The sequence below is a fragment of the Puia sp. genome (assembly GCF_036500295.1).
In the GTDB taxonomy this organism is placed as follows: domain Bacteria; phylum Bacteroidota; class Bacteroidia; order Chitinophagales; family Chitinophagaceae; genus Puia.
This window is the reverse complement of record NZ_DASYCH010000049.1, coordinates 1-57,671: the sequence shown is the minus strand read 5'-3', so window position 1 is coordinate 57,671 and position 57,671 is coordinate 1. Positions and strand designations below refer to the sequence as shown.

Sequence of the window (57,671 nt, the reverse complement as noted above, 5' to 3'; positions counted from 1 at the left end):
AGAGGAGCAGCATTAGCGAGCCGCCGATGAGGAAGACCCACTGGGTTTTGTTTTTAGTATGGAAGATGGTGAGGAGGAAGATGGCGAGGCCGGCGAGAGAAAAATAGCCATTGCGCATTGTCGTGGCGGTGCCGAACCAGGCCGACGGGGCGCTTGTGCCGAAAGGAAAAAGGAAGGATAGCCAGGATTGGAAGGTGAAGCCCGATCCCTCTTCGATCAACTGGTTGACGGGGACGGCCCGGTTAAACAAGGGAAAAATCTCACGCCAGGAGAGGAGCAGGGGAGCGGCGAGGCCGAGGAGGCAGCCAATGAGCAGGATATTTGTCGTTATTATTTTAGCCGGTGCGGGACGGGACTCACCGGGGGTTCTTATCCCAATGAGGCCGGCGAGGATTGCGGCGTAGAAATAGATGGCGCCGATGGGAAGGGCGGGATGGCCGCCCGCGATAAAGAGATAGAGGCTGACGGAGCATCCCAGCAGGCTGGAAGAGGTAAGGCGTTGTTGCAGTTTTAGAAAATAGAGTGTGGCCAGCGGAAGGAACGCTGCGGAGGTGAGAAAGTTGATGTATTGCAGCGTGCCGACGAAGAAACCGCAGCACATATACATTGCCGCAATGAGAAATGCGGTGCGGGTGATAAAACCAAGAAATACCCCGAGACGATACATGAATACGCCGCCGAGCCAGATGTATACCAGTACCTCTACAGTAAGCATGTGGACGTTATACCCGATGAGCCCGAAGAGCCAGGTGAGGGGACTCCAGAACGCGAAGCCCGGGTCGGCATACAATGGCAGTCCGAAGTTGACATAGGGATTCCAGGAGGGGAAAAAGCCGGCATGCAGGGCGGCCGAAAAGAAATATTTATGGGGGAAGTTATCGACCAGCGCGTCATTTTTCAGTGCGAAGAGAAAGGAGGAAAGGGGCAGATAAGCCAGCAGCAGGAAGAGTCCCAGCAGCCCGTAAATGCGCCAATCCTTCCGGGTAGTTCGACTGTTTGGCATGGTTGTCAAATTAGCCAAAAGTATTTATATAGTTTTGTATTTTAGCAGTAAATGATCAAATACAGGAGGTATTCCCTTAGCGAGTTGACAGGTGCCGGACTGTATATCGTTCCCTTCCTATGTTTTGTACTGCTCGTGGCGCTTTCCTTTTTCACTTACCCTTCGGCGGAGGATCTGGCCGTTCATTACAACGATCACCTGCTGGGCGTCGGCAGCTATATCCGGCTGTTTTATCAGGAGAGCAGCCGTTATGTGTCTTTTCCGCTGATCTTTTTTTTGCTTGATGGTTCCTTTTTGATGGAGCATTATTTTCTTGCGGCCCTTGTGTTGCTGGTGATGTGGTATGGGGTGATGGTGTTGCTTGTGCGGACCGTGACCGGGCTTTTGTTGCCGGAGCAGACCGGGATGCGGCGGGTGGCGTGGCTGGCGATGACCTTGCTGGTGTCGGGTGTTGCCGTCCTTTTTCAGCCGGCCAGCGTGCTGTATTGGGTGTCGGGGTCGATGATCTATCTGCTTTCTTTTTTGTTGTTCCTGCTTTTGCTGACGGTTTTGTTGCGGGTAGCTGCCAGGGGGCGTGCGACGGGCGGAGAGTGGGTCTGGGCCCTTGCGGCGGCGGTGTTGGTGGCCGGAACGAATGAGATAACGCTTTTCTTTACGGGGATCATTTTGGTTTGGGCCCAGCTGGTCTACCGGGAGGTGACCGGTAGGTTCTTATGGCCGGCGGCAGGGATGCTGGCGGTGCTGGTGGTTTGTGTCGTGGTGGCTGTCCTGCCGGGTGGCGCGGCGAACCGGGCGGGTCATTTTGGGCTTCATTTTTCCGTGGGGAACGGGGTTGGAGTGGCCGTGCTTTATACCGGGCGGATCTATTACCGGATGATCACCTCGCCGTTGTTGTGGTTATGTCTTGTCCTTGCGGGGACGGCGGGTTCGATAACCCGGACGGATATTCGAAAGAGGCTGGCGGGCAGTAAATGGTTTCATCCGCTGGTCTGTCTGGCGCCCGCCGTGCCTGGGGTGGCGGCGTTCTATTTCCTGATCTATGTCTTTAGCGGTGAGCTTCTCGCGCCGCGGGCAAACGGGACGCTGGAACTTTTTGTGTTGCTATTCCTGCTGGCGGCCTGTTATTCCTGGGGAACGAGGGTGGGGGAGACCGAGGTGTTGCGATTGGTCGTACGGAGGGAGCCGCTTGTCCTGGCGTTTGGGCTGCTGTTGTTCATCGGCAGCGGTCTATTATCGCAGGGGGTGGGCGACCTGGGTGCGGGGATCATTTACCGGGGGATCCTGGAACAGAGGAAGGCGGATATCCAGGCGGCGAAGAACAGGGGGGAGCATCGGGTGGTATTGCGCAGTTATTCCACGGATTATTCCGAAGCGGTGAAGCGCCGGGCTCCGGGGTTTGTGCAGAAGAGCCTGATCCGGCGGGGAGCGGCCTATCCAAGGCTGAGCTTTTATCAGGACCCGCTGGCCGATACGGGGTTGTACATTCACTATTATGCCGAATACTATGGTATCGATACGATCGACTATGAGGGTCACGCGTATGGCCGGGTGGGGTTAATTCAAAGACAGTATCATCCATGATAAGCTTTATACTTCCGGTGTACAACTGTTATGCGGAGTTTGCGGCATTGTTGCCGGTATTTGTCCGTGGGCTGGAGGAGGGGGGCGAGGCCTGGGAAGTTATCGTGGTGGATGATGGTTCCTGGGATGGGGAGTCGATCCGGGAGGCAGCGATCGGGAATGGCTGTAGCTATTTGCGTAACGAGCGGAACCGGGGCAAGGGATATGCGGTGAGAAGAGGGTTTGGCGTCGCCTGTGGCGAGGTGCAGATCTTTATGGATGGGGATTTTCCTTTTTACCCCGAGGTGGCGGGGCGGATGATCCGGGCTTTTGCCGATGGGCAGATGGATATCGTTGTTGGGGACCGGAGCCTGGCGGAGTCGGTTTATCCGAAGGATATCGGGGCGATGCGCAAATGGGGGAGCAGGGTCTTGTCATTTTTTGTGGGCAATTTTTTTACGCCGGGTTTTTTTGATACGCAATGTGGGATCAAGGGTTTTCGGCGGGCGGTGGCGGCGCAGTTGTTTCCGGTGATGCAGGTCGATGGTTTTGCCCTTGACCTGGAGCTGTTGTATGTGGCGATCAGGAGGGGGTATGTGATCGGGCGGATCCCGGTGGGGACCAGGAAGCAGGGCAGCAGCAGTGTCCGGGTGGTGCGGGATGCGTTGGGGACGGTGGGGAGTATTTTATTGATATGGGTTAATCGGATGCGGGGGAGGTACCGGGTTTAGGGAAGTTGTCCTGTCACTTTTTCTTACCGGGGTATCCCTGGGCATTGGCGACGTATTTGCCGATGAGATCGAATTCGAGGTTGACGAGGCTGCCGGTGGTGATGGTTTGGATATTGGTATGTTCGAAGGTGTAGGGGATGATGGCGATGTCGAATTTGGATCGCTTTACGTTAAATATGGTCAGGCCGATGCCGTTGAGGCTGATGGAGCCTTTTTCGATGACGAGGTGGCTGAATTTTTTTGGGAATTCGAACCGGAACTCCCAGGAGCCGTCGAGGTCTTTGCGGGAGATGCAGGTGGCGGTGGTGTCGACGTGGCCCTGGACGATGTGGCCGTCGAGGCGGCCGTTCATGATCATGCAGCGTTCGAGGTTGACAAGGTGGCCGGGTTGCCAGGCGCCGAGGTTGGTTTTTTCGAGGGTTTCGTGGATGGCGGTGACGCGGTGGCGATCGTTTTGAACTTCTTCGACGGTGAGGCAGGCTCCGTTGTGGGAGATGCTCTGGTCGATCTTTAGTTCGTGAGAGATGGCGGAGCCGATCCAGAAGGTTTTGTTGGTGCCGTGGGTTTCGATGGAGTGGACCCTGGCGAGTGATTCGATGATTCCGGTGAACATGGGGGCAAATTTCGGGAATTGGGGTGGAAGTCGGGTTATTTGGACTGGAATTTAGAATTTGGGGGGGGAGTTTTCGATTTTCCGAAACTTTTACTATTTTTGCAGTCCTATCAAAGGGCGGACCACGGGTTCGCCGACCGAAGGTCGATCATTAAGCGAATTTGAGCCGAGCGCCAAATTCGGGAGAGGCCCGAGGCGAAAATTTAAACAAGGGGGTATATAAATTATGCTGATCATTGATTCCAAAGATTGCGAAAACATCGACAAGGCGCTGAAGAAGTACAAGAAGAAGTTTGAAAAGGCCAAGACCCTGGTCCAGTTGCGTGAGCGCCAGTCCTATACCAAGCCGTCAGTACGCCGGCGGGGTGAGGTGTTGAAGGCGATCTACAAGCAGCAGGTTGCTGCAGGCAAGTTCGAATAATAGAATTTTGCAATATAATTATACAGGCCATCCCGGTTGGGATGGCCTTTTTTATGTAATTTGGGTATTGTGATCCAACCTTTTATCGATTATTTGAAGTTTGAGAAGCGTTATTCGCCGCATACGATCCGGTCGTACCAGGACGACCTGGAGGGGTTTTTTGACTTTCTGAGGGAGGAGTTTGGGGAATTGGCGTTGAAGGAGGTTTCGCCGGTGGTGGTGCGGTCGTGGCTGGCGGCGTTGAAGGATGGTGGGATGAGTTCGAGATCGGTGAACCGGAAGATCTCTTCGTTGCGCAGCTTTTATAAGTGGCAGTTACGGGTTGGGGGGGTGGAGCTGTCGCCGATGACGGCGATCATCGGGCCGAAGACGAACAAGCGGTTGCCGGTGTTTGTGGAGCAGGGGGATATGGCGGAACTTTTTGACCGGGTGGTGTTCCCTGGGGACTGGGAGGGGTTGACGGACCGGCTGATCCTTGCGATCCTTTATCATACGGGGATGCGGCTCAGCGAGTTGGTGGGTTTGCGGGAGCGGCAGGCCGATTCGGGAACGGGGACTTTCAAGGTATTGGGGAAGGGGAATAAGGAGCGGGTGATCCCGGTGAGTCCGGTGTTGTTATCGATGGTGGAGGAGTATAAGCGATTGAAGCGGGTGGAGCTGGAGGAGCCGGATCTGGAGTTTTTGCTGGTGGGGCGGACGGGGAAGAAGTTGTATCCGAAGTATGTATACCGGGTGGTGCGGGAATATCTGGCGCAGGTGACGACGATCGATCAGAAGAGTCCGCATGTGTTGCGGCATACGTTTGCCACACATTTAATGAATGCGGGTGCGGAGTTGAATTCGGTGAAGGAGTTGCTTGGGCATGCGAGTCTGGCGGCGACGCAGGTATATACCCACAATACTATCGAAAAATTGAAGGATATCTATAAGAAAGCGCATCCCAAAGCGTAGCCAATTTTAATGCAATGACATGACATTCGGGGCCATTTTATTTGGAAATCCCCTTTGCAAACGTTAACTTCATTGTCCCACTGAAGCGCAATTTCATGGTTCGGCGCGAGTGACCTTATCCTAAAGCAGAAGTAGTTCTTTCATTTATTGTTTCACTGATTAAAATTTGGGATGTATGAACGTAAACATTCAAACTGTGCACTTCGATGCAGACGGTAAGTTAGTAGAGTATGTTCAGAAAAAAATGACAAAACTAAACACGTTTCATGACAGGATCATCAAAGTAGACGTATTCCTCAAATTAGACAATGTGGTTCACAACATCAAGGACAAGATCGCGGAGATCAGGGTCCATGTTCCCCGGCATCACTTTTTTGTAAAATGCTCCTCAAAATCATTCGAAGAATCTTTTGACAGCGCGTTCGAGTCGCTGGTCAACCAGGTAAAAAGAAAAAAAACCAAACAATTGGCATAAGACAGCAGCTTCCTTTCAGGGAGTCGCCTCCGGGGCAGGCGGAGCCACCCCGAAAAATATGAAAAAACAGGCCATCTACTTTTGACAGAAGATGGCCTTTTTTTATGCCCGTAGGGCGCCGGTTCTTTTGTCGGCGGAGGGTTGGAAGACGGCCGTGGGGAAGCGGGGAGACCTGCCGGGCCGGCGCTGGAAAGGAATAACTTAAAAAAACGGGTTTAAAATTTTTGAAGTTCACGATTTTACCTACCTTTGCCTTCCCAAAAAAAGCAGTAGATCAGTGTGATAAGCGTTGGGATGAGTTATTAGCCGGCGTAGCTCAGTTGGTAGAGCAGCTGATTTGTAATCAGCAGGTCGGGGGTTCGAATCCCTTCTCCGGCTCGGTTTTGGGGAGGTTTGGGCTCCCGGTATTGAAAAAATGGGCGAGTAGTCAAGTGGCCAACGACAACAGACTGTAAATCTGTCCTCTTACGAGTTCGGTGGTTCGAATCCATCCTCGCCCACAGCAGAGCGAACCTTGGGTTCGCGGACCGAAAGGTCGGTAGTTATTTGATCTTGATAGTTCATGCGGAAGTAGCTCAGTTGGTAGAGCGACAGCCTTCCAAGCTGTAGGTCGCGGGTTCGAACCTCGTCTTCCGCTCCGCGAGAGCCATTGATGGACGCAGGTCTGTCGGGGTGGGTTAGCCGGTGAGAAGGGATGGAGGCGGTTTGGGTGTGCGTGCCGATGGATGGAATGAACCAGCCGTTGTAGCTCAGGGGTAGAGCACTTCCTTGGTAAGGAAGAGGTCGTGAGTTCAATTCTCATCAACGGCTCTTTTTAAGTGAGAAGAATCGATTTGCGGGAATAGAACAGGTTTCATCGACTCCAAAGACCTCCGGCGGGACGGGGAAGAGGGGGTGGGGGACCTGCTAAAATTATAAGGCCGCCGGTGGGTGGCATGTCTTCGGACAGATATTTTAAACACAACTTAAAAACAGATAACAATGTCAAAAGAGACCTTCAAGAGGGACAAACCCCACGTTAACGTTGGTACGATTGGTCACGTTGACCATGGCAAGACCACTTTGACTGCTGCTATTACTACCATCCTTTCTTCGAGAGGTTTGGCTGAAGCAAAGAAATATGACGAAATCGATGCTGCGCCGGAAGAAAAGGAGCGTGGTATTACCATCAATACAGCACACGTTGAATACGCGACCGCAAACCGTCACTATGCACACGTTGACTGTCCCGGTCACGCTGACTATGTAAAAAATATGATCACCGGTGCTGCTCAGATGGATGGCGCTATCCTGGTAGTTGCTGCCACTGACGGTCCGATGCCCCAGACGAAGGAGCATATCCTGCTTGCGCGTCAGGTAGGTGTTCCCCGTATCGTGGTATTCATGAACAAGGTTGACCTTGTTGATGATCCCGAGCTGCTGGAACTGGTTGAAATGGAAATCCGTGAGCTGCTGTCTTCCTATGGTTTCGACGGTGACAATACGCCGATCATCCAGGGTAGCGCAACCGGCGCTCTTGCTGGTGAAGACAAGTGGGTTAAAAAGATCGACGAGCTGATGGCAGCTGTTGACAGCTATATTCCCCTGCCTCCCCGTCCGGTCGATCAGCCCTTCCTGATGTCTGTTGAAGATGTGTTCTCGATCACGGGCCGTGGTACTGTTGCAACGGGTCGTATTGAGCGCGGCCGTATCAAGGTGGGTGAAGCTATCGAGATCGTAGGTCTGATGGAGGCTCCGTTGGCCTCTACGGTTACCGGTGTGGAAATGTTCCGCAAATTGCTGGATGCGGGTGAAGCCGGTGACAATGCCGGTCTGCTGCTCCGTGGTATTGAAAAGACTCAGATCCGTCGTGGGATGGTTCTTTGCAAACCCGGTTCGATCACTCCGCACACTGAGTTCAAGGGTGAGGTTTATGTATTGAGCAAGGAAGAAGGCGGTCGTCACACCCCGTTTTTCAATAAGTATCGTCCCCAGTTTTACTTCCGTACTACGGACGTAACGGGTGAAGTTACGCTGCCTGCAGGCACTGAGATGGTTATGCCTGGTGACAACACTTCGCTGAGCGTTGTGCTGATCCAGCCGATCGCCATGGAGAAGGGTCTGAAATTCGCTATCCGCGAAGGTGGCCGTACGGTTGGTGCAGGTCAGGTGACTGAGATCGTTAAATAAGCCGAGGGGAGAGACGAACCACGGGTTCGTCGGCCGAAGGCCCGACATAAGTGGAATGAGCGCCGGAGGGTATTTTTCGAAGAACCCGGAGGTGCGAATGGAATTCGGCGGATTTTTATATCTTTGTAATGAACTAAGAGCTGTTCCTGGGTTACCGGAATAGCTCTTAGCTTCTTCAGAGACAGACGGGCATAGTATAACGGTAGTACAGAGGTCTCCAAAACCTTCAGTCTGGGTTCGAATCCTAGTGCCCGTGCGACGGTCGGTTGGCGCAGCTGGAAGGCTGGTGTTGGCTGGCGGTAGAAAATTGTAAAACATGAACAAAATCACGACCTATTTCCGGGAGTCGTATAAAGAGTTGCTTGAGAAGGTGACCTGGCCGACCTGGTCGGAGTTGCAGCAATCTACGGTGATCGTGTTGGTAGCAACGTTGCTGATAACGCTCGTCGTTTGGGTCATGGATATGATATCCAGTAGTATGCTGCACTTTATCTATTCTTTATTCGGCTCTTAATCGGGTGTTTTTGCTTGCAAACTCATTTTTATGACGGAGACAGTCAATCAACAGGAAACAAAGACGCAGCCGGAGACCAAGTGGTATGTGCTGCGGGTGGTCAGCGGGAAAGAGCGTAAGGTAAAAGAGTATCTCGACAAGGAGATCTCCCGCGGCGGTTGGAGTGAGATCGTGAAGCAGGTATTCCTGCCCGTGGAGAAGGTGTATAAGGTGCAGAATGGCAAGAAGGTGATGCGGGAGCGTAACTATTACCCCGGCTATGTGATGGTGGAAGTGACGGAGGGGAAGTTGGGGGACGATCTGAAAGAGGTGATCAAGAATACCAACAGTGTCATTCATTTTTTGGGCAAGGAGAATCCGATCGCGCTGCGTAAGGCGGAGGTGAACAAGATGCTTGGGAAGATGGATGAGATGGCGGAGTCGGGCAGCATGAGTATGAGTGAGCCGTTTATTATCGGTGAGACGATTAAGATCATTGAAGGGCCTTTCAACGATTTCAACGGGATCATTGAAGAAGTCAATGACGAGAAGAAGAAGTTGAAGGTGACGGTGAAGATCTTTGGCCGGAGTACGCCTGTGGAGTTGAACTATATGCAGGTGGAGAAGATTGCCTAGCAGTAATAAGAAGAGATCGAAACTTTATAAAAACAAAAAACCTTCCAAGTGGAAGGTTTTTTTTATAAGTATATCTGCTATATCGTTCTATTTAGAAATTGCCATTGTCATTGTCGGTATCGAGATGATGAGTTGCGGGAGCGTCATCAAATGATGAAGGAGCAGTTGCCGGCATTGGCTCGGGCATCGAAGTTACGACGGGTTTTGGAGCGGGCTTGGGAGCCGGTTTCCGGACTGCCTTTTTCGGGGCAGCCTTTTTGGGAGCAGCCTTTTTGGGAGCAGCTTTTTTTGGAGCGGCCTTTTTCGGGGCAGCTTTCTTAGCGGCTTTTTTTGGAGCGGCTTTCTTTGCTGCTTTCTTTACGGCTTTTTTGGCGGCTTTTTTTGCTGCCTTTTTCGGGGCAGCTTTTTTCGCAGCTTTTTTGGGAGCTGCTTTTTTCTTAGCCGCTTTCTTTTTTGCAGCCTTTTTAGGAGCCGCTTTTTTTACTGCTTTCTTAACAGTTTTTTTGGCTGCCTTTTTGGGCGCTTTTTTGGCCGCTTTCTTAGACTTTGACATAGTTTGTTGAGCGTTTTAAGTTGTTAGTAAGAATTGTAATGGATTAATAGTGCAAAAGTTAGTCAGAAAATTCGAATTATAAAAAAATGAGGCGGAAATTTCTTTGATAAAATGCTCGCACCGAGGTTGATGGGTTCGGGTGAGGGATGGCGCGAGGAGTGACGGGAGACCTGTTTGGTGGTGGGATCGGGGGAGGGGGCTGACAATTTTTGCCGGATTTTTGTGTTGTTTATCCAGGATTTTATTAACTTTGCGTCCCCAAATAGAAGTTCTTTTAGAAATTTTAATGGTTTGGGAGTCTCGCCGGGCTGAAGCCTGAGTGGGACGTTAACACCAAAAACAAGTAACATGGCAAAAGAGATTTCCGGTTATGTCAAGTTGCAGGTAAAGGGCGGTCAAGCCAATCCTGCACCTCCTATCGGTCCGGCGTTAGGTTCCAAAGGCGTGAATATCATGGAGTTCTGTAAGCAGTTCAATGCCAGGACCCAGGATAAGATGGGGAAGGTTCTTCCCGTTCTTCTTACGGTATACACCGACAAATCCTTCGAATTCATTATCAAGACTCCGCCGGCGGCCGTACAGCTGCTGGAAGCTGCCAAATTGCAGGGTGGTTCAAAAGAGCCTAATCGTAACAAGGTTGGAAAAGTTACCTGGACACAGGTGGAAGCGATCGCAAAGGACAAGATGCCTGATCTGAACTGCTTCACTGTCGAGAGCGCGATGCGCATGGTGGCTGGTACCGCCCGTAGTATGGGTATCACCGTCGAGGGTAAGGCCCCATTTGTAACCAATTCCTAACCTCAAAATCATTACGAAATGGCTATCACGAAAAAAAGAAAAGCAGCCGCTGCGAAGGTTGATAAAAATAAATTCTATACGCTGAAGGAGGCTTCAACGCTGGTGAAGGAAGTGAATACGACCAAGTTCGATGCTTCTGTCGACCTGCATGTACGCCTGGGTGTCGATCCCAAGAAGGCGGACCAGTCGATCCGTGGGACGGTGAGCCTGCCTCATGGTACCGGTAAGACCAAGCGGGTATTGGTGCTTTGCACGCCCGACAAGGAGAATGATGCTAAGGCAGCCGGAGCTGACTTTGTAGGTCTTGATGAGTATATCTCCAAGATCGAGGGCGGCTGGGTCGATGTGGATGTGATCATCGCGACTCCCTCGGTCATGCCGAAGATCGGCAGGCTGGGTAAGGTGCTGGGTCCCCGTAACCTGATGCCGAACCCCAAGACCGGGACGGTTACCAATGATGTAGCTGCTGCGGTGAATGAAGTAAAGGGTGGGAAGATCGCTTTCAAGGTAGATAAGGCAGGGATCATCCATGCTTCTATCGGCCGGGTTAGCTTTGCCACAGAGAAACTGGTGGAGAACAGCCAGGAGCTGATCAACGCCATTATTAGAGCAAAGCCGGCTACGGCCAAGGGAACGTACGTGAAGAGCGTGTTCATGGCCAGCTCGATGAGTCCCGGTATCGCTTTGGACGCTAAAGCATTTATTCAATAGATGGACCACGGGTCCATCGGCCGAAGGCCAATCATTAGCCCTTTTTCGTCGCGGGGCTAAATTCAAAAGCAGACCAGCGGCGCAAAAAAAAACCAGTAACCCGGATCCTGGTCATTCGGGACCTACAAAGCAAGAGTTATGAACAAAGATCAAAAAAACGAAGTCATTGAGCTGTTGAAAGACAAGTTCAATCAATATAACAACTTCTACATCACCAACACCGAGTCGCTGACGGTTGAACAGGTGGGTAAGCTGCGCCGGATCTGCTTCGACAAGAAAGTGGAGATGAAGGTAGCTAAGAACACGCTGATCAAGAAGGCGTTGGAAAGTATCGACAGCGCCCGGTTCTCCGGGGTTTTCGAGAGTCTTAACGGCGTGACTGCGCTGTTATTCTCCGAGAATGCAAAGGAGCCGGCGATGATCATCACTACGTTCCGCAAGGACACGAATACGGCGAAGCCGGTGTTGAAGGCTGCTTTTATCGACGGTGATATATTTGCCGGAGACGAGCAGCTGAAGACGTTGACCACGCTGAAGAGCAAGCACGACCTTATCGGCGAGATCATCGGTCTTTTGCAGTCGCCTGCGAAGAACGTTATCAGCGGCCTGAATGCAGGTGCGAAGCTGGCGGGTATTGTCAAGGCATTGGAAGATCGCGCCGCTGCGGCTGGAGCGAATTAGAGATAAGGCTTACGCCGGGGGCCTGAAGACCCGGCAAATTTTTTTAAACTCTCCGCCGGAGCGACTAAACAAGCGCCGTGAAGGTGGAAAAAATTTACAACTATGGCAGATTTGAAAGCATTCGCAGAACAGCTGGTTGGGCTGACTGTAAAAGAAGTTAATGAATTAGCAAAGATCCTGAAAGAAGAGTACGGTATCGAGCCTGCAGCTGCTGCTGTAGCCGTTGCTGCCGGTCCTGCTGCTGGTGGTGGCGCTGCTGCTGCTGAAGAGAAGACCTCTTTCAACGTAATCCTGAAGGCTGCCGGCGCTAACAAGCTGAACGTCGTTAAGGTCGTTAAGGATCTGACCGGTCTGGGTCTGAAGGAAGCCAAGGACCTGGTTGACGGTGCTCCCAAGCCCATTAAGGAAGGTATCAGCAAGGCCGACGCCGAGGCGTTGGTTGCCAAGCTGAAGGAAACCGGAGCTGACGTAGAGATCCAGTAAATTTTGCGATAATAAGGTTTGTAACCCCAACTGCAAGGCTGGGGTTATTTTTTTGTGGGTAAGTGAAAAAGTGCTATTTTTGCGGTCCGTTTCCCTTGGCTAAGTTACTCATTGATAGTCGATTATACATTTAACTCGATGGTAGTCAATGAGTTGGATTTATTATAATAAAGGCGACCAGGACGTTTCGAAACATAAAAAAAACCGGTTTTTAAGAATATGTCTTCAACAAAATTGCAAAACAGGGTCAATTTCGGTAAAATCAAGCACCTTGCCGAAACTCCTGACCTTCTGGAAGTGCAGATCCAATCTTTCAAAGAATTCTTTCAATTAGAGACCACCCCGGACAAGCGTAACATCGAAGGTTTGTTCAAGGTTTTCAAGGAAAATTTCCCGATCACCGATACGCGGAACATTTTCATGTTGGAATTCCTGGATTACTTCATCGATCCGCCCCGTTACACCATCGAAGAGTGTATGGAGCGTGGGCTGACCTATGCGGTTCCCCTGAAAGCCAAGCTGCGTCTGAGTTGTAACGACGAGGAGCACGTGGATTTCCAGACGATCGTGCAGGACGTATTCCTTGGCAACATACCGTACATGACCCCACGTGGGACCTTCGTGATCAACGGTGCTGAACGCGTTGTCGTTTCGCAGCTGCATCGCAGTCCCGGGGTATTCTTCGGTCAGTCCATTCACCCGAATGGCACGAAGATCTACTCTGCGCGGGTGATCCCGTTCAAGGGTGCATGGATGGAGTTTGCCACGGACATCAACAACGTGATGTATGCTTACATCGACCGGAAGAAGAAATTCCCGGTGACGACGTTGTTGCGCAGTATCGGTTATGAGACCGATAAGGACATCCTGGAGCTTTTCGGCATGGCCGACGAAGTGAAGGTGGACAAGAAATCATTGCAGAAATATATCGGCAAGAAGCTGGCTGCCCGCGTACTGCGTACCTGGGTGGAAGACTTCGTGGATGAGGATACCGGTGAGGTTGTGTCCATCGAGCGGAACGAGATCGTTCTCGAGCGGGATACCATCCTCGATGAGGAAGCGATCGAAATGGTCGTGGAAATGGATGTGAAGAGCATCTTTATCCAGAAGGAAGATGTCGGCGGTGATTATGCGATCATCTACAACACTCTGAACAAGGATACCTCGAACTCCGAACTGGAAGCGGTTCAGCACATCTACCGCCAGCTGCGCGGTGCCGATGCTCCCGATGACGAGACGGCAAGAGGCATTATCGATAAATTATTCTTCAGCGACAAGCGGTATGATCTCGGCGAAGTGGGCCGTTATAAGATCAATCGCAAGCTGAACCTGCACCAGCCGCTGGATCAGAAGACCCTGACGAAGGAAGACATGATCGAGATCATCAAGTATCTCGTCAGGCTGACCAACGCCAAGGCTGAGATCGACGACATCGATCACCTGAGCAATCGCCGGGTGCGGACGGTTGGCGAGCAGTTGTATGCGCAGTTTGGCGTGGGCCTGGCGCGTATGGCGCGGACGATCCGGGAAAGGATGAATGTGAGAGACAATGAAGTGTTCACTCCGGTGGACCTGATCAATGCGCGGACGCTGTCCTCGGTGATCAACTCCTTCTTTGGTACTTCACAGTTGTCGCAATTCCTCGATCAGACCAACCCGTTGTCGGAAATTACGCATAAGCGGCGTATCTCGGCGCTCGGACCTGGCGGTCTGTCGCGTGAACGTGCCGGCTTCGAAGTCCGTGACGTACACTATTCCCACTACGGAAGGCTTTGTACGATCGAGACGCCTGAAGGTCCGAACATCGGGCTTATCTCTACGCTTTGTGTACACGCGAAGATCAATGAGATGGGCTTTATCGAAACTCCTTACCGCAAGGTGAACGAGGGCAAGGTCGATCTGAAGAAGCTGACGTATCTCAGTGCCGAAGAAGAAGATATTGCCAAGATCGCGCAGGCGAATATTGCGCTGGACGAGAAAGGGAACTTTGTCGAGGATAAGATCGTTTCCCGGCAGACGGGTGACTTCCCGATCCTGGACAAGGGTGAGGTTGAATTCATGGACGTCGCGCCCAACCAGATCGTTGGACTTAGCGCGTCGCTGATCCCCTTCCTTGAGCATGATGACGCCAACCGTGCGCTGATGGGATCGAACATGCAACGTCAGGCCGTGCCGCTGATCCGTCCCGAGATGCCGATCGTCGGTACCGGGCTGGAAGCGAAGGCTGCCCGTGACGCGCGGATCCAGATCCACGCGGAAGGGGATGGGATCGTTGAGTTTGTCGATGCAAACGAGATCCACGTCCGTTATGATCGCAACGAACAGCAAAAGCTGGTCTCTTTTGAAGAAGACCTGAAGATATACAGGCTGACGAAGTTTATCAAGACCAACCAGGAGACCTGTATCAACCTGAAACCGGCCGTTAAGAAGGGTCAGAAGGTTCGGGAAGGTGACTTCCTGACCGAGGGTTATGCGGTGCAGGATGGTGAGCTGGCTTTAGGTCGTAACCTGAAGGTGGCGTTCATGCCCTGGAAGGGTTATAACTTCGAGGATGCTATCGTTATCAGTGAGAAGGTTGTGAAGGAAGACCTGTTCACCTCCGTTCATATTTCCGAATACGAACTGGAAGTGCGGGATACGAAGCTGGGTGAAGAAGAACTGACCCCGGATATCCCCAACGTCTCCGAGGAAGCCACCAAGGACCTCGACGAGAACGGGATCATCCGTGTCGGCGCCCAAATCAAAGAAGGTGATATCCTGATCGGTAAGATCACGCCGAAAGGTGAGAGCGATCCGACTCCGGAAGAGAAGCTGCTCCGGGCCATCTTTGGCGACAAGGCTGGGGATGCTAAGGATGCTTCCCTGAAGGCACCGAGCGGTACCGAAGGGGTGGTCATCTCCAAGAAACTGTTCCAACGTGCGAAGAAAGATAAGAATGCCAAGGTCCGTGAGAAGGCTGCCCTCGAGAAGATCGAGAAGGTTCACGAAAAGAACACTTCCGATCTGATGGATGTGCTGCTTGGAAAGCTGACGGTGTTGCTGAAGGAGCATGTCTCTGCCGGCGTGAACAACAACTTCGGTGAAGTGCAGATCGGCAAGGGCGCCAAGTTTACGGCGAAGAACCTGTCGGGGATCGACTATCTGAACGTGAACCCGTTGGGTTGGACCGGTGATGCAAAGACCGATGATTCGATCAATATCCTGCTGCACAACTACAGCATCAAGTACAATGAAGAGCTGGGTCGTTACAAGCGGGAGAAGTTCAATATCTCTATCGGTGACGAGTTGCCCGCGGGTGTGTTGAAGCTGGCGAAGGTTTATCTCGCCGTCAAGCGTAAGCTGAAGGTGGGTGATAAGATGGCCGGCCGCCACGGTAACAAGGGTATCGTCGCGAAGATCGTAAGAGCTGAAGACATGCCATTCCTGTCCGATGGTACGCCGGTGGATGTGGTCCTGAACCCGCTGGGGGTTCCCTCCCGTATGAACCTGGGTCAGATCTATGAAACGGTTCTTGGCTGGGCCGGTGAGAAGCTGGGTGTGAAATTCGCAACGCCGATCTTTGATGGGGCTACTGTTGATGAAATTGCCGATCATATCTCGAAGGCTGGTTTGCCGAGCTTTGGTCATACCCACCTTTTTGATGGGGAGACGGGAGAGCGGTTTGACCAGAAGGCGACGGTCGGGATCATCTATATCATCAAGCTGCATCACATGGTCGATGACAAGATGCACGCGCGGAGTATCGGGCCGTACAGTCTGATCACGCAGCAGCCGCTGGGTGGTAAGGCGCAGTTTGGTGGTCAGCGTTTTGGTGAAATGGAAGTTTGGGCGCTGGAAGCCTATGGTGCGTCGAATATCCTGCAGGAGTTGTTGACCCTGAAGTCCGATGATATCATTGGGCGTGCGAAGACCTATGAGTCGATCGTGAAGGGTGATAATATTCCGAGGGCGGGTATTCCTGAATCCTTCAACGTGCTTGTGCATGAGTTGAGGGGGCTGGGATTGGACCTGAAGTTCGATTAATGAACATTGCTCCGCTAACTGATGAATAATACAGAAGCCACCCGAGGGGGTGGCTTTTTTTATGCGGATGGGCGTATCTTTTAGAAATAGCGCAGCCACCACTGGGTGGATTGGTGGGCTCTTTTATAGCTGTCGAAGCGTTTGCTGAGGGGGTATAAGAGAAGAAGAACGACGAGCCAGACCCCATAGACGACGAAGAGATCGAAGCCATAGCCTTTTAGTGCCGCGACGCGGGATAACCGGCTGGGCAGGAAGAACATGATCGCGGGGTTGTGGATGGAGATGGCGGCGCCGGCAACGGCCAGCAGATGAGCGAGATAGATGTGGGCGATATAATAGAACATGGGGACGCGGCCGAAGACCTGGATCCGTTTGGTCCAGGGGTTTTTGAGCTGTTCGGACACGGCGAGGAAGAGCATCGCGGGACCCAGCGTCATCAGGACATACAGCAGGGAAGGAGGATATTTTGTGGTATTTAAAAAGGAGAGCAGGCTGAAGGCTGCATTCTTCTGAACCGACCAATGAGCTGATTCTCCATAAGCATTGAGGGCCCGCAGGATGATGAAGAGAGTGATGGCCCCGGCGCCAGCGCAGATGAGGATGGACCTTCTTCCGCCGGCCGCCGCCCCGGGGCGGTAGAGATAACCCACGCAATACCCCACTGCAATTACGCCAATCCAAGGCAGGATCGGATAATGAATGAACACCGGAGTTTGACCGATGCGAAAGTCTCCGCCATCATGGAGGAACCCCCATAAGATGGCGGTTGCGCTGTTGCCGGGAACATGCACGGTATCCAGGAGATTATGTCCCGCGATCAACAGAAGGCCCGTGAGCAGAACGAGTTCCAGCCGCATATAGATCATTGCCGACAGCGCGATCATGCTGCAGCCGATGGCCCAGATGACCTGTAGATTGAAATAGGGAAAGGTGGGGTTGAAGGACCAGCCAAGGCCAACGAGGAACAACTCGACGAAGATGAGCCAGATGCCGCGGGTAAGCAGGAAGAACGCCAGGGCTTTCCGGCCTTTCCGGGCGCCGTATAAATAAGCTGAGACGCCGGCGAGGAACATGAACACGGGGGCGCAGAAGTGCGTGATCCATCTTGTAAAGAAGAGTGGAATGGTGGTGCGGGTGAGGTCGGTGGGGTCATATAAAAATACATCCCGGTGAAAATAGTCGCGAACATGATCGATGGCCATGATGATCATGACGAGTCCCCTTAGCAGATCGATCGAGTCCAGCCGCAAGCGGGGTGCTTCGAGTGGCCTCTGGCCGTTGACGGGACGCGTGGCGATGGCGGGGGAGAAATTATACATGGGCGCAAAAGTAAGCGGCGGCTTTGGTTTCCGGGAGTGAGAATCAACGACTGGATGCTTTGATCTGATGTTCGGCGGCGGCAGGTTCTGCAACGGTATTTTTTCTCTTATCTCATGAAATGCGGGCCACGCCGGTCCTTAGAAGAAGCAGACCGTTCGTGAAGATGCGCTTTTCGACGGCGGCAATCCACATTAGTTTCGCGGCCGTTAACCAAAACATCCCCCAACAATGAGAAATGCCAAAGGCCCGCTACGCGGTGCGTGCTGCACTATTTTCCTGCTCCTTTCCCTTCTACAGACTTTTGCCCAAACGAACGATAGATTTGCCCAAACGAATGATACAAAGAAGGCGGACACGCTTGGCGAAGTGGTCATCGTCGGGTCGCGGGCAAGGGATGCGAGGAGCAGACTGCTGTCGCCTGTTCCCGTGGATGTGATCCGGATCAAGGATATTCGGTCTTTTGCACAAATGGATGTGGCGCAGATGCTCACTTATTCCGTTCCTTCTTTTCAGTCGGCGCGGCAAACGATCTCGGATGGCACGGATCATATCGATCCCGCGGGCCTTCGCGGGTTGGGGCCGGATCAGACCCTGGTGCTGCTCAACGGCAAGCGGTTGCACAGCACGGCGCTTGTCAATATCAACGGTACGGTAGGGCGGGGTTCTGTCGGCACGGATCTGAACAGTATTCCCGCGGCGGCGATCGACCGGATCGAAGTACTGCGTGACGGCGCGGCCGCACAATATGGATCGGATGCCATTGCCGGAGTGATCAATGTCGTGTTGAAAAAGAATTACAATGGCTGGAATGTCTCGGGTACGGCAGGCGAGAATTTCACGCGGGTGCCTTATAAAGGAAGGACCGGTATCCGGGACGGAGCGAATGCCCAGCTGGATATCAACGGCGGCTTTGCCCGAAGCAATGGAGCCTATCTGAATATCAGCGGGCAATGGTTGCGACGTGAGGCGACCAACCGCAGTGGCGATGATAATTTTCCGCTGATCTACCTGGGTAACTCCGGCGCTTTTCCCGCCAACCCCTACCCAACAGGAACGGTGAGCGATGTCCACTACCGGCAATGGCTGATGGACCAGGACGCGGCCATCGTCAAGCAACGGGGTTATGACCGGCATAATATCGTTGCCGGGAATTCTTTTGCGCAGAGTTTTTCCGTGTATGTAAACGCCGGGGTTCCGTTGTCGCAACGCGTGGAATTTTATGCGACGGCCGGGGTGACGCGGCGGGACGGACGGGCGACAGGACAGAGCCGCAACCCCAATTCGGTTGCCCAGCAGCCGGTGCTGGCCGATGGGCAACGCTTTTATCCTGATGGCTTTCTGCCACAGATCGCTCCTACGATCGATGATTGGAATATCCTGGAAGGGGTCCATATCAAGGCGGGCAACTGGCTGGTGGAGTTGAGCGATATTACCGGACAGAACCGTGTCGGATACGAGGTGAGGCATTCGGGGAATGCCTCTTTGCCCGCGAGCGATGCGGTGCAGACAGAATTCAATGCCGGGAATCTTCGTTTTTTGCAAAACACTGCCAATGCGGATATCAGCCGGCTGATCCGGTGGTCGGCCAGGACCTCGCTGAACATTGCGTTTGGCGGTGAATTCCGAAGCGAACTATTTCAGATTGGCGCGGGTGAGCCAGCCAGTTATAGCAATGGCGAGAGAATTGCTCATGTGGATCCGATACAGCCCTATCCGGGAACGACCACCTATACAACCTTTACCACCCCGGTGGCGACGGCGATCGGCGCCCAGGTGTTCCCCGGTTTCAAGGGATCGGATGCCGTCCGGGCTACCCGGAATATCTACGCGGCGTATGCCGATGTGGAGCTTACCATCGGCCGGTTATTGCTGGATGGCGCCCTGCGATATGAAGACTATGCGGAGAAGGGATTTCGTTATGACAATCTGGGAGGCAAGCTAAGCGGGCGTTACCAGGTGAGCTCGTGGTTGTCTATCCGGGGAAGTGTGAGCAACGGCTTCCGGGCGCCCTCGCTGCATCAACGGTACTTCCAGAATACCTCCACCCAATTCGTGAATGCGCAACCGTCCAATTCCTTAACGGCAAACAACTATAATCCCATTGTCCGGGAAGCCTTTGGGATCAGGGAGCTGAAACCGGAGACGTCCACCAACCTGAGCTTTGGGTTTTGCGGGAAGACCGGCAGCGGTATTGTGTTTACGGTTGACGGATATTTTATTTCGATCCGCGACCGGATCGTGTTGTCGACGGCGTTTAACCGGAGTAACCCCCTGGTCAACACCATTCTGAACGACAATCACGTCGATGCATCCACCTCCGCCCTGCAGTTCTGGACCAATGCCGTCAATACGGAAACGAAGGGGATCGATGCCGTGGTGACGGATAATTTTCGGATCGGAAAGGGAAAGGCGGTGCTTTCGCTGGCTGCGAATTTCAATAAGAACCGCGTTGTCGGCGGGATCCATACCAATTCGGTGGTCGATGACCCAACGAACAACCCCAGTCATAACAATCCTTCGGCTAATCCTGCCAATGACCTGGGTGCTACCCTGTTCGACCGGCAGCAACGGGGGCGGATAGAGACGGCGCAGCCGAACAGCAAGATCAGCGTGTTATTCACGTACTCGATCGGCCGGTGGGAGTTTTTAACGCGGAGTGTGCGGTTCGGCAAGGTGCAATCGCTGAACAATGTGGATCCCGGGCTGGTGAATAAGAGTACGGGCGCCTTCTTTAACGATATTGCTCCCGGTATCGATCAGGTATTCAGCGCGAAGGTGACCAGCGATCTTGTGGTGACATACCGGCTCAAGCCGGGGATCGGGCTTTCGGTCGGCGGCAATAATATTTTCGACGTATATCCCGACAAGGTATATGTTGATCCGCGAAACGATCCGGCGGCGGTCTATGCGAATCCCATAGTGGGTGCAAACAAGGCGCCAGGCGGATATAATTCCGGGCGGGATGCGTCTAACCGGGGGCGGTATCTATTCAATCCCAACCAGTTTGGGTTCAATGGGCGGTTTTTGTTTACCCGGGTCTCGGTTACTTTTTGATGATGCGTTGGGTTTCCGTGCCGGTGGCGGAGCGGACCTCGAGCAGATAGACACCGGAGGCAAGGCGTGTTCCGGAGAGGCCGACATGGATGCGGTTTCCGTCATACCGGGCGCTGGTCTGGCGCCAGAGTTCGCGACCGGTGATATCGAGAACGCGGATCTGGATGGAGCCGGCAGGAACATGACCAAAGGCGACGTCGATATCGGTGGTAAAGGGATTCGGCAGGACCGTGAAGCTGGGTGATGCATGGGGATCGCGGACGAGGATGACCTTGCTGTAGGTTGCGCGGCCGTCGAGGGAGATCTCTTTCAGCTGGTAAAAATTGCTATCGGTGGTGAGCGATGGATCGGTGAACGTATAGTCTTTCTCTGTGGTGCTGTTCCCGGCGGCGGGTACGTAGCCGATCTTCGAGAAATGGAGGCCGTCGTAGGAGCGGTCGACCTCGAAGCCGGCGCTGTTCTGCTCGAAGGATGTGGACCAGGCGAGGACGGCGTCATCGTTATCCAGCCGGCCGGAGAATTGGAGCAGCGTAATGGGCAGGTCGGTGAGACTTGGGATGCCGGCGCCGAAGCCGGAGAAGCCGTTCGCAAAACTGTAAGTGAGGCCGGTATTGGTGCCGAAGCTTGTGATCGTCGGGGTTACGATGGTTACCGTTCCGGCGGCGGTTGGATCGGAAGGGGTCACCGAGAATATCTGCCCGGGCACTTTGACCAGCTGAATGGCGCTGAGGGTTTGGCCCGTCGTGGTTTGCCAGCCCTGGACCTCGGCCTGGGTATAGTAGAGGGTGATATTATAGTTACCCGATGAGTGGTTTGTCGTGGGAATAACATGGAAGGTTTTATCCATCAGGTAATTGGCGGTGTTCGTGTTCCAGAACTGGGTAGCGGTTGAGCCCGCGCGATCGATCTCCACCTGTGTACAGCCATAGTCGAGGTTGCTCAGGTTTTGGATGCGGGCCATCAGCTGACCGTTGGTCTGGTCGTAGAAGTAGATATCGGCATTGGGGCCGAGATATTGGGATTGGGAATTGAGGGCCGTCGTGACGGTGTTTGGCGCGATGCCGTAGTTGAATCTCGCCTGTGGTTTGTAGGAAGCGGCGGCCAGCGATGAAAAGTTCTCCCAGCAGTTGATGCTGTTTTGCCAGAACATATTTCCATGCGACCCGTCGCCATCCACGTATAAGGCTACGCCGTCGGCGGCGTCACCGGCTGCGGGGGCGCCATTTTCATAGCAGATCTCCACGATCACGCTGCTGGTCCCATTCCAGGTGAAGGAATTGTCGAAGGTGAAGGTATTCCATCCGGTGGTTGGACTGTATGACGGCAGCGATTTGACGGTTGTCATCGACGACCCGATGGTGATCACCCCGACGTTCAAGAGGTAGGTAGCCGAAGTCGTTCCTAGTTTTATAAACATGTTCCTATAGGGGCGGGTGCTGTTCTTCGAGGCGAAGAACAGGGAGAGCGCACTGAGTTTTCCGGCGGTGACGCCGGCGGCGGTGAGCTCGGAAGCTTTATACAGGAATTGCGTGCGCAGCGAGGTCTGGGTGGCATCGAATGGTGGGCCGGGGATATTGCCCTGATTGGACCCGATGGACGCGGTACCGTTTGGCAGCGTCCCTGTCGTCGGCGCCACGTCGTTATCGTCGATGATCATGGTGAAGCTGGGCCGGCCATCGCCTACGACAGCGTTGCCGCCGCCGTTGTTGACGGTGAAGCCCAGGGAAAACTGCCGGGTGCCGTTGACGCTTGCGTCATCATAGACCCGGACCGTGAAGGCCTGCGCCGTTGTTGAGCCGGCGGCAAAGGTGAGCTGCTGACTGGGGGTTGCAAAGTTGCCGTTGGTGGTGATATCGAAGTCCAGTCCCTGGACGGCTGTGCCGCTGGCCGAGAGAGTTGCCGTCGCGGCGGCGGATGGGCCGACGCCGATGTCCATATTATAGGTATAATCTGTATAAGCGCGGCATCCGGAGGAAGCGGCGGTGGATTCGGCGACCCTGTCGCCCATCAGCTCGAAGTCGATCTTTGGAACGGAGCAACTGCCGCCGGATGGGGCGATGCCGCCGGAAGAAGTTGTCAGACTGGCCCGATCGACGCCGACTACCGCGGCCTGCATTCTTGCTGCCTGGCCGAGGGTGAACTGATTATAGCAGTTCGTATAGTTCATGTAGTTGTACTCTGTGGCAGGAGTATAGAGCGTGGTGGGAGGGAGGCAGGTATTGATGTTATTGGGCGAAGCCAGGTCGGAGCGGCAACTGAAGTCGATGACGCCCGTGCCGGAATTGATATTCTTCGAGATTGGCGGGGTGTCGCAGACCTGGTCGCCATCCATGCTACAGTCGGTGTTTGGCGGACATTGCGAGGCGTCCGTGGAACCTTCGAAAGGGTGATAGAGATTGAAGGCATGGCCTATTTCGTGGGGAAGGGTCTTCTGACCCGCTTCCATCTGGGTGGCGAGCATTACGATCCCATCGATGGCGGCCGAGACGCCAGGGAAATATGCGTAGCCGGCGATGAATTGCCCGGATGTGCCGTCGTTGCCGTCGAGTTTATTTACGATCCAGATATTATAGTATTGGGTATTGTCCCAGCGACTGAGCGCTTTGATATTGAGTTCATCGGCTCCGCCGGTGGTGTTATCTACCATGACGCCGCCGGACGTGTAGCCGGGAACGCCGGAGCCGTTGACCCGATTGATCCCGTTGGTGGGGTTGCAGTTGGGGTCGCGTTGGGCGAGGACGAACTGGATACCGAGATCACCTGCGCCTTGTGTTCCGGGGTAGGTACCGTTGTACACCTGATTGAGGTAGTTGATGGCGCGGAGGATCTGGGCGTCGGTGGGGTTGTAGATGGTGCCGATATCTCCGCCTGTATTTATGACGTGAACGACCACCGGGATGGTATAGCCCGAGGAGAGGGTGTGAGGGGCGTTGCCGCCGGTCACTATTTTATGAGATGAGCCGGGTCGGGTGATCGGTTGGGGATGCTGTTTGAGATAGGTGCGGATGGAGCCTTCGTTCGAGATGACATTCTTGCGATAGTTGAGGTCTTCGCGCATTCTTTTAGAATGAATATTGTCGAAGCCGCAGATCGGCTGGGCGATTGAGGAAAGGGCGGAGAGCCCGAGCAGAACAGTAAGGATTAGGGAGTAAACGTTTTTCATACCTGGATAGGAGAAAAATGGTGAAAATTTCCGAGAGTTCAAAGCAGAACCGGGAACTTATTTTATTGCACCGGGTGCGGGGGAAAGGATTGCCTGTGGCGACCGCTTGAGCAGCCGGTCGCGGAGGCGGAGAAAGGGTTTTTCGATGATGATGTGGAGCAGCCAGCCGCCGAGGATGGCGACGCCGGTGCAGATAAAAAAGGAAAAATAAGTGTCATCCTCTATGCCAAGGGGGCGAATAACCTCATGGGTGAGGTGGATCAATTGTTTATGAGTGAGATAGATGGCATAGGAGAGTGTGGCGATCCAGCGGGTGAGGCGGGAAACATAATGTCGGGGGCCGGACTCCGTCCGGCCGGACCGATAGAGCACGCTTGTGGGGCTTAGTGCGGCCAGGACGAGGGCTCCGTAGGCGATGGAGATGGCCGGGTAGCCGAATATGGCGCCCTGCATCTCATATTGATGATCGTCATGGGCGAGTAACCAGGCGCCCGCGACCAGGAGTAAGGCGATGAGCAAGAGCCTATTGCCATGGCGGGTCAGTTTTTGCCAGGACGCCGGTTTAAAATAATAGAGGGCTGAAAGGGCTACGCCGGCGAGGAGGCCGTCGAGGCGGGACCATGTCGGGTAGTAGATGAGACGGTAGTACCCTCTTCCAAAGGATGGTTCGCCGGGCAGGATGGAATACCAGATGAAACTGCGAACCAGGAGGCCTGCGAGAAAGAGGATGGGGAGGATCCAGATGGTATTTTTACGGCTGCCGAAGATGATGATGAGCAGGGGAAGGAGGAGATAGAACTGTTCTTCGATGCAGAGCGACCAGGCATGGGAAAATGCCCCATGCTGGGAAAGGTCGAGGCCGAAGTTTTGGGTAAAGGTGAGAAAGCGCCAGAAGGGGGGCAGTGTGCTACGTTCGGTAAATGTGGGGACCGTGAAGTAGATGAGCAGGACGGCGAAGTAGGCCGGGAGGATGCGCAGGGAGCGCTTAAAATAGAATTCGCCGTAGTGGATGGGCTGGTTGCGGGAGAGCTTTGCGAAGAGCTGGCCGCCGATGAGGTAACCGGAGAGGACGAAGAAGAGGTCGACGCCCGTCCAGCCCCAACTCCCCAAATACTCGTACAGGCCGGGCGGGTGGCCGAACATGTTGTAGTGATAGACGAATACGATGATGATGGCCAGGGCCCGGAGATGGTCCAGGCCGGCGAAGCGATTGCCGGTATTGGTTGCGCCGGCGGTGGCGGTTTGCACGAGCGATAAATAAGGGGGATGAAGGAATTAGTAGGTCGTCTCTAAGATAACAGGAATTCCTTCAAATTAGTGTACTGTGCCGTTATTTTTTTGCTGTGTTTTTGTTTGTCGAGTAATTCCGCGACGGAAGGGGGTAACGGGATCTGCTGACCGATGATCGGTTCCACGGTGTCGTAGAATTTTACCGGGTGTGCCGTTTCCAGGAAGAGACCTTTTGCCTCCTTGTGATTTTCGAGATAGCGTTGGAGGGCCAGCCAGCCTACGGCGCCGTGGGGATCGGCGAGATAGTGATGGTGGTGGTATAGTTCGCGGATGGCGGCGATGGTCTCTTCGTCGCTGATGCTGGTGCTTGAGAGTGTTTGTTTGAGGGTGGGGATCTGTTGCTGGAAGATCTCCAGGATGCGGACGAAGTTGCTGGGGTTGGCGACGTCCATGGCGTTGGAGAGCGTGGCTTTTGCGGGTTTGGTTTGGAACTCGCCGGTTTGAAGGAAGACGGGGATCACGTCGTTGGCGTTGCAGGCGGCGATGAAATGCCGGGCGGGGAGACCGGAGTGGTGGGCGAGCAGACCTGCGCAGATGTTGCCGAAGTTGCCGCTGGGGACGCTGATGACCGGTGGGTTTGCTTTGTCGGCCCATTGCTGCCAGGCAAAGAAATAATAGAACTGCTGGGGGAGCCAGCGGGCGACGTTTATCGAATTGGCGGAGGTGAGGAAGAGTTCTTTCTGGAGGGACTCGTCGGCGAATGCCTGTTTTACCATTTGCTGGCAGTCGTCGAAGCTGCCGTCCACTTCGAGGGCTGTGATGTTGCGGCCGAGGGTGGTGAGTTGGAGTTCCTGTACGCTGCTGACCTTGCCGGAGGGGTAGAGGATGACGACGCGGACGCCGTCTACGTCATAGAAGCCGTTGGCGACGGCGCCGCCGGTGTCGCCGGAGGTGGCGACGAGGACGGTTACCGGGCGTTTGTTGTCGCGGACGAAGTAACCGAGGCAGCGGCTCATGAAGCGGGCGCCGACGTCTTTGAAGGCGAGGGTGGGGCCGTGGAAGAGTTCGAGGGCGAAGGACCGGGGTGCGGGTGAAGGGCTTCCGGGGGAGCCTGCTACGAGGGAAGGATTTCCGGGGGAGCCTGCCGGCGATTCGATGGGCACGAGGGGGAAGTCGAAGGCGATGGTTTCGGCGACGATGCGGCGAAGCTCGGATTCGGGGAGGGTGTCGCCGGTATAGGGGCGGATCACCTGGTAGGCGAGCTCTTCGCGGGGGAGGGTATCGATATTTTGAAGCAGCTCTTTTGACAGGGTGGGGATTGACTGAGGAAAGTAAAGCCCTTTGTCCGGGGCCTGGCCGCGGATGGTGGCTTCTTTGAAACTGACGGACGTGGATGGGCTATTCAGACTATAGTACTGCATATCAGATGATCTTTACTCCCTGGTGATTGATGGTGGTGACATAGGTATGGTGGTCCAGCCCGATGCGGGTATAGATCTCCTGCATCGTTTTCTCGACGGCGAGGGCGGTGGAGTGGTCCCTGCTGAGCATGAAGATGGAGGGTCCGGAGCCGGAGATGCCGCCGCCGAGGGCGCCTGCGGCTTTACATTTTTCCTTGACCTCGTCGAAGCCGGGGATCAGCATGCTGCGGACGGGCTCGATGATGACGTCTTCGAGGCTGCGGCCGATGAGGTCGTAGTCGTTCTTCATGAAGCCGGCCACGAGTCCGGCGATGTTGCCCCATTGCCGGATGGCATCCTTCAGCAGCACTTGTTTGCGCAGGATCTGCCGGGCGTCCGCGGTGCGTACCTCGATCTGCGGGTGGACCGCGGTGACGTGGAGTACGGGGGCGGGGATGGAGATGATATCGAGGGGGAAGATGGAGCGGATGAGCGTGATGCCGCCGTAGATACAGGGGGCGATATTATCCGCGTGCTTTACGCCGGAGGCGACCTTCTCGCCGAAGAGCGCGAAGCGAACCATGTCTTCTTTGGAGAACGGATTGCCCAGCAAGTGGTTGGCGGCCACTACGGCGCCTGCCGCGCTTGCGGCGCTGCTCCCGATGCCGCTGCCGGGTTTTATCTGTTTTGTGATGATGACCTCGAAGCCGATGGGAAGATCCAGTTCTTCCAGCATTTCGAGCAGCGGGGCGCCGGCGGTGTTCTTTGCCGGGTCGGCGGGTAGCGGAAAACCGTCCTTGCTGGTGATGATGACGCCGGGTTCGTCAAGAAGCCTGACCTCCATGATATCAAAGGGCTGCTCGAGGGCCATGCCTAGGACGTCGAAGCCGCAGACGAGATTGGCGACGGTGGCCGGGGCCTGTATAGTTACTTTCTCCATGTTTATGAGTTGATGACGCGTAAGACATCGGCGAATACGCCCGAGGCGGTCACCTCGGCGCCGGCGCCGGCGCCTTTTACGACGAGCGGTTGTTCCGAATAGCGGTCGGTATAAAACAATACGACGTTGTCTTTGCCATAAAGATGGTAGAGATCGTGTTCGGGGCCGATGTGCCGGAGACCGACGGATGCCTTTCCGTTGTCAAACTGGGCGACGAACTTCAGTTTTTTCCCTTCTTTTTCGGCGGCCTGGAAGAGGGCTTTGAAGTGGGCTTCCTCTTTTGACATGGCCTTATAGAAATCATCGACGCTGCCCTGCATGCAGGACTCGGGCATAAAGGAATTGTTCCCGATGTCTTCCATTTCGGTCTTTTCGCCGGATTCGCGGGCGAGGATCATGATCTTGCGCATGACATCGGTGCCGCTGAGGTCGAGGCGCGGATCGGGCTCGGTATAGCCTTCATCCTGGGCCTGGCGGACTACTTCGGAGAAGGATCGTTTACCGTCGTAGTTGTTGAAGACGAAATTGAGTGTGCCGCTGAGGACCGCCTGGATACGCCGGACCTTGTCGCCGCTGCGCAGCAGATCGTTGAGTGTGCCGATGACGGGGAGGCCGGCGCCGACATTTGTTTCAAACAGGAAGCGGGCGTTGAATTCGCGGGCCAGGTCCTTCAGCTGGCGGTAGTTGCCATATACCGAGGAGCAGGCGATCTTATTACAGGCGACGACGGAGATGCTTTTTTGCAGGAGTGCGGCATAGCAAGAGGCTACATCGGCATTCGCGGTGACATCGGCGACGACGGTATTGCGGAGATTGCGGCTGGTGATGCCGGCGATCCATTGGTCGAGCTTCATGGGCTGGCCCTTATCGAGCTGTTCCTGCCAGTTGCGAAGATCGACGCCTTCGTTATTGAAGATCATTTTCCGGCTGTTGGCCAGGCCGATGACGCGGATCTGGATGCGAAGATGTTCCTGCAGATAGCTCCGTTGTTGCAGCAGCTGGGCGATGAGCCGGCGGCCGACGTTGCCGGCGCCGGTGATGAACAGATTGAGCTGTTTATAGGAGGTCTCGAAAAATTCTTCGTGGAGGACGTTGATGGCTTTGCGGACGTCGGCCGCGGCGATCACGGCGGAGATATTTCTTTCGGAGCTGCCCTGGGCGATGGCGCGGACGTTGACACCATTGCGGCCGAGGGCGCCGAAGAGCTTTCCGCTGACGCCGGGGTGGCTTTTCATATGATCACCGACGAGGGCGATGATGGAAAGGCCGGTTTCGATGATGAGGGGTTCGACGGTGCCGGTACTGATCTCGGGACCAAATGCGTTGTCGACGGCGATCTTCGCGGCGGCGGCGTTCGATTCGTCGATCCCGACGCAGATGCTGTGCTCGGAGGAGCCCTGGGTGATCAGGATGACGTTTATCTGCTGGCTGGAGAGGGCTTCGAAGAGGCGTTTGGAGAAGCCGGGGATGCCGACCATGCCGCTGCCTTCGAGGCTGAGCAGGGCGATGCCGGGGATGCTGGAGATGCCCCGGATGCTGCCTCCGCCGTTGTGCAGCGTTTCGAATTCAATGACGGTACCGGGATCGGTGGGGTTGAAAGTATTTTTGATCCAGACGGGGATCCCTTTTTTCATCACCGGCTGGATGGTTGGCGGATAGATGACCTTTGCGCCGAAATGGGAGAGCTCCATGGCCTCCTGATAGGAGATGTTCGGGATGAGGCGGGGATTGGAGACGAGGCGTGGGTCGGCCGTCATCATTCCGGAGACGTCGGTCCAGATCTCGAGGGGATTGGCGTCGAGGGCTGCGGCTACGATCGCCGCGGTATAATCGGAGCCGCCGCGGCCGAGGGTAGTGGTAATATTATTATCATTCGCGGCGATGAAGCCGGGGAGGATAAAGAGACTGACGCTGGGGTTGTCGAGACTGTATTGCAGGATCTGCGCGTTTGTGCGGACGAAGTCGACGGTGGCATGGCCATAGCGGGAGTCCGTGCGGATCAGCTGGCGCGAGTCTTTCCAGGTGTTGGGAACGCCGAGGGAGTCGAAGCGGGCGGAGATGATCAATGATGAAAGCAACTCCCCATAGCTTACGATCTTATCCTGGGTGCGGGGGGACAGTTCGCCAAGCAGGAAGATGCCGCTGCAGATATCTTCTATTTCGTTGCACCGGGTCTTCACCGCGCTGAGGACGCTGCTTTGGCCAGTGAGGGGCAGAAGAGCGCGCACCGCTTCGAGATGACGGTGTTCGATCTGCTGTAATTTCTCTTTGTACGACTCGTCGCCGGCGGCCGCGGACTGCGCTGCCTGGATGAGCATGTCCGTAATGCCGCCCATTGCGGATACGATGAGGATGGTTCGGTCTTTTGATAATGCCTGTCTGACTAATTCTATAACCTTGTTAATATTTTCAGCGTTTGCTACGGATGAGCCGCCGAATTTTAGAACCTGCATACAATAAATAGTTGTGTTTTGTTAGTGAAGGAAAGTGATCCCCAGGGGTGATATGGAAATTGACAACCCTTAACGGGTTGTAATGGAGATAATAGTTGTAATTTCAACAACTGTGGAGGAGGAGGCGATATGGTGATGACGAACGATCACGCCCCTAAGGTAGGAAGAAAATGAATGCAAAAACAAAAAATTGGCTGTTTCTTATCATGAATGAAGTAGTTTTGCGATTGTTTTGAACGTTTAAGGGGTTTTGCCTGCATTCATTGAACAGTTTTAAATTCAGCGTATGAATTATCAGCCATCACAGGGGTTGCAACAATTCAAGAACCTGGTCGGGATCAAATTCCAGTTATATAATAGTCTGTTTACTTCCCTGCCTTTCCATCGGATAGAGAAGACGGGCATTCTGCTGTCGCTTTTGCTGACGATCTGCGAGGACGGATATAAGAAGAAGCAGAGTCCGGAGCAGATACTCGATGAATTTTTTCAGAAGCATACGGCATTGACGGGTGAGCGGGAGAAGGCGGATGTTCTTTTCCGGTTTGTGCAATATGTGGAGCGGCAGATCGTGCTCTTCGATGCGCTGGAGGATGCTTCCTTCAAGTATGTGAACGATATGAGCGGCGCCGGGACGTTGAAGCATTTGATGTCGGAGGTGATCCAGACGAATAAGGAGGAGGAGTTGACGGAGAAGTTAAAGGACTATTCGGTGCGGATGGTCCTTACGGCGCATCCGACGCAATTCTATCCGGGGGCGGTGCTGGGGATCATCAACGATCTGTCGAGAGCGGTGATCGAGAACAATGCGGGGGATATCAATCTCTATTTGCAGCAGTTGGGGAAGACGCCTTTTTTGAAGAAGCACAAGCCCACGCCCTATGACGAGGCGATCAGTCTGATCTGGTACCTGGAGAATGTTTTTTATCATGCCAGCGGGCGGATCATTTCCGCGCTGAAGGATCAATTCCCGCATGCGGTGGACAAGCGCAATGCGGTGATCAAGATGGGTTTTTGGCCGGGAGGGGACCGGGACGGCAATCCGTTTGTAAAGGCGGAGACGACGTTGCGGGTGGCGGAAGCGTTGAGGGGAGCGATCGTCAAGTGTTATTACCTGGATGTCCGCCGGCTGAAGCGGCGGCTTACCTTTAAGGGGGTAGATGTGCTGATCGCGGAGCTGGAGCAGAAACTGTACAACAATATCTTTGTTCCGGGTCAACGAACGGAGCTTACGCAGGATGAGATCCTGGAGCATCTCGTGCAGATGCGGGAGATCGTTATCTATCAGCACAACAGTCTTTTCCTGCCCATGATCGATAATCTGATCGGGAAGGTGATGATCTTCGGGTTGCATTTCGCGACCGTGGATATCCGGCAGGACAGCTCTGTGCATGGGAGTGTGATGGCGGCGATCGCGGCAAAGGAGCGGTTGTTGCCCGAGCATTATAGTTCGCTGCCGGATGAGCGGAAGATGGAGTTATTGACGGAGCTGAGCGGCGAGGTGAACCCCAAATTGTATGATGACCCTTTGATCCGGGATACGCTGGATTCGATTGCGGCGGTGCGGACGATCCAGCGCTTCAATGGGGAGGATGGGTGCAGCCGGTATATTATCAGTATGTGCACCCGTGCGGTGGATGTGCTGGAGGTGATGGGGCTTTTTCTGCTTTGCGGCTGGGTGAAGGAGCAGCTGACCGTGGATATCGTGCCGCTTTTCGAAACGGTGGATGATCTTCAGGCGGCGGCCGGGGTGATGAAGAGCCTTTACGAGCAGCGGGATTACCGGGCGCATTTGCGGCGGCGGGGAGACACTCAGACGATCATGCTGGGTTTTTCCGACGGGACGAAGGACGGCGGTTACCTGATGGCCAATTGGGCGATCTATAAGGCGAAGGAGGAACTGACGGCTATTTCCAAAAAATATGATGTGGATGTCGTGTTCTTTGACGGGCGCGGCGGTCCGCCTGCGCGGGGCGGGGGCAAGACGCACCGGTTCTATGCCTCGATGGGAAAGAACATCGCCAATAAGCAGATCCAACTGACGATACAGGGGCAGACCGTGAGTTCCAATTTCGGAACGGTGGATACGGCGCAGTACAATATCGAGCAGCTGATCCATGCGGGGATCAGCAATGATCTTTTCTCTTCGAAGGAGGTGACCTTGCAGGCCGGGGAGGAAGAGCTCTTACAGTTGCTCTCGGTGGAGAGTTATAAGGCCTATACGAAACTGAAGGAGCATCCGTATTTCCTGCAATATTTAAATGAGGTGAGCCCGTTGCGGTTCTACAATGAAACGAATATCGCCAGCCGGCCTACCAAGCGAAAGAGCGGCGGGCGGCTGGAGTTGAAGGATCTCCGCGCCATTCCCTATGTCGGTTCCTGGAGTCAGCTGAAGCAGAATGTGACTGGCTATTATGGGGTAGGGACGGCGTTGCAGTGGATCGATAAGCAGGGGAAGTGGGCGGCCGTGAAGCGATTGTACACCGATTCACCGTTTTTCAAGACGTTGCTCGACAACTGTGAGATGGCGATGAAGAAATGTTTCTTCCCGTTGACGGAGCATTTCTCGGTTCATCCGGTGTATGGAGAGATCTGGGCCCTTATCTACAATGAATTCGAGCTGACGCAGAAATATATCCTGAAGCTGTCGGGTAAGAATGAGCTGATGGCCGATTACCCGGTGGAGCAGCTGTCGATCCAGATGCGGGAGCGGATCGTGCTGCCGTTGAGTACGATCCAGCAGTATGCGCTGACGAAATTCCAGGCGCTGGAGCAGAGTGGGGCCAATACGCCGATGAAGGAGGTGTATGAGCGGCTGATCATGCGTAGCAGCTTTGGGATCATCAATGCGGCGCGGAATAGTGCATAGGGGTTGCGGCGGCCTAGCATTTTGAGCGCAGGACCTGTTCCACGAATACGGAGTAGAGTTGGGATGGCATGTAGGACTGGACCATGCGCCATTCCACGATATTGCAATTGCACATCAGCGTAGAGAAGGAGTAGATGAAGATATTCTCTACGGCGTTGCGGACGACGGCATTGCCTTTTTCATATAGCTTGCCCATGATGGTCATGCATTTCCCCACCATTTTAAAATCGTGTTCGAGCGCCATGCGTTTGGTGTAGTCTGTCAATACCTGGATGGATTGAAAGGCGGTGACGGGAGCGCCTGAGGCTGCGCGGCAGAGATCGGATTGCACTTGCGGAAGTTGGCGGGCGATGAGGGCGGGGATTTCCTGTTGAGTGAACATAATCTTTCTTTGTAGTTGTGGCTATAGGAGGCCAAAGGCAATGCCAAACCGCTTTTAAACGGGAAATGAAGGTTTTAGGAAGTTTTAAGCCTACCGGAATGAAAAGACTTTTCAAAATAGAGGGGTTGGATTTTTGGCATTTGGGGGTGGGTGATTGATTTTCATTGTTTTGTGTGTATTGGAATGACCTTTGGCCTCTATCTGGCAAAAATTGAATTGAAAATGAAAGAAGAACCCGAAGGTGGGTCATTCGACATAAGAATTGCCGTACCCGCCGATATCAAGTATGTATACCCTATTTTGGAAGAGATGGAGCGAAGCGCCCGGGCCAGGGGGACGGGTATTGCGCGACGAACTCCGCAGTCGCTTTGCCGGAAGATCTATGAAAGCAAGGCCGTTATTGCCGTTACGGCAACCGGTGATTGGGCTGGGTTCTCCTATGTGGAGGTGTGGGGTGAAGGAAAGTTTGTTTCCAATAGCGGGCTTATCGTCAACCCCGCGTATCGTGGCGGAGGCGTGGCCCGGGGGATCAAGGAGAAAGTGTTTGCGCTTTCGCGTGAGCGGTATCCCGGGGCGGCGGTGTTTAGTATTACGACGGGCGCCGCGGTGATGAAGATGAATCACCGGCTTGGGTTTGAGCCGGTGACGTATGAGCAGATCACGGGGGACGAGCGGTTTTGGGATCAGTGCAAGCAGTGTGTGAATTATGGGATCCTGGAGAGTACGGCCCGGACCAAGTGTTTGTGTACGGCGATGTTGTTTAGACCGGTGAAAGAACTTAATTAAAACAAAGGGCCCGATTTGGGGCCCTTTTGATTTGGGGTTTCGGGGTGTAGACGACGGCGTAGGACATCGGGAAGTTGGAATTCTTCGAGGTGCTCAGATTATACGAGCCGTTGACCCAGCCATAGACTTTTATCCTGCTTTTATTGTTGGCCCATCCCAGTGCTTTTTGGAGTGCGTAGTCGGGGGCGTCGGCGGGTTCACCGATAATTGGTGAGCCTGTCCAGTCGGCGCTTGGGAAGGGTGGTGATGAGAGCGGTGAGGGGAGGGCACGTGAGGGGTCCTGTGCCTGGACTCCTTTTACAAGAGATAGTGAAGTCACAAATAGCAAAAAGAACTGCTTCTTCATTTTGAGAATTTTAAAATGTACGCGGCAGGAGACGAAAAGCATGCCAGCTGAAGAATAGCCGATGATCAGGGCGGAGGCCGCGGAGAGGGAACGGAGGTGATGGCGGATTGGGGTGGAAGGGTTATATTGAGGAAAATAGAACCAGGATGGCCCTTTATAATGCCTTTGCGATATTGACGGTGCTGGCGGCGCTTTTTGCCTGGCTCAATCATCGGTTTATCCGGTTACCGGGCACTATCGGCATCATGTTTATTTCGCTGCTTTTGTCGCTGGCGCTGCTTGTGGCCGGGTGGATCGATCCGGCGCTGTTGAGCGAGATCACGAGAATGGTCAAGAGCATTGATCTGTATACGATCGTGATGAAGATCATGCTGGGCTTCCTGCTCTTTGCGGGGGCCATCCATATTGACGGCAGGAGTATCCGTTCGGAGCGGTGGTCGATTTTGACCTATGCCACTATCGGGACGGTGTTGTCGACCTTTGTTGTGGGCGGGCTGCTGTATGGGGCCTGTCAGCTGCTGCATTTCCCCCTGGATTTTATGTACTGTCTTCTTTTTGGCGCGCTGATCTCGCCGACGGATCCGATCGCCGTCATCAGTATTCTGCGGCAGGCGCATATCCCGCATTCGCTGGAGATGAAGATCAGCGGGGAGTCGCTTTTTAACGACGGGGTGGCTGTCGTCCTCTTTATTGCCATCTATGAGATCGTCTCGCCCGGTCCTATTCAGTTTGATGCCGGGCATATCGCGCTGCTTTTTCTGCAGGAAGTGGGTGGCGGGCTTATTTTGGGGGCGCTGTTGGGATATTGTGGTTTTTTTCTGCTGAAGAGCATCGATCATTACCAGGTGGAGGTGATGATTACGCTGGCTCTTGTGTTGGGAGGCAGTCTGCTGGCGGACAGATTGCATATCAGCGGACCGATAACGATGGTTGTCGCCGGACTGATCACGGGTAATGTGAGCCGGGCCGAGGTGATGAGTGATACGACGCGGGACTATCTCGATAAGTTTTGGGAGATGACGGATGAATTCCTGAATGCGATCCTGTTCCTGCTGATAGGCCTGGAGTTGCTTGTCCTGCCCTTTAACAAGATGTATATCGTGCTGGGTTTTCTTTGCATCCCTATTGTTTTGCTGGCGCGATATTTATCGGTCCTTTTGCCGATTGGCTTCCTGAAATACCTGACCACGTTCGAGAAGAATGCGATCCCGATACTTACCTGGGGTGGTTTGAGGGGGGGTATCTCCGTGGCGCTTGCTCTTTCCATCCCGATCGACATGCAGGGGGAATTCTTTCTTGTCATTACGTATATCGTCGTTCTCTTTTCCGTTCTGGTGCAGGGATTGACGATAGGTAAGGTGGCGAAGCGGCTGGCGTAGTGGCCGGCCAGACTTTGGGGTGGGTTTAGAAGGCGTAGACGACGGCCAGGAGGAAATTGCCGGCGGTGTGGGCGGGGGAACCATCGGCGTGGAAGAAGATGGGGGTATTGGCGTTGTCGACGCGCCATTCGGGGATCAGGGTGAAGCCGTCGATCCGGAAATTGGTGGAGAGGGTGGCGGCGAAGATATTCGCCGGTGCGGGCAGTTTTACGCCCTGGGCGTCGTTGAAATATTCCGTTCGAAGGGTGAAGCCGAGCCAGCTTTTTGGATCGAGGTTGCAATAGAGTACGGTTCCCCACCAGCGGTAGTTGGTGGAATATTTATCGGTGGCGAGGCTGGATTGATTAATGGTCCCATTGAAGCCGAAGCTGACCTGGGGGCTGGCTTTTGCGGTGACGACGAGGTCGACCTGCTGGGCGTGGTTGTTGTCGACATCGCGGCCGCCGACGTAGTTGAGGCAGAATTTTGTGTTGTCAGCGAGGGTATAGCTATACTGGGCGATGATGTTTTTGTTGTTGTGGCGATCGGAGGGGATGCTGCGGTAGTCGCAGGGGTTGGCGAGGCCGATCATCAGGCCGTTGCGGCCGAAGGTCAGCTCGGCTTTTATGCCGGTATGGGAGAACGGGTCGTTGGAGAAGAGATAGGACATGCTGTAGTTGCGGTTGGCGGCGGCGTCGGGGGATTCATAGCAAAGGTGGGTGGCCCAGGTGCCGGCGGTGAATTTGAGCCAGGTGGCGGGTGAGTAGCTGATATAAAGTTGTTTGATGGCCTGGGTGATGCCTTTGTCGTTGTAGGCGTAGACTTCTTCGCGGGGGCCGAAGGCCAGGTCGGCGACCATGTCGACGCGGGTGGTCTTGTGTTCGACTTTGATGTTGGCCATTCCGAGGTTGAATTGGTTATGGGAGTGGGTGAAGGCTGTCAGGTCGTTGTCGGCGGTGCGGGCGAAGTCGTAGCGGTAGTAGGCGTCGATGGCGCCGGTTATGGTGAGGGGGTGTGGGGGGTGGAGGCTGTCGGCGGACTGGGATTTGCAAATTATAGAAAAAAATAATATGACAAATATTAAGAGATATGGTCTAAAAGTTAGCATGGCTTGGCGATTTATGATGGAGGACATACTAAATTAGCTAAAATTTAGACTAAACAAGCCAGTATTTACATAGATATGAAAAGTTTTGAATTTATCAAAAAAGCCGGCCCAGGGGCCGGCTTTTTTGATAGAGGAGTAATTAAAGGGCTATGAGGCTGGCGTCTTTGCGTTCGAGCTGGGAGGCGCCGATGAGGTATTCGTCGACTTTTCGGGCGCATTCGCGGCCTTCGCTGATGGCCCAGACCACGAGAGACTGGCCCCGGCGCATGTCGCCTGCGGTGAAGATCTTGGTGATGCTGGTCTGGTAATTACGTTCAGAGGCTTTTACGTTACCGCGATCGTCGAGTTCGATATCGAGTTCTTTGAGGAGACCTTGGTGTTGTGGGTGGACGAAGCCCATGGCGAGCAGGGCGAGTTCGCAGGGCAGTTCCTGTTCGCTGCCCGGGACTTCGGAGAAGGCGGCTCTGCCGTCTGCGCCGGTCTTCCATTCGAGTTTTACCGTTTTCAGCCCTTTCAGGTGGCCTTGTTTGTCACCGATGAATTCTTTTGTGGCGATGGCCCAATGGCGGTCGGCTCCTTCTTCGTGGGAGGAGGAGGTTTTGAGGACCATGGGATAGGTGGGCCAGGGCATGGTGTCGGTGCGGGTGTGCGGTGGTTTGGGCATGAGTTCGAACTGGGTCACGGACATTGCCTTGTGGCGGTTGGAGGTGCCGACGCAGTCGCTGCCGGTGTCGCCGCCGCCGATCACGACGACATTCTTGTTTGTTGCAAAGATATCCTGGCCGTCCACGGGGAGGTGGCTGACGCGTTTGTTCTGTTGTTTGAGGAATTCCATGGCGAAGTGGACGCCTTTGAAATGCCGGCCCGGGATGGGCAGGTCGCGGGGGACGGTGGAGCCGCCTGCGAGGACGATGGCGTGGAATTCGCGGAGGAGGTCGTTGATGCTAACGTTTACGCCTACTTCGGCGTTGCATTTGAAGACGATGCCGGCTTCTTCCATGAGTTTTATGCGCCGGGCGACGACCCATTTTTCGAGTTTGAAGTCGGGGATGCCATAGCGAAGGAGGCCGCCGGGTTCGTCATCGCGTTCGAAAACGGTGACGGCGTGGCCTGCGGCGTTGAGTTGGTCGGCGGCGGCGAGGCCGGCGGGGCCCGAGCCGACGACGGCTACTTTCTTGCCGGTGCGCAGGGCGGGGCGGTTGGCTTTTACAAAGCCTTTGTCGAAGGCGATCTCGATGATATGGCGTTCGATCTCCTCGATGGCCACGGGGGGCTGGTTGATGCCGAGGACGCAGCTGCTTTCGCAGGGGGCGGGGCAGATGCGGCCGGTGAATTCGGGGAAGTTATTGGTCGAGGACAGGATCTCGTAGGCTTCCTGCCATTGCTGGCGATAGACGGCGTCATTGAATTCGGGGATGACGTTGCCCAGGGGGCAGCCGCTGTGACAGAAGGGGATGCCGCAGTTCATGCAGCGGGCGGCCTGGTGGTTGAGTTGCCCGTCGCTATAGGTGTTGACGAATTCGTTGTAGTCGTTCTTCCGCTCGTTGACGGGACGTTTGGAGGGGAGTTGACGATCGAATTCCAAGAAACCGGTTGGTTTACCCATTTTCTTTTTTGTTTTTTGTCTGCGCACTATGGGCGCGAATCTAATGTCTGCGCGCTTTGCGCGCGAAGCGCCCGGAGGGCGCTTCCGTCCACAGAGAACTACGGAGTGGCTGAGTCACACATGAGAGCCTACTCCGCGTTCTCAAGCGTTTCTACTTGTGAGTAGTTCTCTGTGGACGGGCTGCTTTTTCCAATAATGCTTTTTTATAGTCTGTCGGGAAGACTTTTACGAAATGGCGGAGCTGGTTGTCGAAGTCGTCGAGGACGAACTTCGCGACGTTGCTGCCGGTGTAGGCATAGTGTCGTTGGATCATGTCCTTCAGTTCGGCGATGTCTTCCTGGCCGACGGGATCGAGGTCGACCATCTCGCGGTTGATGTTCTGGTTGAATACGCCCCGGACGTCATAGACATAGGCGATGCCGCCGCTCATCCCGGCTGCGAAGTTGCGGCCGGTGTTGCCGAGGATGACGATGCGGCCGCCGGTCATGTATTCACAACCGTGGTCGCCGACGCCTTCGACGACGGCTTTGACGCCGGAGTTGCGGACGGCGAACCGTTCGCCGGCCTTACCGCGGATGAAGGCTTCACCGGAGGTGGCGCCATAGAAGGCGACGTTGCCGATGATGCTGTTCTCTTCGGGGATGAAGCCGGCGTTCTGGCTGGGATAGACGACCAATCTTGCGCCGGAGAGTCCTTTGCCGAAATAATCGTTTGCATCGCCTTCCAGTTCGAGGGCTACGCCTTTTGTATTGAAGGCTCCAAAGCTCTGGCCGGCGGTGCCGGTGAATTTGAAGTGGATGGTCTCTTCGGGGAGGCCTTCACCTCTATAGCGTTTGGAGATCTCGTTGGAGAGGATGGTACCCGCGGTGCGATCGGTGTTTTTTATTGGGAATTCCGCGAAGACCTTTTGCCGGTGATCGAGTGCGGGTTTGGCTGCTTCGAGCAGTCGCCAGTCGAGGACATCCGCCAGACCATGATCCTGTTCTTCCTGTTTGTGCAGACCGGTGTAAAGACTTGCCGGTTCCTTGTACAGGATGGGGGAGAGGTCCAGCTTGCCATATTTCCAGTGGGTGACGTTGTCACGGATCTGGAGGCTATCGACCTGGCCGACCATTTCATCGATGGTGCGGAAGCCCAGTTCGGCCATGATCTCGCGCAGTTCCTGGGTGATGAACTTGAAGAAGTTGACCACGTGGTCGGCATCGCCGGTGAAGCGTTTGCGGAGTTCGGGATCCTGGGTAGCCACGCCTACCGGGCAGGTATTGAGATGGCATTTGCGCATCATGATACAGCCTTCGACGACGAGGGCGGTGGTTGCGAGGCCCCATTCTTCGGCGCCCAGGAGTGTTGCGATGGCGATGTCGCGGCCCGTCTTCATTTGTCCATCGGCCTGCAGGACGACGCGGCTGCGCAGTTTATTTTTCACCAGGGTCTGGTGGGATTCGGCGAGGCCGAGTTCCCAGGGCAGGCCGGCGTGGCGGATGGAGCTGAGGGGGGATGCGCCGGTGCCACCGTCATGGCCGGCAATCAGGATGACGTCCGACTTTGCTTTTGCGACGCCGGCGGCGATGGTGCCTACGCCGGCTTTTGACACCAGCTTTACGCTGATGCGGGCGGCGCGGTTGGCGTTCTTGAGATCGAAGATAAGCTGTGCCAGGTCTTCGATGCTATAGATATCATGGTGCGGGGGCGGCGAGATGAGGCCTACGCCGGGTGTGGAGTGACGTACTTTGCCGATCCACTCGTCCACTTTATGGCCGGGCAGCTGGCCGCCTTCGCCGGGTTTTGCGCCCTGCGCCATTTTTATCTGGAGTTCGTCAGCCATGGTGAGGTAGTAGCTGGTGACCCCGAAGCGGGCCGAGGCTACCTGTTTGATGGCGGAGCGCATCGAGTCGCCGTTTGGCAGCGGTTCGTAGCGAAGTTCGTCTTCGCCGCCTTCGCCCGTGTTGCTTTTTCCACCGAGCCGGTTCATTGCGATGGCGAGGGTGGAGTGGGCTTCGTGGGAGATGGAGCCGAAGGACATGGCGCCGGTGGCGAACCTCCGGTAAATATTTTCGGCGGGCTCGACCTCTTCCAGCGGGATAGAGGGCCGGTTGCGTTTGAAGGCGATCATCGAGCGGAGGGTTGCGGCCTTCTCGCTTTGGTCGTTGACGAGCCGGGAGTATTTTTTGAATGTCTGATAATCGTTCATCCGGGTGGAATGCTGCAGCAGGTGGATGGTATTCGGATTGAAGAGATGGAACTCGCCTTTCCGTTTCCACTGGTAGATGCCGCCTACGGGGAGTCTTTCCACGGGGATGTCTTTTCTGCTGAACGCGAAGAAGTGTTTGGCGAGTACTTCTTTGGCTATTTCATCGAGGCCCATCCCTTCGATGCGGGAGGTGGCGCCGGTGAAGTAACGGTCGACGACGGTGCGATTCAATCCCACGATCTCGAAGATCTGGGCGCCCTGGTAGGATTGGAGTGTCGAGATGCCCATCTTGGAGAAGACTTTGAGGAGTCCTTCGTTGACGGCTTTTGTATAATTCTTCTTCAGTTGTTCGGCGTCGAGTTCGGTCAGGATCCGGTTACTGAGTTTCATATCCCGGATGCTGGACAGGGCCAGGTAGGGATTGATGGCGGTGGCGCCGAAGCCGATGAGACAGGCGAAGTGGTGTACTTCCCAGACGTCGCCGGCTTCCACGATGATGCCTACCTGGCCGCGATATCCTTTGCGGATGAGGTGGTGGTGGACGGCGGAGCAGGCCAGGAGGGAGGGGATGGGTGCGTGGTCGGAGTCGATGGCTCGGTCGGTGAGGATGAGCACTTCGAAGCCGTCTTCCACGGCGTCTACGGCATAGCGGCAGAGGCGGTCGATCCCTTTTTGGAGGGAACCGGGTTTGCCGTCGGCGCGGAAATAGGTCTGCAGGGTCTTTGCCTGGAAGATGCCGGTGTCGATGGAGCGGATCTTCTCCAGTTCGTGATTGCTCAGGACCGGGTGTTTCAGCGCCACGCTATGACAGGCCAGGGGATCTTCTTCCAGCAGGTTGGCGTTGCCGCCGACGAAGCTGGCGAGGGACATGACCAATCTTTCCCGGATGGGATCGATGGGCGGGTTTGTCACCTGGGCAAAGAGCTGTTTAAAATAACTGCTCAGATGTTGGGGCTGGTCGCTGAGGATGGCCAGCGGTACATCGGTGCCCATGGAGCCGATGGGTTCTTTTCCGTCGAGGCACATGGGGGCGATGAGGGAATCCAGGTCTTCGGTGGAATAGCCGAAGGCTTTCTGGTATTTGAAGATCTGTTCGTGTTCGAGATGGGTGAAGAGGACCCGGGGTTCGGGCAGTTCTTCCATCCGGATCTTGTATTTGTTGAGCCACTCGGCATAGGGCTTCTGGGAGCAGATCTTTGTTTTGAGTGATTCATCGCTGATGATGCGTTCCTGTTCGAGGTCGACGATGAACATTTTGCCGGGCTGGAGGCGGCCTTTCTCGATGATTAGGCTGGGGTCGACGGGGAGGACGCCGGTCTCGGAGGCCATGATGACGCGGTTGTCCTTTGTCACGCAGTAGCGCGAGGGGCGGAGGCCGTTGCGGTCGAGGGTGGCGCCGATGATCTTACCGTCGGTGAAGGAGATGGAGGCGGGGCCGTCCCAGGGTTCCATGATGGAGGCGTGGAATTCGTAGAAGGCTTTTTTCACCGGATCCATCTGGTCGTTGCCGTCCCAGGCTTCGGGGATGAGCATCATCATGACGTGGGGCAGGCTCCGGCCGCAGAGACTCAGCAGTTCGATCACATTGTCGAGGCAGGCTGAGTCGGAGGCGCCTTCCGAGATGATGGGAAGGAGCATGTCCATCTCTTCTTTTGTGAAGTAGGGGGTTGTGAAGCCTTTTACGCTTGACTTGAGCCAGTTGAGGTTCCCCTGCAGGGTATTGATCTCGCCGTTGTGGGCGATGAAGCGGAAGGGCTGGGCCAGTTTCCAGGAGGGGAAGGTGTTGGTTGCAAAGCGGGAGTGGACGAGGCCGAAGGCCGAGACCACGCGTTTGTTGCTAAGATCGGGAAAGTAGTTGCGCACCTGGCCGCTGGTGAGCTGGCCTTTGTAGACGAGCGTTTTATACGAAAGGGAGGCCACGTAGAAGCCGATGGCGTCCTTTTTTATCGTGTTGTTGATCGTGTTGCTGGCGTAGTTGCGCAGCAGGAACAGCTTGCGTTCGAAGTCGTCGGGCTGTTTGAGATGGTCGGGGCAGGCGATGAACACCTGTTCCATTTCCGGTTCGACGGAGAGGGCAGTGGGGCCGATGCCGTCGGGGTTGACCGGGACTTTGCGGAAGCCGAGGATCTCGAGGCCGAGTTTTTCGGCGCTGCGTGCGAAGATGTCGCGGCATTCTTCTTTGAGGCGGATGTCGCGGGGGAAGAAGAGCATGCCGACGCCGTATTTACTGTAGGCGGGCAGGTGGATGCCCAGACGGATGCATTCGTCGAAGAAGAACTCATGAGGAGTCTGGATCATGATGCCGGCGCCGTCGCCGGTGTTGTTCTCACAACCGCAGGCTCCGCGGTGTTCCATGTTCTCGAGGATGGTCAGAGCGTCGGAGACGATCTGATGGGACTTGTTGCTTTTGATGTTGGCGACAAAGCCAATGCCACACGCATCGCGTTCAAATTCAGGAGAGTATAATCCTTCTTTGATCATTTTTGCTAGCAAGATTAGACGTTTTTCAAAAATTGTGGTAATTCCTTAGAATTTCTTATGGCATTAGCGTCGATCATCTGGCTAAAAATACGTAAAAAATCAAAAAACATGAATTTTTATTTGTCCACATAGCCGGTGGATTATTCACAGGACGGATCGTTGGCGGGTCGTTAGACAAGGTAGCTAAACAGGGTATTGTCTTTGTTGAGTTCGGTGTAATTGATATTGTATCTTCTCAAGTTTGTCATCAGGGTTTCGTAATCTTCTTTCGAAGAGAGTTCGATGCCGACCAGTGCGGGGCCGGTCTCTTTGTTGTGTTTCTGCATGTATTCGAAACGGGTGATGTCATCGTTTGGTCCGAGGACATGGTTTACGAATTCTTTGAGTGCGCCGGGGCGTTGAGCGAAGGTGACGAGGAAGTAGTGTTTCAGTCCTTCGTATTGCAGGGATCGTTCTTTTATCTCCTGCATGCGATCGATGTCGTTGTTGCTGCCGCTGACGACGCAGACGACGGTCTTCCCTTTTATGGCGTCGGCGAAGTCATCGAGGGCGGCGATGCTGAGGGCGCCTGCGGGTTCGACGACGATGGCGTTCTCGTTGTAGAGTTGCAGGATGGTGGAGCAGATGCGGCCTTCGGGTACGGTGGTCATTTCGTCGAGGACTTCGCGGCAGATGCGGTAGGTGAGTTCGCCGACGCGTTTTACGGCGGCGCCGTCCACGAAGCGATCGATGTTGTCGAGGGTAACGGGGTGACCGGCTTTAAATGCTTCGACCATGGAGGGGGCGCCTTCGGGTTCGAGGCCGATGACCTTTGTGTTGGGCGAATAGGTCTTAAAGTAGGCGCCGGTGCCGGAGGCGAGACCGCCGCCGCCGACGGGTACGAAGAGATAGTCGATGCCGGGGTTGCGGTCCGAGGTGAAGTCTTCGAGGATCTCCACGGCGACGGTGCTTTGGCCTTCGATGATGCGGAGGTCTTCGAAGGGGGGGATAAAGGTCATCGCTTTTTCTTCGGTGTATTTACGGGCTGCGACGGCGCAGTCGTCGAAGGTGTCGCCGGTGAGGACGATCTCGATATAGTCTTCGCCGAACATGCGGGTCTGGTTGACCTTTTGTCTCGGGGTGATGATGGGCATGAACACCACGCCTTTTACGCCGAGTTTTCTGCAGGAGTAGGCGAAGCCCTGGGCGTGGTTGCCGGCGCTGGCGCAGACGACGCCATTTTTGAGCTGTTCGGTGGGCAGGCTGACCATCATATTAAAGGCGCCGCGGAGTTTGTAGGACCGGACGATCTGGAGGTCTTCGCGTTTGAGGAAGACCTCGCACCCATATTTTTTGGAGAGGGTGTGGCTATAGGACAGGGGGGTACGGTGGACGACCTTGCTGAGCCGCTTTGCGGCGGCCTGGAAATCTAACTTCCAACCCCTGGCGGGGCTGGAAGTCTCTATGGAATTATGCGACTGCTTCACTTTTGCTTGATTTTGCGGGTTGATTTTCCGGACGGAGGCTGCGAACTGTTTTGCCGGCCTGCCAGAGTTCGCTTTCGCGGAGTTCTTTCAGTTCGGCGTCCAGTTTTTCGCGGTAGTCGGGTTGGCTGTTGGAGTCGATGCTGCGTTGGGATTCTTTGCCTGCGGCTACGCTTTCATACAGGTCGTTGAATACGGGCAGGGTAGCGTCGCGGAATTTTTTCCACCAGTCGAGGGCGCCGCGTTGTGCGGTGGTGGAGCAGTTGGCGTACATCCAGTCCATGCCGTTTTCTGCGACGAGGGGCATCAGGGACTGGGTGAGTTCTTCGACGGTTTCGTTGAAGGCTTCGGAGGGGGTGTGGCCCTTCTTGCGGAGCACTTCGTATTGGGCGGCGAAGATGCCCTGGATGGCGCCCATCAGGGTTCCTCTTTCGCCGGTGAGATCGCTGTATACTTCTTTTCTGAAGTCTGTTTCGAATAGATAGCCGCTGCCTACGGCGATTCCGAGGGCGGTGACGCGGTCTTTTGCGCGGCCGGTGGCATCCTGGAAGATGGCGTAGCTGCTGTTGAGTCCGCGGCCCTGGAGGAACATGCGGCGCAGGGAGGTGCCGGAGCCTTTGGGGGCGACGAGGAATACGTCAACGTCTTTGGGGGGATTGATGCCGGTCTGGTTGTTAAAGGTGATGCCGAAGCCATGGGAGAAATAGAGGGCTTTGCCGGGGGTGAGGTGTTTTTTCACCGTTGGCCACAGGGCGATCTGGGCGGCGTCGCTGAGCAGGTAGCAGATGATGGTGCCTTTTTCGAGTGCTTCTTCGATCTCGAAGAGGGTTTGGCCGGGGACGAATCCGTCGCGGACGGCTTTATCCCAGGTTTTTGAGTTCTTACGTTGACCGACTATGACATTGATGCCGTTATCCTTTTGATTCAGCGCCTGGCCCGGGCCCTGTACGCCGTAGCCGATGACGGCTACCACTTCATTTTTCAGTGTCTGCTGTGCTTTGGCGAGAGGGAATTCTTCGCGGGTGATCACGTTTTCTTCCACGCCGCCGAAATTTAGTTTTGCCATGGTGAGTGTTTATTTATTTTTTTTAGTGACTGTTTTTGGAGGCCTCCGGCCTGTTCTACATGCTAAATACTTTATCCTGGTCATTGAGATATTCGTTCTCGACGACCTCTTCGCCGGGTTCGGTGAGTTCGAATTCTTTGAGCTTCTCGTGGAAGCCTTTGCTGTTCTTGATGATGGCGACGCGGGCGCTGCGGACGAATTCGATGAGGCCGAGCGGGGCGAGGACCTCGACCAGTTTGTCGGTCTCTTCGCGCTGGCCGGTTGTTTCGAAGACGGTGTAGTCTTTGCGGATCACTACGGCGCGGGCGCCATATTCGCGGAGCAGGCGTTCGACCTTTACTTTTTCGGCGATCTCGTCGGTGGAGACTTTGTAGAGGGCCAGTTCCTGCCAGATGATCTCTTCGTTGGTATTATAATAAGCTTTCAGGATCTCCACCTGTTTTTCCAGCTGCCGGCAGAGTTTGCGGACAACCTCTTCGGTTTCGTTGATGACGATGGTGAAGCGATGGATGCCTTCCACTTCCGAGGGGGAGGTGTTGAGGCTTTCGATGTTGATCTTCCTGCGGGAGAAGAGGATGGCGATGCGGTTGATGAGGCCGATCTGGTTTTCCGTATAGACGGTGATGGTATATTCCTGTTTGTTCATGATCGTAGGTTTTCTATTTAAGTCTGATCTCGCTTACGCTGCAACCCTGGGGGACCATCGGGAAGACGTTGTTCTCTTTTCCGGTGAACACCTCGAGGAGATAGGAGCCTTTGTGGTCGAGCATGGTTTTCAGGGCGGCATTCAGGTCTTTTCGATTGCTGATGCTGTTGCCTTCGATGTGATAAGCCTTTGCCAGGGTGACGAAGTCCGGGCTGGTGATGTCGACGAAGGAATAGCGTTTATCGTTGAAGAGCTGTTGCCATTGGCGGACCATGCCGAGGAAGCGGTTGTTGAGGATGAGGATCTTCACTTCAGCGCCGAATTGCATGATGGTGCCAAGTTCCTGCAGGGTCATCTGGAAGCCGCCGTCGCCGATGATGGCGACGACCGTGCGGTCGGGGGCGCCGTATTTTGCGCCGATGGCTGCGGGCAGGCCGAAGCCCATGGTTCCGAGGCCGCCGGAGGTGACGTTGCTGCGGGATTGGCTGAAGTGGGCATAGCGGCTGGCTACCATCTGGTGCTGGCCGACGTCGGTGACGATGACCGCGTCGCCGCCGGTGAGTTCGTTGAGCCCTTTCAGCACTTCGCCCATGGTCATTTCATCCGTGGTGGGATTCAACTCGTCGTGGATGACGGCTTCCTGTTCCTGTTTGTAGTAGTCCTTAAAGCGCTGGTGCCATTCGGGGTGCGTTTTGCGGTGGACCAGCTCCGTGAGGAGGGGCAGGGTCTCTTTGCAATCGCCCCAGACGGGTACGGTGCTTTTGACGTTCTTATCGATCTCGGCCGGGTCGATGTCGAGGTGGACGATCCTGGCCTGTTTGGCATATTTGTCGAGGCGGCCTGTTACGCGGTCGTCAAACCGCATTCCGATGGCGATGAGGACGTCGCAGTCGTTGGTAAGCACGTTGGGGCCGTAGTTGCCATGCATGCCCAGCATTCCTACGTTGAGAGGATGGTCGGTGGGCAGGGCGCTCAGGCCGAGGAGGGTCCAGGCGGCTGGGATACCGCTTTTTTCGATGAAGGCTTTGAATTCTTCTTCCGCGTTGCCGAGGATGACGCCCTGGCCGAAGACGATGAAGGGTTTTTTTGCCTCGTTGATGAGTTCCGCGGCCTTTGCGATATATTCTTTTCTGACGATGGGCTTGGGGCGATAGCTGCGAACGTGTTCGCATTTGGTGTAGCCTTCGTAGTTGAATTTTTGTACCTGGGCGTTTTTGGTGATGTCGATGAGTACGGGTCCGGGGCGGCCGCTGGCGGCGATGTAGAAGGCTTTTGCGAGTGCCGCGGGGATCTCGGTGGCATCGGTGACCTGGTAGTTCCATTTGGTGACGGGGGTGGTGATGTTGATCACGTCCGTTTCCTGGAAGGCGTCGGTCCCGAGCAGGTGGGCGAATACCTGGCCGGTGATGCATACGACAGGCGTGCTGTCGATCATCGCGTCGGCCAGACCGGTGACGAGGTTGGTAGCGCCGGGACCGCTGGTGGCGAAGACGACGCCGGTACGGCCGGAGGTGCGGGCATAACCCTGGGCGGCGTGGATGGCGCCCTGTTCGTGGCGAACGAGGATATGTTCCAACTTGTCGCGGTAGTCATAGAGTGCGTCATAGATCGGCATGATCGCGCCACCGGGGTAACCGAAGATGATGTCGACATCTTCTTCCAGGAATGCTTCGAGGACGGCGGCGGAGCCGGTCAACTCCCGCACCACCGAGGCCGGCTTTTTTGCGGCTTTTGACTTGGGAGGGGTGGCTGTTTTGGGAGTTGCGGTTGTGTTGCTCATACTATTCTTTTTAAATTTAAGCGGACCACGGGTCCGCTGGCCGAAGGCCAATTATTAGCGGTTTTGAGCCGGGGGGTATTTTTGCGGTACCTCCCGGCGAAAAATCATTGTTCGTCAGTAACGCAGCCTTCTGCCGCGTTTTTTACTTGTTTTGCGTATTTATATAAGAGACCCTTTGTCGCCTTCAGCGGCGGTTGTTTCCAGGCTGCCTTTCTTTTGGCGAGTTCTTCGGGACTTATCTTTAGCGTGATGGTATTCTTTTTTGCGTCGAGCTCGATGAGATCGTCGTCTTTTACGAGGGCGATGGCGCCGCCTTTATGGGCTTCGGGGGTGATGTGACCGACTACGAAGCCGTGGGTTCCGCCGCTGAAGCGGCCGTCGGTGATGAGGGCGACGCTTTTGCCGAGGCCTGCACCGATCAGCGCTCCGGTGGGTTTCAGCATTTCGGGCATGCCGGGTGCGCCGACCGGGCCGACATAGCGGATGACGACGACGTCGCCGGCTTTTATCTTGCCGGTGTTGATGCCATTGATGAGATCGTGTTCGCCGTCGAAGACGCGGGCGGTGCCTTCAAAGCGTTCGCCTTCCTTCCCGCTGATCTTTGCCACGCTGCCGCCTTCGGCCAGGTTGCCGTAGAGGATCTGGAGGTGACCGGTGGCTTTGATGGGCGTTTCCAAGGGCTTGATGATATCCTGTTTTTTGAAGTCGAGGGAAGGGAGATGCGCGAGGTTCTCCGTGAGGGTTTTGCCGGTGACGGTGAGGCAATCGCCATGGAGAAGTCCTTTTTCGAGGAGGTATTTCATCACTGCGGGGATGCCGCCGTGTTCGTGCAGGTCTTGCATGAGGTATTTGCCGCTGGGTTTGAAGTCGGCCAGTACCGGGATGCGGTTGCTGATGGCCTGGAAGTCGTCCTGGGTGAGGGGGACGTCGACGCTTTTAGCCATGGCGATGAGATGGAGGACGGCGTTTGTGCTGCCGCCGAGGACCATGATGGTCGTGATGGCGTTGTCGAACGCTTTACGGGTCATGATGTCCTTTGGCTTTATATCTCTTTCCAGCAGGAGGCGGATGGCGGCTCCGGCGGCGAGGCATTCGTCTTTTTTCTCCTGGCTAAGGGCGGGGTTGGAGGAGGAGTAGGGCAGGCTCATGCCGAGGGCTTCGATGGCGGCGGCCATGGTGTTGGCGGTATACATGCCGCCACAGGCGCCGGCGCCGGGGCAGGAATTGCGGACAATGCCTTTGAAGTCGGCATCGCTGAGGGTGCCGGCGATGTTTTGACCGAGCGCTTCGAAGGCGGAGACGATGTTGAGGTCCTGACCTTTGTAGTGACCGGGGGCGATGGTGCCGCCGTAGACCATGATGGATGGGCGGTTTAGCCGGCCCATGGCGATGATACAGCCGGGCATGTTCTTGTCGCAGCCGGGGAGGGCGATGATGCCGTCATAATATTGTGCGCCGCAGATGGCTTCGATGGAGTCGGCGATGACGTCGCGGCTGACGAGGGAATAGCGCATACCGTCGGTGCCGTTGGCCATGCCGTCGCTGACGCCGATGGTATTGAATATAAAGCCGACGAGATCTTTTTCCCAGGTTCCTTTCTTTACGAGTTGGGCAAGATCGTTGAGGTGCATGTTGCAGGTGTTGCCGTCATAGCCCATGGAGGCGATGCCGACCTGGGCTTTTGCGAGATCGTTGTCTGTCAGTCCGAGGCCGTACAGCATTGCCTGTGCGCCGGGTTGCGTAATGTCCTGAGTGAGTGTCTTGCTGTATTTATTTAGTATCGTTGCCATATCTTCCGTTAGATCGTTTCGAGTGCGGGTTATGAGGAACCGCTGGAAGCGGTTCGACCGAAGGTCAGACGTTAGTGCTATGCCGGGAATGCGCTATTTTTCCGTGAAGCGCATTTCCGGCATCTTCGATGACCTTGTCTTTATATGTCTGTTGGATCTTTCTGCTATTGGTCTCCCTCCAGGGTTGGGGGAAGGTATAGTCGTCGATCGAGTTCCAGCCGATGACCTCGGCGGCGGTGCCGCAGAAGAAGGCGGCGTCGGCCTTTTTGAGATCGGCGAGGGTGTACTGGCCCTGTTCGACGGGGATGTTTAGTTCTGCGCAAAGTTCGAGGACGGTGGCGCGGGTGATGCCGGGCAGGATGTTGCCGGTGGCGGGGGTATAGAGTTTACCGTTCTTTTCGAAGAACATATTGGCGCCGGGTCCTTCGGCGATGTGATCGTTCATGTCGGTGAGGAGGGCTTCGTCGAAGCCTTTGCCTTTTGCTTCATGGCTGGCCATGATGGAGTTGACGTAGTGGCCGGCGGCTTTTGCTTCTATTTTGAATCCTTTCGGGTTTGGACGCTGGAAGGAGGACGTCATTACCCTGAGCAATTTCTCGCCGAGGAAGGGCGCCATTTCCCAGGTTTCGATGACGGTGAAGGATTCGGTGTTGGGGTTGAAGGACATGTTTGCCGGTCCGTATACGACGGGGCGGATATAGGCGTCCTGGAGGTTGTTGCGTTCGAGGATGTTGTAGGAGGCCGCGATCAATTCCGCCGTGGTATAGCGGTAGGGCATGTTGAGGGCGGCGGCGGATCGTTGAAGGCGGTCGAAGTGTTCGACGGCTTTGAAGATCTTTGTTTTTCCCGCGGCGGTGCGATAGGAGCGGATGCCTTCGAATACGGAGTAGCCGTAATGCAGGGACTGGCCGTAGAGGTCGGTCTTTGTTTCGGCGGCTTTCTGGATGGAGCCGTCGAGCCAGAGGACTGTGTTTTCGTTATAATAGTTTGCCATATGCTTGTTTTTCGGGCCTGTATCAATAAAAAAAAGCGGCCCGCCTTTGGGAGGCGGGCCGCTGGTATTTTGATCAATCGTAGTTACAATTACCACCCTCCTCCCTGTGTCGCAGGAATAATAATCACCACCACGATAATTATTAAGGAGAGCATTTTCATGCTACGAATGTACGTCCGCCTTTTGAAAAAACAAAGAACTTTTTGTGGTCTGCTATATAATCGTCGATTTTCTCAACTCGATATTATCCCGATGGATGTCTCCGGGAGTCTTGCCGCTGACGTAGTCGCTGATGAGTTCGCCAATGGTGGACGTGAAATAGAAATTGATAGGATCGATATCTTTTGTAACGAAGCCATTCTGCAGGGTCCAGTTAGTGGCTTCCCGCACTCTGTTTGCTTCGATTTGCAGGCCGAAGTGATCCAGCATCATCGCTGCGGAGAGGATGCTGCCCAGGGGGTTGGCGATGTCTTTGCCGGCTGCCTGGGGGTAGCTGCCATGGATGGGTTCGAAGAGGGCCGAGCCTTTGCCGACGGAGGCGGAGGGCAGGAGGCCCAGGCTGCCGCTGATGACGCTGGCTTCGTCGCTGATGATATCGCCGAACATATTTTCGGTGAGAACGACGTCGAATTGTTTTGGGTTGAGGATGATCTGCATGGCCGCGTTGTCGACGAAGAGGAAATCCACTTTTACATCGGGATAGCTGCCGGCGATCTCCTGGACGACCTTGCGCCAGAGCCGGGAGGTTTCGAGGACATTGGCTTTGTCGACGAGGGTCAGTTTCTTGCGGCGTTGTTGAGCCTGCTTAAAGGCGAGGTGGGCGATGCGTTCGATCTCGTCGCGGGTATAGACGCAGTCATCGCTTGCCCTGGTGGCTTCGGCGTTGATTTCTTTTTTTCCGAAGTAGATGCCGCCCGTGAGTTCGCGGAAGATGACGAAATCGACGTTCTCTAGGATCTTTGCTTTTAAGGGCGAAAGATGCTGGAGGGAGGGGTAGGTGGTCACCGGGCGGATATTGGCGAACAGCTGCAAGGATTTCCGCAGTTTGAGCAGGCCCTGTTCGGGGCGGACTTTTGCGGTGGGGTCGTTATCATATTTGGGATGGCCGATTGCGCCGAAGAGGATCGCGTCGCTGTTGAGTGCGGCTTCGATGGTCTCGTCGGGCAGCGGGTTGCCGGTCTTATCGATCGCGCATGCGCCCATCAGGTGGTAGGTGTAGTTGAATTCATGACCACCCTGCTCGGCTACGGCGTTGAGGACCTTTATTGCCTGGCGGGTTACTTCGGGTCCGATGCCGTCACCTTCGATGACTACGATGTTCTTTTGCATAGATTTTATTGTTGGGTAAGGGTATAATTCTATTTATATGGCTTCCTGTTTTCGTTCGAATTCTTCTATTTCCGGTTTGATGCTCAACAGGAAATCGATGTCGTCATAGCCGTTGAGCAGGCATGTCTTCTTATAATTGTTGATCTCGAAATGTTCCGCTTTGCCGCCGAGGGTGATCGTTTGTTCCCCGAGGTCGATGGACAGTGTTGTCTTTGGATCTTTTTCGATGGCTGTGAAGATATCCTGCAGGAATTCGTCGCTGACGATAACGGGCAGGAGGAAATTGTTCAGCGCGTTGTTTTGGAAGATGTCCGCGAAGAAGCTGCTGACGACGACATCGAACCCGGCGTCTTTGATGGCCCAGGCGGCGTGTTCGCGGCTGGAGCCGCAGCCGAAGTTCTTGCCGGCGACGAGGATCTTTCCGCTATAGGTAGGGTTGTTGAGGATGAAGTCTTTTTTTGGGGTGTTGTCGCTGTTATAGCGCCAGTCGCGGAAGAGGTTGTCGCCGAAGCCATCGCGGGTGGTTGCTTTGAGGAAGCGGGCCGGGATGATCTGGTCGGTGTCGATGTTCTCGAGGTGGATCGGAACGGTGGTGCTGGATATTTTATTTATTGACTTTGACATGATGGCTACTTGTTTTATTTTGGGACCGAAGGTCCCTTTCGCTAATTATTGGCCTTCGGCCAGTGGATCTCCGATCCACTCGCGGATATCGGCGACTTCGCCGGTGATGGCGGCTACGGCGGCCGTCAGCGGGCTGGCGAGGAGGGTCCGGGCGTTGGGGCCCTGGCGGCCTTCGAAGTTGCGATTGGAGGTAGAGATGCAATATTTTCCTGCGGGGATCTTGTCTTCGTTCATCCCGAGGCAGGCGGAGCAGCCGGGTTGGCGGAGCAGGAAGCCGGCTTCGGCGAAGACTTTGTCGATGCCTTCTTTGATGGCCTGCTGTTCGACCTGTTTGCTTCCGGGTACGACCCATACCTCTACGTTGGCGGCTTTTTTTCTGCCTTTTACGAAGGAGGCGACGAGGCGGAGGTCTTCGATGCGGGAGTTGGTGCAACTGCCGATGAAGACATAGTCCACTTTCCTGCCTTTTATCGCTGTTCCGGCCTGAAGGCCCATATAGGCGAGGGATTTGGGGTCGGCGCCGGCGGGGATCTTACCGTTGACGGAGACGCCCATTCCCGGGTTTGTGCCGTAGGTGATCATGGGTTCGATACCGGCGGCGTCGATGGTGATCTCTTTATCGAATTTCGCGCCTTCATCGGAGTACAGTTGTTTCCATGCGGCGAGCTTCCTGTCCCAGTCGGCGCCTTTGGGGGCGAATTCGCGGCCTTGTAAGTAGTCGAAGGTGGTTTGGTCGGGGGCGATCATGCCGCCGCGGGCGCCCATTTCGATGCTCATGTTGCAGATGGTCATGCGGCCTTCCATCGAGAGGCTGCGGATGGCGGAGCCGGCGTATTCGACGAAGTAGCCGGTGGCGCCGCTGGCGGAGATCTGCGCGATGATGTAGAGGATGATGTCTTTGGAGATGACGCCTTTGTTAAGCGTTCCTTCGACGTTTATCCGCATCAATTTCGGTTTGCTTTGGAGCAGGCATTGGGTGGCCATGACCATTTCCACTTCGCTGGTGCCGATGCCGAACGCGATGGCGCCGAAGGCGCCGTGTGTGGAGGTGTGGCTGTCACCGCAGACGATGGTCATGCCGGGCTGGGTGACGCCGAGTTCGGGTCCGATGACGTGGACGATGCCCTGATAGGGGTGTCCGAGGCCATATAATTCGATATGATGTTTTTTTGTGTTCTCCACGAGCGCCTGTACCTGGATGCGGGACAGTTCTTCTTTTATGGGGAGGTGTTGGTCGAGGGTGGGGACGTTGTGATCGGCGGTGGCGACGATCTGTTTGGGGCGGAAGACTTCGACGCCGCGTTTTTCGAGGCCTTTGAACGCCTGGGGGCTGGTGACCTCGTGGATGAAGTGTTTGTCGACATAAATCACGGAAGGGCCGCCGGCGATGGTTTTAACGACGTGACGGTCCCAGATCTTTTCGAATAATGTTTTTGGCATTTGCGGGTTTTTATGCGAGTACGGCCTGATAGGATTTTGCTAATTGATGAAGATCTTCTTCCACTACTTCTTTGCGGTTGTCGGCGATCTGGAGGAAGCGATCGTAGAGGGTGTCGATGTCGTTGCGGGTGAAGGAGTAGCCGATCTTGTGGAGGCGGAAGGCGAGGGCGCTTCTGCCGCTGCGGGCGGTGAGGACGATGCGGGAACCTTCGGCGCCGACCTCTTCGGGGTTGATGATCTCGTAGGTGGAGGCGTCTTTCAGGAACCCGTCCTGGTGGATACCGGAGGAGTGGGAGAAGGCGTTGGCGCCTACGATGGCTTTATTTGGCTGGACCGGCATGCGCATCGTGTCGGAGACGAGCTGGCTCATGGGGTTCAGTGCTTTTGAGTTGATACCGGTATAGAAACCGAGGTGTTTGTGTTGTTGGATGACCATGACCACTTCTTCGAGGGAGGTGTTGCCGGCGCGTTCGCCGAGGCCGTTGATGGTGCATTCGATCTGGCGGGCGCCTGCGCGGACGCCGGCGATGGAGTTGGCGGTGGCGAGGCCGAGGTCATTATGGCAGTGGCAGGAGATGACTGCTTTGTCGATATTGGGCACGTGGTTGACGAGCCAGGCGATCTTTTCGCCGTATTGATCAGGGAGGCAGTAACCGGTGGTATCGGGGATATTGACCACCGTCGCTCCGGCGGCAATAACAGCCTCTATTACGCGAGCGAGGTAGTCGTTATCTGTACGACCGGCATCTTCGGCGTAGAATTCGACGTCGTCGACGAAATTCTTTGCCCATTTTACCGCCTGGACGGCGCGTTGGAGGATGTCTTCGCGGTTTGAGTTGAATTTGCCTTTTATATGGGAATCGGATGTTCCGATGCCGGTGTGGATGCGGGGCCGGCGGGCGTGCTTAAGCGCCGCGGCGGCCGTTTCGATATCTTTTTGCACGGCGCGGCTAAGACCGCAGACGGTGGCTGTCTTTATGATCTTTGAGATCTCTTCCACGGAGCTGAAGTCTCCGGGGCTGGAGATCGGGAAGCCGGCTTCGATGATATCGACGCCAAGAGTCTCGAGTTGGAGGGCCAGTTCGATCTTTTCCTTTGTGTTGAGCTTGCAACCGGGTACCTGTTCGCCGTCGCGCAGGGTAGTGTCGAAGATGAAGATTTTTTGGTCGGACATTAGAGAGTAATTTTGGAATGTATAAATTTAGCTTTGTTTAATTTTGCTCTAAAATCATAATCAGTAGTGTTTTACGCACCTTAATGGGGCATAAATCGCCTGAAACCCGCTCCTATAGCGAATCTTACAATTTTAAAATACGATGCCCAACCGATCTTCCGACGCCTTGTTCCAACTCATAAAATCTCTGGAAAAGTCCGAGAAGCGGAATTTTAAGCTTTATATCAAGCGGAATTCCGGCAGTGAGGACCTGAAAAGCATCCAATTGTTTGATGCTATGGATAAAATGGATGAATATGACGAGGCTCAATTGTTAAATAAAAACAAAAATCTGCGCAAGCAGCAGCTATCCAACGCCAAGGCATATCTATACCGGGAGATCCTATCCAGCCTGCGGCTTATCAGGCAGGAGGAAAACATTGATATTCAGCTACATGAGCAGCTTGATTTCGCGCGTATCCTATATAACAAGGGGCTTTACCTGCAGAGTCTGCGCACGCTGGACAAGATAAAGGAGAATGCGCGTGCGCATAACCAGGAGACGTTCCTGTTACAGGTTCTTTTCTTTGAGAAGACGATCGAGGGGTTGCATATCACGCGAAGCATGCAGGACCGGGCCGACCAGCTGGCTACGGAGGTGAATGTCGTGAACGATCATTTGTTGCTGATCAGCCGGCTTTCCAATCTTTCGCTGGAGCTGTATAGCTGGTATATCCGCAATGGGGTGGCGAGGAATGAGAAGGATGAGGCTGCGGTGCAGGAATTCTTTGAGCGGAACCTGCCGGCCGACCTGAGTCAGTGTCAGGGATTTTATGCGCAGCTCTACCTGTTTCAGAGCTTTTGCTGGTATACATTTATCCGGCAGGATTTCCTGTTGTATTACCGGTATACGCAGAAATGGGTGGATCTTTTCGAGAAGGAGCCTTTTATGCTGCCGATCGAGACCTCGCATTATATAAAAGGCATGCATAATCTGCTGGGGGCGCATTTTGATCTGCTGAATGATCAGAAATTCGAAGAGACGCTAAAGCAGTTCGAGGCATTTTCCGAGTCGGATATCGTGAGGAATAACGTGAACAACCGCATCCAGACCTTTGTTTATTTATATATCTCGAAGCTTAACCAGCATTTTATTTACGGGACGTTTACGGAGGGTTTGTCGCTTGTGCCTTATATAGAGGAGAAGCTGAAGGAGTATTGGATCTATCTGGACCGGCACCGGATCCTGGTGTTCTACTATAAGATCGCCTGTCTTTATTTTGGGAGCGGGGATTATGGGAAGACCATCGACTATTTGAATAAGATCATCAACTGGCGGGTGGACTTGCGGACCGATCTGCAGTGTTATTCGAGGTTGTTGCATTTGATCGCGCATTATGAGCTGGCGAATTTCGGGTTGCTGGAGTATCTGACCAAGTCGGTGTACCGGTTCATGGCGAAGATGGAGAACCTTAGTCTTGTGGAGGAGGAAATCTTCCGTTTTTTGCGTAAGTCATTCAATCTCAAGCCGGGACAATTGAAGCCGGAGTTTGCTAAGTTGTTGGAGAAGCTGAAAACATATGAGAAGAACCGGTTTGAGACCCGGGCGTTTGTGTATCTGGATATTATTTCCTGGTTGGAGAGCAAGATGGAGGATGTTCCGGTTCAGGATGTGATCCGGCAGAAGTATCTGGGGGGCAAGAGGCGGGGGTAGTCGGTTAGAAGCGGTGTGCGAGGATGTAGCGTTCCACGAATTCTGCGGCCGACAATACTTCGATCTTTGAGAAGTGAAAATCATTTTTGTCTTCGGTGACGATGCAGGTGCAGCCGGCTTTGAGGGCGGCGAAGTATTCCAGGCCGTCCTCCAGATCCAGAACGGCGGGATCGGCAAAGGCGGAATGAACCGTTTCTTCGGTCGTCGCGGCGATGTCTACATGCAAGGACAGTGTATGCAGTCTTTTTTTGGCCGATGCCGTCCCGTATCTTTTTTCAGCGAAATAAAAGGCTATGGCCAGACATACGGGTGTGGTGTAGATCTGGAAACCTTTTTGATCTGCCAGGCCGAGGATGCGGGCTGTGTAATGATAGAGCGGGTACTCCCCGTTTATCGTGGCGACCAGGATATTTGCGTCTACGAAGAATTTCATTTTTTGGAGGAGAAGAATTCGTCTTTGATGTCCTTTCGGCTTCTGGGACGGGTGCGATAATCGATCGTCCCCTGGGATATTTCCCGCACCCAACTGGCAATGGGAATATCTTCCAGCGAACTATACTGTTCCACTGTTGTCCTTCTAAGAAGGATCTCTACCAGCCGGGAAAGACTGATATTCTGTTTGGCGGCATACTCCTTAGCATGGCTAATGACCGCTTTATCGAAACTGAGGGTTACTTTGGCGTCCAT

44 protein-coding genes and 5 tRNA genes (1 of these 49 running past the window's edge) are annotated in these 57,671 nt (G+C 54.7%); 23 read left to right on the top strand and 26 right to left on the bottom strand.

The annotated features are described in order from the left end of the window. Positions 1 to 1,003, bottom strand: the 5' end (the start) of a protein-coding gene (locus VGM48_RS10470; RefSeq protein ID WP_331578767.1) for a hypothetical protein. 1,070 nt of this gene lie to the left of the window's left edge; 1,003 of the gene's 2,073 nt are visible here — the first part of the coding sequence; the start codon lies at positions 1,001 to 1,003; the stop codon falls past the left edge of the window. Between the two features lie 51 nt (positions 1,004 to 1,054). Between VGM48_RS10470 and VGM48_RS10465 the strand changes: the two genes are divergently transcribed. Together VGM48_RS10465 and VGM48_RS10460 are read left to right on the top strand one after the other, a co-directional pair. Continuing rightward, positions 1,055 to 2,584 (top strand): hypothetical protein, encoded by a 1,530-nt coding sequence (locus VGM48_RS10465; RefSeq protein ID WP_331578765.1) that lies wholly within the window; start codon positions 1,055 to 1,057, stop codon positions 2,582 to 2,584. After that, the gene (locus VGM48_RS10460; protein ID WP_331578763.1) at positions 2,581 to 3,294 is read left to right on the top strand and encodes a glycosyltransferase; all 714 of its coding nucleotides are present in this window, start codon (positions 2,581 to 2,583) and stop codon (positions 3,292 to 3,294) included. The genes VGM48_RS10465 and VGM48_RS10460 overlap by 4 nt, the downstream gene beginning before the upstream one ends. Before the next feature lie 13 nt (positions 3,295 to 3,307). Here VGM48_RS10460 and VGM48_RS10455 read toward each other — a convergent pair whose 3' ends face one another. Beyond that, positions 3,308 to 3,907 carry a riboflavin synthase gene (locus VGM48_RS10455; RefSeq protein ID WP_331578761.1) on the bottom strand — a complete coding sequence of 200 codons (600 nt, stop codon included), beginning with the start codon at positions 3,905 to 3,907 and terminating at the stop codon, positions 3,308 to 3,310. A 226-nt stretch (positions 3,908 to 4,133) separates the two neighbouring features. Between VGM48_RS10455 and rpsU the strand changes: the two genes are divergently transcribed. From rpsU to nusG, 11 genes are all read left to right on the top strand, one after another. Then, the gene (rpsU, locus tag VGM48_RS10450; protein WP_331578759.1) at positions 4,134 to 4,328 is read left to right on the top strand and encodes a 30S ribosomal protein S21; all 195 of its coding nucleotides are present in this window, start codon (positions 4,134 to 4,136) and stop codon (positions 4,326 to 4,328) included. A gap of 69 nt (positions 4,329 to 4,397) precedes the next feature. Next, a complete protein-coding gene (locus VGM48_RS10445; protein WP_331578757.1) occupies positions 4,398 to 5,279 on the top strand; it encodes a tyrosine-type recombinase/integrase in 882 nt (293 codons plus the stop codon). Between the two features lie 175 nt (positions 5,280 to 5,454). Then, positions 5,455 to 5,754 carry an HPF/RaiA family ribosome-associated protein gene (locus tag VGM48_RS10440; protein WP_331578755.1) on the top strand — a complete coding sequence of 100 codons (300 nt, stop codon included), beginning with the start codon at positions 5,455 to 5,457 and terminating at the stop codon, positions 5,752 to 5,754. Positions 5,755 to 6,059: 305 nt separating this feature from the next. Continuing rightward, positions 6,060 to 6,132: transfer RNA gene (locus VGM48_RS10435), tRNA-Thr, on the top strand. A 39-nt stretch (positions 6,133 to 6,171) separates the two neighbouring features. Next, positions 6,172 to 6,254: transfer RNA gene (locus tag VGM48_RS10430), tRNA-Tyr, on the top strand. A gap of 64 nt (positions 6,255 to 6,318) precedes the next feature. Then, positions 6,319 to 6,391 (top strand) — tRNA-Gly (locus VGM48_RS10425). Positions 6,392 to 6,492: 101 nt separating this feature from the next. Further along, positions 6,493 to 6,564: transfer RNA gene (locus VGM48_RS10420), tRNA-Thr, on the top strand. 171 nt (positions 6,565 to 6,735) lie between these two features. Continuing rightward, positions 6,736 to 7,923 (top strand): elongation factor Tu, encoded by a 1,188-nt coding sequence (gene tuf / locus VGM48_RS10415; RefSeq protein ID WP_331578753.1) that lies wholly within the window; start codon positions 6,736 to 6,738, stop codon positions 7,921 to 7,923. Positions 7,924 to 8,108: 185 nt separating this feature from the next. Beyond that, positions 8,109 to 8,179 (top strand) — tRNA-Trp (locus VGM48_RS10410). 60 nt (positions 8,180 to 8,239) lie between these two features. Further along, entirely contained in the window at positions 8,240 to 8,437 is a 198-nt protein-coding gene (gene secE / locus VGM48_RS10405) for a preprotein translocase subunit SecE (RefSeq protein ID WP_331578751.1), read from the top strand. Between the two features lie 30 nt (positions 8,438 to 8,467). Beyond that, positions 8,468 to 9,052 (top strand): transcription termination/antitermination protein NusG, encoded by a 585-nt coding sequence (gene nusG / locus VGM48_RS10400; protein WP_331578749.1) that lies wholly within the window; start codon positions 8,468 to 8,470, stop codon positions 9,050 to 9,052. Positions 9,053 to 9,143: 91 nt separating this feature from the next. Here nusG and VGM48_RS10395 read toward each other — a convergent pair whose 3' ends face one another. Continuing rightward, complete coding sequence (locus tag VGM48_RS10395; RefSeq protein ID WP_331578794.1) at positions 9,144 to 9,605, bottom strand: hypothetical protein; 462 nt, start codon at positions 9,603 to 9,605, stop codon at positions 9,144 to 9,146. A 348-nt stretch (positions 9,606 to 9,953) separates the two neighbouring features. Between VGM48_RS10395 and rplK the strand changes: the two genes are divergently transcribed. From rplK to rpoB, 5 genes are all read left to right on the top strand, one after another. Then, positions 9,954 to 10,403, top strand: a complete 450-nt coding sequence (gene rplK / locus VGM48_RS10390; protein WP_331578747.1) for a 50S ribosomal protein L11 — start codon at positions 9,954 to 9,956, stop codon at positions 10,401 to 10,403. A 24-nt stretch (positions 10,404 to 10,427) separates the two neighbouring features. Next, positions 10,428 to 11,114 carry a 50S ribosomal protein L1 gene (gene rplA / locus VGM48_RS10385; RefSeq protein ID WP_414711249.1) on the top strand — a complete coding sequence of 229 codons (687 nt, stop codon included), beginning with the start codon at positions 10,428 to 10,430 and terminating at the stop codon, positions 11,112 to 11,114. 138 nt (positions 11,115 to 11,252) lie between these two features. After that, positions 11,253 to 11,795 carry a 50S ribosomal protein L10 gene (gene rplJ, locus VGM48_RS10380; RefSeq protein ID WP_331578743.1) on the top strand — a complete coding sequence of 181 codons (543 nt, stop codon included), beginning with the start codon at positions 11,253 to 11,255 and terminating at the stop codon, positions 11,793 to 11,795. 102 nt (positions 11,796 to 11,897) lie between these two features. Beyond that, a complete protein-coding gene (rplL, locus tag VGM48_RS10375) occupies positions 11,898 to 12,278 on the top strand; it encodes a 50S ribosomal protein L7/L12 (RefSeq protein ID WP_331578741.1) in 381 nt (126 codons plus the stop codon). Between the two features lie 219 nt (positions 12,279 to 12,497). Further along, positions 12,498 to 16,301, top strand: a complete 3,804-nt coding sequence (gene rpoB, locus VGM48_RS10370) for a DNA-directed RNA polymerase subunit beta (RefSeq protein ID WP_331578739.1) — start codon at positions 12,498 to 12,500, stop codon at positions 16,299 to 16,301. 80 nt (positions 16,302 to 16,381) lie between these two features. Here the strand turns inward: rpoB and VGM48_RS10365 are convergent, their stop codons facing one another. Continuing rightward, positions 16,382 to 17,620 (bottom strand): DUF1624 domain-containing protein, encoded by a 1,239-nt coding sequence (locus VGM48_RS10365; protein ID WP_331578737.1) that lies wholly within the window; start codon positions 17,618 to 17,620, stop codon positions 16,382 to 16,384. A 229-nt stretch (positions 17,621 to 17,849) separates the two neighbouring features. On the opposite strand from VGM48_RS10365, the gene VGM48_RS10360 reads away from it, so the two are divergent. Then, positions 17,850 to 20,675, top strand: a complete 2,826-nt coding sequence (locus tag VGM48_RS10360) for a TonB-dependent receptor plug domain-containing protein (protein ID WP_331578735.1) — start codon at positions 17,850 to 17,852, stop codon at positions 20,673 to 20,675. On the opposite strand, the gene VGM48_RS10355 is transcribed toward VGM48_RS10360, so the two are convergent. Genes VGM48_RS10355 through thrA form a run of 5 tightly spaced genes read right to left on the bottom strand, consistent with a single transcriptional unit; the run spans position 20,665 to position 29,861 of the window. Then, entirely contained in the window at positions 20,665 to 23,838 is a 3,174-nt protein-coding gene (locus VGM48_RS10355) for a zinc-dependent metalloprotease (RefSeq protein ID WP_331578733.1), read from the bottom strand. The genes VGM48_RS10360 and VGM48_RS10355 overlap by 11 nt on opposite strands. A gap of 57 nt (positions 23,839 to 23,895) precedes the next feature. Then, positions 23,896 to 25,086, bottom strand: a complete 1,191-nt coding sequence (locus VGM48_RS10350) for an acyltransferase (protein ID WP_331578731.1) — start codon at positions 25,084 to 25,086, stop codon at positions 23,896 to 23,898. Positions 25,087 to 25,127: 41 nt separating this feature from the next. Continuing rightward, entirely contained in the window at positions 25,128 to 26,489 is a 1,362-nt protein-coding gene (thrC, locus tag VGM48_RS10345; RefSeq protein WP_331578729.1) for a threonine synthase, read from the bottom strand. A gap of 1 nt (position 26,490) precedes the next feature. After that, the gene (locus VGM48_RS10340; RefSeq protein ID WP_331578727.1) at positions 26,491 to 27,408 is read right to left on the bottom strand and encodes a homoserine kinase; all 918 of its coding nucleotides are present in this window, start codon (positions 27,406 to 27,408) and stop codon (positions 26,491 to 26,493) included. A gap of 2 nt (positions 27,409 to 27,410) precedes the next feature. Continuing rightward, a complete protein-coding gene (thrA, locus tag VGM48_RS10335; protein ID WP_331578725.1) occupies positions 27,411 to 29,861 on the bottom strand; it encodes a bifunctional aspartate kinase/homoserine dehydrogenase I in 2,451 nt (816 codons plus the stop codon). Positions 29,862 to 30,147: 286 nt separating this feature from the next. On the opposite strand from thrA, the gene VGM48_RS10330 reads away from it, so the two are divergent. After that, complete coding sequence (locus VGM48_RS10330) at positions 30,148 to 32,727, top strand: phosphoenolpyruvate carboxylase (protein WP_331578723.1); 2,580 nt, start codon at positions 30,148 to 30,150, stop codon at positions 32,725 to 32,727. Between the two features lie 13 nt (positions 32,728 to 32,740). Here the strand turns inward: VGM48_RS10330 and VGM48_RS10325 are convergent, their stop codons facing one another. Then, on the bottom strand, positions 32,741 to 33,109 hold the full coding sequence (locus VGM48_RS10325) for a DUF7674 family protein (protein ID WP_331578721.1): 369 nt from the start codon (positions 33,107 to 33,109) through the stop codon (positions 32,741 to 32,743). Positions 33,110 to 33,331: 222 nt separating this feature from the next. On the opposite strand from VGM48_RS10325, the gene VGM48_RS10320 reads away from it, so the two are divergent. Next, entirely contained in the window at positions 33,332 to 33,895 is a 564-nt protein-coding gene (locus VGM48_RS10320; protein WP_331578719.1) for an N-acetyltransferase, read from the top strand. Here VGM48_RS10320 and VGM48_RS10315 read toward each other — a convergent pair. Then, on the bottom strand, positions 33,888 to 34,241 hold the full coding sequence (locus VGM48_RS10315; protein WP_331578717.1) for a hypothetical protein: 354 nt from the start codon (positions 34,239 to 34,241) through the stop codon (positions 33,888 to 33,890). The two genes, VGM48_RS10320 and VGM48_RS10315, sit on opposite strands and share 8 nt — an antisense overlap. A 146-nt stretch (positions 34,242 to 34,387) precedes the next feature. On the opposite strand from VGM48_RS10315, the gene VGM48_RS10310 reads away from it, so the two are divergent. Then, positions 34,388 to 35,620: a sodium:proton antiporter gene (locus VGM48_RS10310; RefSeq protein ID WP_331578715.1), complete on the top strand. Its 1,233-nt coding sequence runs from the start codon at positions 34,388 to 34,390 to the stop codon at positions 35,618 to 35,620. Positions 35,621 to 35,645: 25 nt separating this feature from the next. Here the strand turns inward: VGM48_RS10310 and VGM48_RS10305 are convergent, their stop codons facing one another. From VGM48_RS10305 to VGM48_RS10245, 13 genes are all read right to left on the bottom strand, one after another. Continuing rightward, on the bottom strand, positions 35,646 to 36,707 hold the full coding sequence (locus tag VGM48_RS10305) for an outer membrane beta-barrel protein (protein ID WP_331578713.1): 1,062 nt from the start codon (positions 36,705 to 36,707) through the stop codon (positions 35,646 to 35,648). A 139-nt stretch (positions 36,708 to 36,846) separates the two neighbouring features. Further along, positions 36,847 to 38,313, bottom strand: coding sequence for a glutamate synthase subunit beta (locus tag VGM48_RS10300; RefSeq protein ID WP_331578711.1), 1,467 nt, complete (start codon positions 38,311 to 38,313; stop codon positions 36,847 to 36,849). A 151-nt stretch (positions 38,314 to 38,464) separates the two neighbouring features. Further along, positions 38,465 to 42,985, bottom strand: coding sequence for a glutamate synthase large subunit (gene gltB / locus VGM48_RS10295; protein WP_349257096.1), 4,521 nt, complete (start codon positions 42,983 to 42,985; stop codon positions 38,465 to 38,467). A 170-nt stretch (positions 42,986 to 43,155) separates the two neighbouring features. Continuing rightward, positions 43,156 to 44,451 carry a threonine ammonia-lyase gene (gene ilvA, locus VGM48_RS10290; protein ID WP_331578707.1) on the bottom strand — a complete coding sequence of 432 codons (1,296 nt, stop codon included), beginning with the start codon at positions 44,449 to 44,451 and terminating at the stop codon, positions 43,156 to 43,158. Next, the gene (gene ilvC / locus VGM48_RS10285; protein ID WP_331578705.1) at positions 44,435 to 45,514 is read right to left on the bottom strand and encodes a ketol-acid reductoisomerase; all 1,080 of its coding nucleotides are present in this window, start codon (positions 45,512 to 45,514) and stop codon (positions 44,435 to 44,437) included. Before ilvC ends, ilvA begins: the two co-directional genes overlap by 17 nt. Positions 45,515 to 45,569: 55 nt before the next feature. After that, positions 45,570 to 46,160 (bottom strand): acetolactate synthase small subunit, encoded by a 591-nt coding sequence (gene ilvN, locus VGM48_RS10280; RefSeq protein ID WP_331578703.1) that lies wholly within the window; start codon positions 46,158 to 46,160, stop codon positions 45,570 to 45,572. A gap of 13 nt (positions 46,161 to 46,173) precedes the next feature. Further along, positions 46,174 to 47,940 carry a biosynthetic-type acetolactate synthase large subunit gene (gene ilvB / locus VGM48_RS10275; RefSeq protein WP_331578701.1) on the bottom strand — a complete coding sequence of 589 codons (1,767 nt, stop codon included), beginning with the start codon at positions 47,938 to 47,940 and terminating at the stop codon, positions 46,174 to 46,176. 104 nt (positions 47,941 to 48,044) lie between these two features. Further along, positions 48,045 to 49,730: a dihydroxy-acid dehydratase gene (gene ilvD, locus VGM48_RS10270; protein ID WP_331578699.1), complete on the bottom strand. Its 1,686-nt coding sequence runs from the start codon at positions 49,728 to 49,730 to the stop codon at positions 48,045 to 48,047. A 64-nt stretch (positions 49,731 to 49,794) separates the two neighbouring features. After that, on the bottom strand, positions 49,795 to 50,724 hold the full coding sequence (locus tag VGM48_RS10265; protein ID WP_331578697.1) for an aminotransferase class IV: 930 nt from the start codon (positions 50,722 to 50,724) through the stop codon (positions 49,795 to 49,797). Positions 50,725 to 50,937: 213 nt separating this feature from the next. Beyond that, a complete protein-coding gene (gene leuB, locus VGM48_RS10260; RefSeq protein WP_331578695.1) occupies positions 50,938 to 52,053 on the bottom strand; it encodes a 3-isopropylmalate dehydrogenase in 1,116 nt (371 codons plus the stop codon). A gap of 33 nt (positions 52,054 to 52,086) precedes the next feature. Then, positions 52,087 to 52,677, bottom strand: a complete 591-nt coding sequence (leuD, locus tag VGM48_RS10255) for a 3-isopropylmalate dehydratase small subunit (RefSeq protein WP_331578693.1) — start codon at positions 52,675 to 52,677, stop codon at positions 52,087 to 52,089. Positions 52,678 to 52,722: 45 nt separating this feature from the next. Further along, the gene (gene leuC / locus VGM48_RS10250) at positions 52,723 to 54,117 is read right to left on the bottom strand and encodes a 3-isopropylmalate dehydratase large subunit (protein ID WP_331578691.1); all 1,395 of its coding nucleotides are present in this window, start codon (positions 54,115 to 54,117) and stop codon (positions 52,723 to 52,725) included. A gap of 10 nt (positions 54,118 to 54,127) precedes the next feature. Then, the gene (locus tag VGM48_RS10245; protein ID WP_331578689.1) at positions 54,128 to 55,291 is read right to left on the bottom strand and encodes a 2-isopropylmalate synthase; all 1,164 of its coding nucleotides are present in this window, start codon (positions 55,289 to 55,291) and stop codon (positions 54,128 to 54,130) included. A 142-nt stretch (positions 55,292 to 55,433) separates the two neighbouring features. Between VGM48_RS10245 and VGM48_RS10240 the strand changes: the two genes are divergently transcribed. Beyond that, positions 55,434 to 56,984 carry a hypothetical protein gene (locus tag VGM48_RS10240; RefSeq protein ID WP_331578687.1) on the top strand — a complete coding sequence of 517 codons (1,551 nt, stop codon included), beginning with the start codon at positions 55,434 to 55,436 and terminating at the stop codon, positions 56,982 to 56,984. 4 nt (positions 56,985 to 56,988) lie between these two features. Here the strand turns inward: VGM48_RS10240 and VGM48_RS10235 are convergent, their stop codons facing one another. Together VGM48_RS10235 and VGM48_RS10230 are read right to left on the bottom strand one after the other, a co-directional pair. Further along, on the bottom strand, positions 56,989 to 57,417 hold the full coding sequence (locus VGM48_RS10235; protein ID WP_331578685.1) for a PIN domain-containing protein: 429 nt from the start codon (positions 57,415 to 57,417) through the stop codon (positions 56,989 to 56,991). After that, positions 57,414 to 57,671: DUF6364 family protein (locus VGM48_RS10230; RefSeq protein ID WP_331578683.1), on the bottom strand; the 258-nt coding region annotated here is incomplete at its 5' end. The genes VGM48_RS10235 and VGM48_RS10230, both read right to left, overlap by 4 nt.

What these genes read in the sequence shown, in the direction of transcription:
- VGM48_RS10455 (WP_331578761.1), bottom strand. Translation starts at nt 3,907, where the DNA reads ATGTTCACCGGAATCATCGAATCACTCGCCAGGGTCCACTCCATCGAA.
- VGM48_RS10320 (WP_331578719.1), top strand. Translation starts at nt 33,332, where the DNA reads ATGAAAGAAGAACCCGAAGGTGGGTCATTCGACATAAGAATTGCCGTA.
- VGM48_RS10240 (WP_331578687.1), top strand. Translation starts at nt 55,434, where the DNA reads ATGCCCAACCGATCTTCCGACGCCTTGTTCCAACTCATAAAATCTCTG.
- VGM48_RS10365 (WP_331578737.1), bottom strand. Translation starts at nt 17,620, where the DNA reads ATGTATAATTTCTCCCCCGCCATCGCCACGCGTCCCGTCAACGGCCAG.
- VGM48_RS10330 (WP_331578723.1), top strand. Translation starts at nt 30,148, where the DNA reads ATGAATTATCAGCCATCACAGGGGTTGCAACAATTCAAGAACCTGGTC.
- ilvD (WP_331578699.1), bottom strand. Translation starts at nt 49,730, where the DNA reads ATGGCAACGATACTAAATAAATACAGCAAGACACTCACTCAGGACATT.
- ilvC (WP_331578705.1), bottom strand. Translation starts at nt 45,514, where the DNA reads ATGGCAAAACTAAATTTCGGCGGCGTGGAAGAAAACGTGATCACCCGC.
- gltB (WP_349257096.1), bottom strand. Translation starts at nt 42,985, where the DNA reads ATGATCAAAGAAGGATTATACTCTCCTGAATTTGAACGCGATGCGTGT.
- ilvN (WP_331578703.1), bottom strand. Translation starts at nt 46,160, where the DNA reads ATGAACAAACAGGAATATACCATCACCGTCTATACGGAAAACCAGATC.
- thrA (WP_331578725.1), bottom strand. Translation starts at nt 29,861, where the DNA reads ATGCAGGTTCTAAAATTCGGCGGCTCATCCGTAGCAAACGCTGAAAAT.
- VGM48_RS10355 (WP_331578733.1), bottom strand. Translation starts at nt 23,838, where the DNA reads ATGAAAAACGTTTACTCCCTAATCCTTACTGTTCTGCTCGGGCTCTCC.
- rplJ (WP_331578743.1), top strand. Translation starts at nt 11,253, where the DNA reads ATGAACAAAGATCAAAAAAACGAAGTCATTGAGCTGTTGAAAGACAAG.
- VGM48_RS10235 (WP_331578685.1), bottom strand. Translation starts at nt 57,417, where the DNA reads ATGAAATTCTTCGTAGACGCAAATATCCTGGTCGCCACGATAAACGGG.
- VGM48_RS10460 (WP_331578763.1), top strand. Translation starts at nt 2,581, where the DNA reads ATGATAAGCTTTATACTTCCGGTGTACAACTGTTATGCGGAGTTTGCG.
- VGM48_RS10315 (WP_331578717.1), bottom strand. Translation starts at nt 34,241, where the DNA reads ATGAAGAAGCAGTTCTTTTTGCTATTTGTGACTTCACTATCTCTTGTA.
- VGM48_RS10265 (WP_331578697.1), bottom strand. Translation starts at nt 50,724, where the DNA reads ATGGCAAACTATTATAACGAAAACACAGTCCTCTGGCTCGACGGCTCC.
- nusG (WP_331578749.1), top strand. Translation starts at nt 8,468, where the DNA reads ATGACGGAGACAGTCAATCAACAGGAAACAAAGACGCAGCCGGAGACC.
- ilvB (WP_331578701.1), bottom strand. Translation starts at nt 47,940, where the DNA reads ATGAGCAACACAACCGCAACTCCCAAAACAGCCACCCCTCCCAAGTCA.
- VGM48_RS10360 (WP_331578735.1), top strand. Translation starts at nt 17,850, where the DNA reads ATGAGAAATGCCAAAGGCCCGCTACGCGGTGCGTGCTGCACTATTTTC.
- thrC (WP_331578729.1), bottom strand. Translation starts at nt 26,489, where the DNA reads ATGCAGTACTATAGTCTGAATAGCCCATCCACGTCCGTCAGTTTCAAA.
- VGM48_RS10340 (WP_331578727.1), bottom strand. Translation starts at nt 27,408, where the DNA reads ATGGAGAAAGTAACTATACAGGCCCCGGCCACCGTCGCCAATCTCGTC.
- tuf (WP_331578753.1), top strand. Translation starts at nt 6,736, where the DNA reads ATGTCAAAAGAGACCTTCAAGAGGGACAAACCCCACGTTAACGTTGGT.
- VGM48_RS10300 (WP_331578711.1), bottom strand. Translation starts at nt 38,313, where the DNA reads ATGGGTAAACCAACCGGTTTCTTGGAATTCGATCGTCAACTCCCCTCC.
- VGM48_RS10305 (WP_331578713.1), bottom strand. Translation starts at nt 36,707, where the DNA reads ATGCTAACTTTTAGACCATATCTCTTAATATTTGTCATATTATTTTTT.
- rpoB (WP_331578739.1), top strand. Translation starts at nt 12,498, where the DNA reads ATGTCTTCAACAAAATTGCAAAACAGGGTCAATTTCGGTAAAATCAAG.
- VGM48_RS10440 (WP_331578755.1), top strand. Translation starts at nt 5,455, where the DNA reads ATGAACGTAAACATTCAAACTGTGCACTTCGATGCAGACGGTAAGTTA.
- VGM48_RS10465 (WP_331578765.1), top strand. Translation starts at nt 1,055, where the DNA reads ATGATCAAATACAGGAGGTATTCCCTTAGCGAGTTGACAGGTGCCGGA.
- VGM48_RS10395 (WP_331578794.1), bottom strand. Translation starts at nt 9,605, where the DNA reads ATGTCAAAGTCTAAGAAAGCGGCCAAAAAAGCGCCCAAAAAGGCAGCC.
- rplK (WP_331578747.1), top strand. Translation starts at nt 9,954, where the DNA reads ATGGCAAAAGAGATTTCCGGTTATGTCAAGTTGCAGGTAAAGGGCGGT.
- secE (WP_331578751.1), top strand. Translation starts at nt 8,240, where the DNA reads ATGAACAAAATCACGACCTATTTCCGGGAGTCGTATAAAGAGTTGCTT.
- rpsU (WP_331578759.1), top strand. Translation starts at nt 4,134, where the DNA reads ATGCTGATCATTGATTCCAAAGATTGCGAAAACATCGACAAGGCGCTG.
- rplL (WP_331578741.1), top strand. Translation starts at nt 11,898, where the DNA reads ATGGCAGATTTGAAAGCATTCGCAGAACAGCTGGTTGGGCTGACTGTA.
- VGM48_RS10310 (WP_331578715.1), top strand. Translation starts at nt 34,388, where the DNA reads ATGGCCCTTTATAATGCCTTTGCGATATTGACGGTGCTGGCGGCGCTT.
- leuB (WP_331578695.1), bottom strand. Translation starts at nt 52,053, where the DNA reads ATGCAAAAGAACATCGTAGTCATCGAAGGTGACGGCATCGGACCCGAA.
- leuD (WP_331578693.1), bottom strand. Translation starts at nt 52,677, where the DNA reads ATGTCAAAGTCAATAAATAAAATATCCAGCACCACCGTTCCGATCCAC.
- VGM48_RS10325 (WP_331578721.1), bottom strand. Translation starts at nt 33,109, where the DNA reads ATGTTCACTCAACAGGAAATCCCCGCCCTCATCGCCCGCCAACTTCCG.
- VGM48_RS10245 (WP_331578689.1), bottom strand. Translation starts at nt 55,291, where the DNA reads ATGTCCGACCAAAAAATCTTCATCTTCGACACTACCCTGCGCGACGGC.
- leuC (WP_331578691.1), bottom strand. Translation starts at nt 54,117, where the DNA reads ATGCCAAAAACATTATTCGAAAAGATCTGGGACCGTCACGTCGTTAAA.